General features: G+C 38.8%; 57 protein-coding genes and 1 riboswitch (1 of these 58 running past the window's edge). Of the genes, 49 read left to right on the top strand and 8 right to left on the bottom strand.

The window, feature by feature from the left end; genetic code table 11:
* From BABA_RS00270 to BABA_RS00205, 16 genes are all read left to right on the top strand, one after another.
* Positions 1–450 carry the 3' portion of an NADPH-dependent FMN reductase gene (locus BABA_RS00270; protein ID WP_007083098.1) on the top strand. The gene continues 105 nt to the left of window position 1, outside the view, so 450 of the gene's 555 nt are visible here — the last part of the coding sequence; the start codon falls outside the window, past its left edge; its stop codon occupies positions 448–450.
* Between the two features lie 102 nt (positions 451–552).
* Positions 553–732 (top strand): hypothetical protein, encoded by a 180-nt coding sequence (locus tag BABA_RS28440; RefSeq protein ID WP_157273065.1) that lies wholly within the window; start codon positions 553–555, stop codon positions 730–732.
* A 480-nt stretch (positions 733–1,212) separates the two neighbouring features.
* Positions 1,213–1,581: an RNA polymerase sigma factor gene (locus tag BABA_RS25905; RefSeq protein ID WP_007083097.1), complete on the top strand. Its 369-nt coding sequence runs from the start codon at positions 1,213–1,215 to the stop codon at positions 1,579–1,581.
* Between the two features lie 220 nt (positions 1,582–1,801).
* A complete protein-coding gene (locus BABA_RS00260) occupies positions 1,802–2,656 on the top strand; it encodes a hypothetical protein (RefSeq protein WP_007083096.1) in 855 nt (284 codons plus the stop codon).
* 561 nt (positions 2,657–3,217) lie between these two features.
* Positions 3,218–4,201 (top strand): tRNA dihydrouridine synthase, encoded by a 984-nt coding sequence (locus tag BABA_RS00255; protein WP_007083095.1) that lies wholly within the window; start codon positions 3,218–3,220, stop codon positions 4,199–4,201.
* A 122-nt stretch (positions 4,202–4,323) separates the two neighbouring features.
* Positions 4,324–5,514, top strand: a complete 1,191-nt coding sequence (locus BABA_RS00250) for a macrolide family glycosyltransferase (protein ID WP_007083094.1) — start codon at positions 4,324–4,326, stop codon at positions 5,512–5,514.
* 158 nt (positions 5,515–5,672) lie between these two features.
* Positions 5,673–6,977 (top strand): WD40/YVTN/BNR-like repeat-containing protein, encoded by a 1,305-nt coding sequence (locus BABA_RS25900; RefSeq protein ID WP_007083093.1) that lies wholly within the window; start codon positions 5,673–5,675, stop codon positions 6,975–6,977.
* A gap of 242 nt (positions 6,978–7,219) precedes the next feature.
* The gene (locus tag BABA_RS26245; RefSeq protein WP_007083092.1) at positions 7,220–8,404 is read left to right on the top strand and encodes a C40 family peptidase; all 1,185 of its coding nucleotides are present in this window, start codon (positions 7,220–7,222) and stop codon (positions 8,402–8,404) included.
* A 147-nt stretch (positions 8,405–8,551) separates the two neighbouring features.
* Positions 8,552–8,806: a GlsB/YeaQ/YmgE family stress response membrane protein gene (locus BABA_RS00235; protein ID WP_007083091.1), complete on the top strand. Its 255-nt coding sequence runs from the start codon at positions 8,552–8,554 to the stop codon at positions 8,804–8,806.
* Positions 8,807–9,000: 194 nt separating this feature from the next.
* Positions 9,001–9,930, top strand: coding sequence for a heme o synthase (cyoE, locus tag BABA_RS00230; protein WP_007083090.1), 930 nt, complete (start codon positions 9,001–9,003; stop codon positions 9,928–9,930).
* Positions 9,931–10,287: 357 nt separating this feature from the next.
* Positions 10,288–10,428: a cytochrome c oxidase subunit 2A gene (locus BABA_RS27055; protein WP_157273058.1), complete on the top strand. Its 141-nt coding sequence runs from the start codon at positions 10,288–10,290 to the stop codon at positions 10,426–10,428.
* A gap of 12 nt (positions 10,429–10,440) precedes the next feature.
* Entirely contained in the window at positions 10,441–10,908 is a 468-nt protein-coding gene (locus tag BABA_RS00225) for a cytochrome c oxidase subunit II (RefSeq protein WP_007083089.1), read from the top strand.
* A 14-nt stretch (positions 10,909–10,922) separates the two neighbouring features.
* Positions 10,923–12,605, top strand: coding sequence for a cbb3-type cytochrome c oxidase subunit I (locus tag BABA_RS00220; protein WP_007083088.1), 1,683 nt, complete (start codon positions 10,923–10,925; stop codon positions 12,603–12,605).
* Between the two features lie 126 nt (positions 12,606–12,731).
* Positions 12,732–13,364 (top strand): SCO family protein, encoded by a 633-nt coding sequence (locus BABA_RS00215; protein ID WP_007083087.1) that lies wholly within the window; start codon positions 12,732–12,734, stop codon positions 13,362–13,364.
* A gap of 2 nt (positions 13,365–13,366) precedes the next feature.
* Positions 13,367–13,924 (top strand): hypothetical protein, encoded by a 558-nt coding sequence (locus tag BABA_RS00210; protein WP_007083086.1) that lies wholly within the window; start codon positions 13,367–13,369, stop codon positions 13,922–13,924.
* A 113-nt stretch (positions 13,925–14,037) separates the two neighbouring features.
* On the top strand, positions 14,038–14,265 hold the full coding sequence (locus BABA_RS00205) for a hypothetical protein (RefSeq protein WP_007083085.1): 228 nt from the start codon (positions 14,038–14,040) through the stop codon (positions 14,263–14,265).
* A 44-nt stretch (positions 14,266–14,309) separates the two neighbouring features.
* Here BABA_RS00205 and BABA_RS00200 read toward each other — a convergent pair whose 3' ends face one another.
* Positions 14,310–15,548: a helix-turn-helix transcriptional regulator gene (locus BABA_RS00200; RefSeq protein WP_007083084.1), complete on the bottom strand. Its 1,239-nt coding sequence runs from the start codon at positions 15,546–15,548 to the stop codon at positions 14,310–14,312.
* Positions 15,549–15,669: 121 nt separating this feature from the next.
* Between BABA_RS00200 and BABA_RS00195 the strand changes: the two genes are divergently transcribed.
* Together BABA_RS00195 and BABA_RS27900 are read left to right on the top strand one after the other, a co-directional pair.
* On the top strand, positions 15,670–16,965 hold the full coding sequence (locus BABA_RS00195) for an MFS transporter (protein WP_007083083.1): 1,296 nt from the start codon (positions 15,670–15,672) through the stop codon (positions 16,963–16,965).
* Between the two features lie 56 nt (positions 16,966–17,021).
* Positions 17,022–17,105 carry a nitrous oxide-stimulated promoter family protein gene (locus tag BABA_RS27900; RefSeq protein WP_338040002.1) on the top strand — a complete coding sequence of 28 codons (84 nt, stop codon included), beginning with the start codon at positions 17,022–17,024 and terminating at the stop codon, positions 17,103–17,105.
* 50 nt (positions 17,106–17,155) lie between these two features.
* Here BABA_RS27900 and BABA_RS00190 read toward each other — a convergent pair whose 3' ends face one another.
* The 3 genes from BABA_RS00190 to BABA_RS00180 all read right to left on the bottom strand — a co-directional run bounded on the left by BABA_RS00190 (position 17,156) and on the right by BABA_RS00180 (position 20,533).
* A complete protein-coding gene (locus BABA_RS00190; protein ID WP_007083082.1) occupies positions 17,156–18,646 on the bottom strand; it encodes a peptide MFS transporter in 1,491 nt (496 codons plus the stop codon).
* 308 nt (positions 18,647–18,954) lie between these two features.
* A complete protein-coding gene (locus BABA_RS00185; RefSeq protein WP_007083081.1) occupies positions 18,955–20,052 on the bottom strand; it encodes a GIY-YIG nuclease family protein in 1,098 nt (365 codons plus the stop codon).
* 115 nt (positions 20,053–20,167) lie between these two features.
* The gene (locus tag BABA_RS00180; protein WP_007083080.1) at positions 20,168–20,533 is read right to left on the bottom strand and encodes a DoxX family protein; all 366 of its coding nucleotides are present in this window, start codon (positions 20,531–20,533) and stop codon (positions 20,168–20,170) included.
* Between the two features lie 210 nt (positions 20,534–20,743).
* Here BABA_RS00180 and BABA_RS00175 point away from each other — a divergent pair, with 210 nt between their 5' ends.
* The 6 genes from BABA_RS00175 to nikC all read left to right on the top strand — a co-directional run bounded on the left by BABA_RS00175 (position 20,744) and on the right by nikC (position 27,436).
* Positions 20,744–21,508, top strand: a complete 765-nt coding sequence (locus tag BABA_RS00175; RefSeq protein WP_007083079.1) for a MerR family transcriptional regulator — start codon at positions 20,744–20,746, stop codon at positions 21,506–21,508.
* A 246-nt stretch (positions 21,509–21,754) separates the two neighbouring features.
* On the top strand, positions 21,755–22,768 hold the full coding sequence (locus BABA_RS00170) for an ABC transporter ATP-binding protein (RefSeq protein WP_007083078.1): 1,014 nt from the start codon (positions 21,755–21,757) through the stop codon (positions 22,766–22,768).
* Positions 22,749–23,717 carry an ABC transporter ATP-binding protein gene (locus tag BABA_RS00165; protein ID WP_007083077.1) on the top strand — a complete coding sequence of 323 codons (969 nt, stop codon included), beginning with the start codon at positions 22,749–22,751 and terminating at the stop codon, positions 23,715–23,717. The genes BABA_RS00170 and BABA_RS00165 overlap by 20 nt, the downstream gene beginning before the upstream one ends.
* A 48-nt stretch (positions 23,718–23,765) precedes the next feature.
* Positions 23,766–25,382 carry an ABC transporter substrate-binding protein gene (locus BABA_RS00160; RefSeq protein WP_007083076.1) on the top strand — a complete coding sequence of 539 codons (1,617 nt, stop codon included), beginning with the start codon at positions 23,766–23,768 and terminating at the stop codon, positions 25,380–25,382.
* Between the two features lie 132 nt (positions 25,383–25,514).
* Positions 25,515–26,522, top strand: coding sequence for an ABC transporter permease (locus tag BABA_RS00155; protein WP_007083075.1), 1,008 nt, complete (start codon positions 25,515–25,517; stop codon positions 26,520–26,522).
* A 14-nt stretch (positions 26,523–26,536) separates the two neighbouring features.
* Positions 26,537–27,436 carry a nickel transporter permease gene (nikC, locus tag BABA_RS00150; RefSeq protein ID WP_007083074.1) on the top strand — a complete coding sequence of 300 codons (900 nt, stop codon included), beginning with the start codon at positions 26,537–26,539 and terminating at the stop codon, positions 27,434–27,436.
* A 29-nt stretch (positions 27,437–27,465) separates the two neighbouring features.
* Here nikC and BABA_RS00145 read toward each other — a convergent pair whose 3' ends face one another.
* Positions 27,466–27,912 carry a carboxymuconolactone decarboxylase family protein gene (locus BABA_RS00145; protein WP_007083073.1) on the bottom strand — a complete coding sequence of 149 codons (447 nt, stop codon included), beginning with the start codon at positions 27,910–27,912 and terminating at the stop codon, positions 27,466–27,468.
* Positions 27,913–28,090: 178 nt separating this feature from the next.
* Here BABA_RS00145 and BABA_RS00140 point away from each other — a divergent pair, with 178 nt between their 5' ends.
* The 23 genes from BABA_RS00140 to BABA_RS00030 all read left to right on the top strand — a co-directional run bounded on the left by BABA_RS00140 (position 28,091) and on the right by BABA_RS00030 (position 55,128).
* Complete coding sequence (locus tag BABA_RS00140) at positions 28,091–28,606, top strand: shikimate kinase (RefSeq protein WP_007083072.1); 516 nt, start codon at positions 28,091–28,093, stop codon at positions 28,604–28,606.
* A gap of 3 nt (positions 28,607–28,609) precedes the next feature.
* Positions 28,610–29,374, top strand: coding sequence for a type I 3-dehydroquinate dehydratase (aroD, locus tag BABA_RS00135; protein ID WP_007083071.1), 765 nt, complete (start codon positions 28,610–28,612; stop codon positions 29,372–29,374).
* 144 nt (positions 29,375–29,518) lie between these two features.
* Positions 29,519–30,451: an ABC transporter ATP-binding protein gene (locus BABA_RS00130; protein WP_007083070.1), complete on the top strand. Its 933-nt coding sequence runs from the start codon at positions 29,519–29,521 to the stop codon at positions 30,449–30,451.
* Positions 30,452–30,472: 21 nt separating this feature from the next.
* The gene (locus tag BABA_RS00125; RefSeq protein WP_007083069.1) at positions 30,473–31,591 is read left to right on the top strand and encodes an ABC transporter permease; all 1,119 of its coding nucleotides are present in this window, start codon (positions 30,473–30,475) and stop codon (positions 31,589–31,591) included.
* A complete protein-coding gene (locus BABA_RS00120; RefSeq protein ID WP_007083068.1) occupies positions 31,588–32,685 on the top strand; it encodes an ABC transporter permease in 1,098 nt (365 codons plus the stop codon). Before BABA_RS00125 ends, BABA_RS00120 begins: the two co-directional genes overlap by 4 nt.
* 37 nt (positions 32,686–32,722) lie before the next feature.
* Complete coding sequence (locus BABA_RS00115) at positions 32,723–33,817, top strand: sensor histidine kinase (protein ID WP_007083067.1); 1,095 nt, start codon at positions 32,723–32,725, stop codon at positions 33,815–33,817.
* Positions 33,798–34,418 carry a response regulator transcription factor gene (locus tag BABA_RS00110; protein ID WP_007083066.1) on the top strand — a complete coding sequence of 207 codons (621 nt, stop codon included), beginning with the start codon at positions 33,798–33,800 and terminating at the stop codon, positions 34,416–34,418. The genes BABA_RS00115 and BABA_RS00110 overlap by 20 nt, the downstream gene beginning before the upstream one ends.
* A gap of 217 nt (positions 34,419–34,635) precedes the next feature.
* Entirely contained in the window at positions 34,636–35,673 is a 1,038-nt protein-coding gene (gene argC / locus BABA_RS00105) for an N-acetyl-gamma-glutamyl-phosphate reductase (protein WP_007083065.1), read from the top strand.
* Positions 35,674–35,732: 59 nt separating this feature from the next.
* Positions 35,733–36,962, top strand: coding sequence for a bifunctional ornithine acetyltransferase/N-acetylglutamate synthase (gene argJ, locus BABA_RS00100; protein WP_007083064.1), 1,230 nt, complete (start codon positions 35,733–35,735; stop codon positions 36,960–36,962).
* A 12-nt stretch (positions 36,963–36,974) separates the two neighbouring features.
* The gene (argB, locus tag BABA_RS00095; RefSeq protein ID WP_007083063.1) at positions 36,975–37,772 is read left to right on the top strand and encodes an acetylglutamate kinase; all 798 of its coding nucleotides are present in this window, start codon (positions 36,975–36,977) and stop codon (positions 37,770–37,772) included.
* On the top strand, positions 37,772–38,971 hold the full coding sequence (locus tag BABA_RS00090) for an acetylornithine transaminase (RefSeq protein ID WP_007083062.1): 1,200 nt from the start codon (positions 37,772–37,774) through the stop codon (positions 38,969–38,971). Before argB ends, BABA_RS00090 begins: the two co-directional genes overlap by 1 nt.
* Positions 38,972–38,976: 5 nt before the next feature.
* On the top strand, positions 38,977–40,050 hold the full coding sequence (locus BABA_RS00085) for a carbamoyl phosphate synthase small subunit (RefSeq protein WP_007083061.1): 1,074 nt from the start codon (positions 38,977–38,979) through the stop codon (positions 40,048–40,050).
* Entirely contained in the window at positions 40,037–43,273 is a 3,237-nt protein-coding gene (gene carB, locus BABA_RS00080) for a carbamoyl-phosphate synthase (glutamine-hydrolyzing) large subunit (protein WP_007083060.1), read from the top strand. Before BABA_RS00085 ends, carB begins: the two co-directional genes overlap by 14 nt.
* A complete protein-coding gene (gene argF, locus BABA_RS00075; RefSeq protein WP_007083059.1) occupies positions 43,257–44,216 on the top strand; it encodes an ornithine carbamoyltransferase in 960 nt (319 codons plus the stop codon). The genes carB and argF overlap by 17 nt, the downstream gene beginning before the upstream one ends.
* 83 nt (positions 44,217–44,299) lie before the next feature.
* Positions 44,300–45,511 (top strand): argininosuccinate synthase, encoded by a 1,212-nt coding sequence (locus BABA_RS00070; protein WP_007083058.1) that lies wholly within the window; start codon positions 44,300–44,302, stop codon positions 45,509–45,511.
* Positions 45,512–45,689: 178 nt separating this feature from the next.
* Positions 45,690–47,066 carry an argininosuccinate lyase gene (argH, locus tag BABA_RS00065; protein ID WP_007083057.1) on the top strand — a complete coding sequence of 459 codons (1,377 nt, stop codon included), beginning with the start codon at positions 45,690–45,692 and terminating at the stop codon, positions 47,064–47,066.
* 124 nt (positions 47,067–47,190) lie between these two features.
* The gene (locus BABA_RS00060) at positions 47,191–48,048 is read left to right on the top strand and encodes a carbon-nitrogen hydrolase family protein (RefSeq protein ID WP_007083056.1); all 858 of its coding nucleotides are present in this window, start codon (positions 47,191–47,193) and stop codon (positions 48,046–48,048) included.
* An 18-nt stretch (positions 48,049–48,066) separates the two neighbouring features.
* A complete protein-coding gene (locus BABA_RS00055; RefSeq protein WP_007083055.1) occupies positions 48,067–48,729 on the top strand; it encodes a GNAT family N-acetyltransferase in 663 nt (220 codons plus the stop codon).
* A 23-nt stretch (positions 48,730–48,752) separates the two neighbouring features.
* On the top strand, positions 48,753–49,430 hold the full coding sequence (locus tag BABA_RS00050) for a hypothetical protein (RefSeq protein ID WP_007083054.1): 678 nt from the start codon (positions 48,753–48,755) through the stop codon (positions 49,428–49,430).
* Positions 49,431–49,687: 257 nt separating this feature from the next.
* Positions 49,688–51,643 (top strand): galactosyltransferase-related protein, encoded by a 1,956-nt coding sequence (locus BABA_RS25895; RefSeq protein WP_007083053.1) that lies wholly within the window; start codon positions 49,688–49,690, stop codon positions 51,641–51,643.
* A gap of 127 nt (positions 51,644–51,770) precedes the next feature.
* Positions 51,771–51,882: riboswitch (SAM riboswitch) on the top strand.
* Positions 51,883–51,950: 68 nt separating this feature from the next.
* Complete coding sequence (locus BABA_RS00040; RefSeq protein WP_040344718.1) at positions 51,951–52,949, top strand: homoserine dehydrogenase; 999 nt, start codon at positions 51,951–51,953, stop codon at positions 52,947–52,949.
* A 180-nt stretch (positions 52,950–53,129) separates the two neighbouring features.
* On the top strand, positions 53,130–54,428 hold the full coding sequence (locus BABA_RS00035; protein WP_007083051.1) for a glycosyltransferase family 2 protein: 1,299 nt from the start codon (positions 53,130–53,132) through the stop codon (positions 54,426–54,428).
* 19 nt (positions 54,429–54,447) lie between these two features.
* Entirely contained in the window at positions 54,448–55,128 is a 681-nt protein-coding gene (locus BABA_RS00030; protein WP_007083050.1) for a glycosyltransferase family 2 protein, read from the top strand.
* 54 nt (positions 55,129–55,182) lie between these two features.
* Here the strand turns inward: BABA_RS00030 and BABA_RS00025 are convergent, their stop codons facing one another.
* A complete protein-coding gene (locus tag BABA_RS00025) occupies positions 55,183–55,368 on the bottom strand; it encodes a YfhD family protein (protein WP_007083049.1) in 186 nt (61 codons plus the stop codon).
* A 109-nt stretch (positions 55,369–55,477) separates the two neighbouring features.
* A complete protein-coding gene (locus BABA_RS26240; protein WP_007083048.1) occupies positions 55,478–55,612 on the bottom strand; it encodes a YfhE family protein in 135 nt (44 codons plus the stop codon).
* Positions 55,613–55,783: 171 nt separating this feature from the next.
* On the opposite strand from BABA_RS26240, the gene recX reads away from it, so the two are divergent.
* Positions 55,784–56,593, top strand: coding sequence for a recombination regulator RecX (recX, locus tag BABA_RS00020; RefSeq protein ID WP_007083047.1), 810 nt, complete (start codon positions 55,784–55,786; stop codon positions 56,591–56,593).
* Positions 56,594–56,602: 9 nt separating this feature from the next.
* On the opposite strand, the gene BABA_RS00015 is transcribed toward recX, so the two are convergent.
* Positions 56,603–57,274 carry an SDR family NAD(P)-dependent oxidoreductase gene (locus BABA_RS00015; protein ID WP_007083046.1) on the bottom strand — a complete coding sequence of 224 codons (672 nt, stop codon included), beginning with the start codon at positions 57,272–57,274 and terminating at the stop codon, positions 56,603–56,605.
* A gap of 86 nt (positions 57,275–57,360) precedes the next feature.
* Here BABA_RS00015 and BABA_RS00010 point away from each other — a divergent pair.
* Positions 57,361–57,671, top strand: a 311-nt coding sequence (locus tag BABA_RS00010; protein ID WP_007083045.1) for a YfhH family protein, incomplete at its 3' end; no start/stop codon positions are given.

The raw sequence follows: 57,671 nt of genomic DNA, 5'->3' as shown, positions 1-57,671 counted from the left end.
GCAGACATTCGTTCCCTACCTCATTTTGACCAAGATGAGGAAAACAACCCACCGCAGGCAGTAAAAGAATTTAAAGAGTCAGTCGAAAGTGCAGATGGGGTCATTATCATTACGCCAGAATACAATTGGTCCATTCCTGGCGTTTTAAAGAACGCTCTAGATTGGGCTTCTAGGGTGGACAAGGTTTTCATTGGTAAACCAGTCATGGCTCTTGGTGCGACACCTGGAATGCTCGGAACCGTTCGTGCTCAAATGCATTTGCGTGAAATTCTAGCAGCTCCTGGTATTCAGGCAAAGATACTTCCTCCAGGAGGAAATGAGGTACTGATTGGTTTTGCTCATCAGAAGTTTGATGAACAAGCAGGACAATTGGTGGATGAAGGGACACTTAGTTTCTTAGATAGTAAAGCAGAGGCTTTTATTGATTTTGTAAAGTCTGAAGCACATTAAGACGTAAATGTTCGATTTCGATTTGGTAAGAACACGATTTGATCGTGTTCTTTTCATGAAGTGTTTGTGAAATATAAATATTTTAATTCTAAATAACCAAAAATTGGAGCACTTCTTCAGTTTATTTTCCTAATTCCAACAATTCTCGTTGTCAACCGTTTTTGGGGATTGTCAGATAAACAACAAAGAGCGATGCAACGTGTGCATTTCAATAAGAACTTGTCTCTCTTGGGTGTGACGTTGATGATTCTATATTTAGGTTCCGGTCCTTTTAGTTTGTAAAAGTGTTAATACAAGCACAAAGTCTTAAAAAATATTGTTATTAAATTAAAGGCGGCAATTATTAAAAATATAAGTCGCCTTTTTTTAATTTCACTTTGTGAAGAATTGTACTTAAACATTGGGGGGCGTTAGTTCAGCAAGTTAATAATTAAACATTCCGATATGCAGATGTTTGGCAATTCCCGTTTTTATAAACAATTCTTTGACGTATGTTTACCCTTTTTGCTAGCTAATATTATTTTTTAGTGAGAAGGCTTCCAATAAAACTTAAAACCTTTTCCAATTTGAATCGTCATTTAGATCATTCATGTAATAAGAACATTATATTCCCTTTGATTCGGATATGAGTCAATGGGAATTTTTTATTCGGTTTGTAGTATAAACGTTGATTAATTTTAGGGTAAGATATTTTCATAAATTTATTTTATATAAAGATTCACCAAATGGTATTTTCATGTGTGTTATAGGTGAAAGGAGTTGATGGGGTGTTGCAACAATCAGTTCGGCACTGATATAGAGGATTCAGAGCGAATTGTTGATATATATGGCAATATGCTATTTAGAATTTGCTTTGTTATTCTATGTAATCAGTATGATGCTGAAGATGCTGTGCAAGACACTTTTATTAAATATCTAACTAAATCCCCAACTTTTCGCGATTTAGAACATGAAAACGCAACTGGTGTTGAAATAAATTCAAAAGTGCCTGTTCCTACTTGTTTTTTGTCGGTTATAATTCGACAAAATTCGGGTTGTGACAGGCTCTTTTATAAAGGTAGTATAAAAAATAAACTTTCATTTTACATCAAAAGAAAATGTGTTGTCAATAATAAATTTGCAATAATTTAAAGAAAATGTTATAATAGTCTTACAATTGTTTTTAAATCGTATTCCGTATTCCGCTGTATTTTTTGCAGAAAGAATTATGGATGCGTTTTTTTAATATCCTTTTTTAAACCAAAGAAAATATCAAACAGTTGTTTGAGCTTTAAAGGAAGTTAGTTGTATAAAATGATCCATTTACTTTCAAAAGTAACCGAGTTTTTATTCTACAAGGAGGACTTGTATATTGAATCTAATCAATAAGAAAGTTACACACAAGCGGTTTGGCATGGGTAGTATAGTTAAACATAATGATTCTGTTATTGAAATACATTTCGCATCGGAAAATAAAAAGTTTGTTTTCCCGGATGTATTTGGAAAGCACTTAAAACTGCATGATAAAATTGTTGCTAATTCACTTGAAAAAATTATACAAAAAAAGGAAGTCGAACGAAAGGAGGAAGAAATCAAGAAGGAAGAGGAAAAAGAACTACAACGAAAAAACCAGGAACTTCGCGTGGAACATGAAAAACTTATGAAAAATCATAAACTTCATCCCGAATCACAAATGGTTTTTTGGTGTGACACAGAAGAACAGAATAGTTCTTTTTCAGAGTGGAAGGTCTTTTCAGGCGAAATAAAAAGTGGTAATAACAAGGGGAAGCCAAACAAGCCCATCCGCCTGCATCAAAATAGCGCTGTCCTGTTAACAGCAATAGATTCCAGCATGCCTGAAAAAGACAGACGTATCTTAGGTGTCTATATGGTGAATGAAGATTTTATCGGTAAGCTTAGTAAAGATGGATATATTCCTGCTCATTCAAAATACAGACTCCAACTTACAGATCAAGAATCGGATCAGATGCTTTTCTGGGGATATTATGTAAATGAAAAATACCCCCACAAAATGACATGGAATACAGGTAAATATCGTTATTTTGATAACTTATGGATGGCTCAAATTTTGCTCGATATAGTTTCGCTGAAAAGTGACCCAAAGGAACGGGAGCTGGCACAACAATTTTTTGAACATTTTTGTAAAATGAATCAGATATCAGATCAAGAGTTACCAAAGCCTAATGGCGCATTATTGCGTATTTAGTCGTTAGCCCAAGGTTAATAAGAATGACAGGGAATGAGAGAATAAATAGAGATTTAAATAAAAGATACTTAGTTAAAGTACAATACGACTCTAATCTATAGCATTTGCACTATTTAGTAAGAAAAGCAATTAAATTGAAAAATTATCAGCACCTCATATTGTGTGTTGTCACATACACTCAACACATGTGGAAGCTGTCGCGAAAATAGTGTTAAAATAAGCAGAAACCGCAAATGGTTTCTGTTTATTTTTTTGAACTAAGGATTTTATTTGCAGAACATTCCTGTTAAACCCTTGTCAATCCAGTGTTCTTCTAATTTTTTCAGTCTGTTTTGCAAAACTTTACTTTAACTCGAATAGTGGAATGGTTGATGGGGTGGATTTGATCAGGAGATATTTTGGTTATACAGAGTTTGTGAAGGTAAAATAAACATTTCCGATTAGTTTGATAAAACGTGATTAAGCATGGTATAAGTTTAAAAGAAGCAGGGACATTTTGCTTTTTAATTTTGGGATAAGGGGTCGGCCTGCTATCCCATAATGAGAGGATTTGAATTAGCTATGATAGATAATTTTTGGCGTGATTTACCACGACCTTTTTTTATACTGGCACCAATGGAAGATGTGACGGATGTTGTTTTTCGCCATGTAGTGAGCGCGGCAGCCAGACCTGATGTGTTTTTTACTGAGTTTACAAACTCGGATAGTTATTGTCACCCACAGGGGATTCAGAGTGTGCGTGGGCGTTTGACTTTTACAGAGGATGAACAACCAATTGTAGCCCATATCTGGGGTGATAAGCCTGAATACTTTCGGCAAATGAGTATAGGTATGGCAAAACTAGGCTTTCGGGGAATAGATATCAATATGGGCTGTCCTGTACCTAATGTGGCACAGAATGGGAAGGGTAGCGGCCTTATCTGTCGTCCTGAAGTTGCAGCAGATTTAATACAAGCAGCAAAAGCAGGCGGATTGCCCGTAAGCGTAAAGACAAGGCTGGGTTACACGGATGTAAACGAATGGCAGGACTGGATAACACACATATTGAAACAAGACATTGTTAATCTTTCTATTCATCTACGTACAAGGAAGGAAATGAGCAAAGTAGATGCTCATTGGGAGCTGATTCCGGAGATTAAGAAACTTCGTGACCAAGTGGCACCAGATACACTTTTGACGATCAATGGAGACATTCCTGATCGTCAAACTGGGCTGCAGCTTGCTGAACAATATGGTATTGATGGCGTTATGATCGGACGAGGTATTTTTAAAAATCCTTTTGCTTTTGAAAAAGAACCCAAGGAGCATAGCAGTAAAGAATACCTTGATCTTTTAAGACTGCAGCTTGATCTTCAAGATCAATATGCGGAAGCACTGCCACGTTCAATCACAGGGCTTCATCGCTTTTTCAAAATTTATGTCAAAGGATTCCGTGGAGCTGGTGAATTAAGAAATCAATTGATGAACACGAAATCAACAGATGAAGTACGTGCATTGCTTGATAACTTTGAGTCAAAGAATCTTGATGAAATAGGGGAACAGTAGAAGTGCCCCAATTCAAGGTAAAAATAAAATCATAAAATAATTAAACATTCACGGTCAGAACCTCTCAGTACGAAAGCATTACTGCGCAAGGGGTCTGACCCCAAAGTCAAGGAGCGGTGAAAATGGCACGTGTTTTGTTTATTAATGCCGGATCAGAAGGTCATATTAATCCAACTATTGGGGTTGTAGAAGAGCTTATTTCGCGTGGCGAAGAGGTAGTGTACTTCACAATAGAAGATTTTCGCGAACGTATTGAGAAGACGGGAGCTATTGTACGAACTTTGGATGGTCAACAATTTATAAAAGCATTTATCTCGGGTGGAAGAAATAATTTACTCGAAAGAATCAATGGTCTTTTATTTACGGCAGATATTGTTATTCCTAGCGTGCTTGGACAGATCGAAGGAGAACATTTTGATTACATCATCCACGATTCCATGTTTGGCTGCGGCCGTATACTTGCCCAAATCCTTAAACTTCCGGCCATCAATTCGTGTACTTCTTTTGCACAGACAGAAGCACAATTCGATAACATGTTCGAACAGCTTTCTAAAAAAATTCCAGCAGAAACATTCTCTGAATTCCAAAGGCTGACGGCAAGGATTGAAGAAAAATATGGCATTAAGATTCTTTCGCCTTACGAAGTTTTTTGTAATCCTGCACCGCTTACAATCGTTTATACAACTAGGGAGTTTCAACCTTTTGGAGAAGCATTCGACCATACGTACAAATTTATTGGTCCATCCATCTCTACACGATTTATTCAAGAAAACTTTGACCTTACAGCAATCAAGGGGAAAGGTCCAATCTATATTTCACTTGGTACTGTCTTTAACCAAGCCATTGATTTTTATAAGCTTTGTTTTAAGGCATTTGGGAACACGGATCATACCGTTGTCATGTCGATTGGGGAAAAAGCGCGGGCTTCTGATTTGGGCGAGATTCCTAAAAACTTCATTGTAAAAAATTATGTTCCACAAACTGAGGTACTGAAATATACTAAATTATTTATTACACATGGTGGAATGAACAGTACCCATGAAGGTCTCTATTACGGGGTTCCACTTATTGTAATCCCACAAGGTGCGGATCAGCCGATCATTGCCGGACAAGTGGCCAAAATCGGTGCCGGTATGCAGCTACAAATGCAAGGCTTGACCGCAAATCAACTACGTGAAGCCGCAGATCATGTGCTAAACAATCCATCTTTCCAAAAAGCCGTTTCGAATATAAGGGAATCCTTTCAAAAATCGGGTGGATATCACCAAGCTGTTGATGAGATTTTTAAATTTAAAAGTAAATATGATATCTAAATATAGAAATTTCTCAGCTGCCATTAAATGGTGGCTTTTTCTTAGTGGTAATGGCAATTCCTTTTTTAATTTATGTTACGATTAACTTAGAGATATTTATAAAGGTGGAAGTCGATAAGTAATTTACCACATATATATTTTGAATGAGGATGATTTTAATGAATAAAGCGCAAGGTCGATTACTCATTATCATTTCGGTATTAACGGTTGCCCTCATTATCTTTCAAATGGTTAATGATAATCATGAAAATCCAATTCCTAAACCAGTCGAAGTAAAAAAGGCAGATATAAACAGTAAGCTCCCCTACACATCTCAAGTAGAAGAATATGACCAAAAACCTGAAACGATTGCCTACCGAATCTGGTTTGATTTCATTAAAAGCTTAGAAAACGATGGAATCATTGCCAATCCGACTTTTACTAGATTTACCAAGTTATCGGGAGATGAAAACTCTTTTGTCGTTGCGGTCGTTTTTCAAGTTCAGTTACCTGAAGAAACACAAGAAATCGACTATGGTTGGGGAAAGATGCAGAATGATAGAGTCGTTCCTAATATCGTTTGGAAACTAACAATCAATAAGGAAGAAAACTTAACGTACACATTAGCAAATATTGAAAAAACAACCGATACACAAATCGGGTTGCCGCCTATTGAAACGTTGAAAGAATATCATAAGAAGGCGGGAATAAAGAAACTATCGAAAAGCATAAAGTATGAGATTAAGGATGAAAAGCTTAAGGTCACTTATGATAATGGCCAAAACTGGAAGGTCGTCCCTGTTGCAATTGACGCTTTATTTAGCGGTGGATCCAATGGGGCAGAACAACAGTTATTAGAAGGCAGTTATGTGATTACACCGGAGATAACAGCGTTTGCACTTAACCAAGAGACGAAGGTTCTGGTTAGTAGGGATAAGGGGAAATCTTGGAATGAGGCGTTGGTTTCTAATCAGCTGCCATCTTTACGCATGCTAAAACTGGGGTTTACGTCTGACCAGGATGGATATCTCATCTTGACAGGTGATAAAACGATGAGTTGGGAGGCTCATTTTATTTTTAAAACAAACGATGGTGGTCAGTCATGGTACAATGTCGGATCAGTGGATGAAACCTATGACTTAGTAACAGATGGAGGGTTTATTAATGATCAATTAGGATTTATCTCCTTTGGTGAATATCGCTATGAAGGGCAGCCTCCAAAGCCCAATCTATACCGGACTACCGATGGTGGAGGAAAATGGGAACGCGTTGAGGTTCCGATACCGGCAGAATATCAGGGTTATTTCACAGTAGCGGAAATTCCTACCTATCTCGGAACGGAAGGAACTTTATTAGTGAATCAAGGTCCAGAAGGTGATTACTTGGGCGGAAAGGTTTTGGCAAAGTTTACATCAAAGGATCAAGGTAAGACATGGACTTTTGCTGGTTTGGTCGATCCAGATGGGGTGCTTCGTGCAAAGTAAGGAGAATTTCTATATATACACTTAAAGCAAAGGAATCATACTCCTTGCTTTTTATGTTGCTCAAAAACGATGATGAAAATTTCACAAGGGAACTAATGTCGATTTTTTGTCATATTTTTCTACATAAAATTACAATTATATTACATTACCGACAGATTCATTGTTTTTAGTCAATTAAGACTATAAACTAGAACTATATTAGAAATCAGAATGAATGATAGGGAACAAAAGGAGATTTTGCTATGATCAAAAAATTCATTAAATATACGGTATCGGCTGCGGTTCTCGCAACTATGATTCAAGCAACACCTGCGTTTGCAAGTCCAGTGACGCAAGGACAAATCGATGCGACACAAGGGCAAATCAATGACTTTGAAACAAAGATGCAACAATTAGATAACCGAATCACTTTAGCAATGGCAAATAGTGAAAAACTGAATAATCAAATTAAAACACAACAAGCAAAAATTGAAGAAACTAAGGCTGAAATTGAAGCAGCAAAAAAGTCCTTAGACACGCACAAAAAGGTTTATTCTGAACGATTAAAAAGCATTCAGTTAGAAGGAAAACAGTCTCTTGCTACTTACGCGGAACTTTTGCTTACTTCTACGAATCTTTCTGAATTTTTAAATCGTTTTACTGCAATTTCGCAGATAATGGAACAAGATACAGACTTACTGAATGGTTTAAATGAAAAAGAACAAGCGTTGAAAACAGCTGAGGAAAAATTAAATAGTGAATTGGACAATTTAAAAAAGAATCAGGCTGAATTGGCTGCTGAACAAAAAAGTATTGAAGAAGCTAAAAACGAAGTTGCAGCAAAATTGGCTGCTTCTCAAAACGAATTACAAAACCTTAAGGATCAGCAGGCTCAAGAAGAAGCGGCACGGCAGGCTCAAATAGCCCAACAACAAGCACAACAGGCTCAACAAGCACAACAGGCTCAACAGGCTCAACAAGCACAACAAACACAACAACAATCCCAAGGAACCCAACAACAATCTGAACGGCCATCATCTGTAAAAAGCGCTGCAGTTTCAACACCAGCGACTAATGTTGCCATTCCGACCAATTCTGGATCGGCAAGTGCGGTAATTGCGTATGCTAAACAATTCTTGGGAGTTCCTTACGTTTGGGGTGGGACAACGCCAAGCGGATTTGATTGTTCAGGATTCGTTTCATATGTGTATCGTTCTGTTGGCGTTAATCTTCCTAGAGTGTCAAGTTCCCAGCAAAATGTTGGAACAAGAATTTCTCCAAGTCAAGTACAGCCTGGAGATTTAGTATTCAGGGGATCACCAGCTTATCATGTCGGCATCTATATTGGTGGTGGGCAATATATCCATGCCCCGCAAACGGGTGATGTTGTGAAAATTGCTTCGTATAATCCGTCATCTTTTTCTAGTGCTGCTAGAATATTGCACTAGAGGCAGCAATTTTTTGAAGACGCAACTCCAAAATAACTCCGTCCTTTACAGGATGGAGTTATTTTTTTAGTACTAGATTCCATATTACGGGCTTATTCGAACACTTAATACAAGGATCGAATAAGCTGGTAAAAAGGAGTTTTTTTGATGAGCATAGTTTCATTTATTCTTACTGTTATTATTGCAATGATCATTGGTATTGTTGCGGATAAGTTATCGCCTGTTAAGATGCCGGGAAGCTGGGCCGGGGCTATCATTGCCGGTTTCGTCGGGGCTTGGGTTGGTGAATATTTATTTGGGTCATGGGGGCCAATGCTAGTAGGTTTTTCGTTAGTTCCCTCTCTGATTGGCGCTTTTATTGTGGTGATCGTTGCAGGCATCATTGCCAAGCTATTTGATTAAAATTTAGCTTGGAATGAAGCAAACCATATAGCATTTGCATTTAAATTAACTATGATAAAAAGTGAGGCAGCTCCTTAGGAAAATTACATTAAGCTTCCAGCATATATATGACAAAGAATTATGTTAATATGTATAGTGAGGAAAATTGATAGTATGAAGAACTTTTCCAACCACGATGTAGGGAGGATTTTGAATTGAATAAGAATAGCATTGCTGCTCCACAAAATGGTGGGGGAGCTGCTTTAACGAATTCTACGTTATTTGCCGATATACGGGCACTTTTTAAAGCGCCAGTTTTAATTGCAAATGTTTTGCCTGTGTTTACGGGATTTTGGTTAGCACTTTATTTTACTGGAGCTTCTTTTAATGATTATTGGGATGTATTTTTTCTGACGCTTATTGGCAGTACGCTTGTTATGGCGGGAGCACTTGTGATCAATAACTGGTACGATGTTGATATTGACACAGTTATGGATAGAACGAAGAAGCGTCCAACCGTTACAGGCCATTTTTCGTTGAAAATGGTTTTAACATTGGGAATTAGCTTGTCTGTAATAGGGTTCATCCTCTTACTTTTTACAACAGTTGAAGCAGCCATTTATGGGTTTGTCGGCTGGTTTACTTATGTAATCTTATATACGATGTGGTCCAAACGCAGATATACACTTAATACTGTCATCGGTAGCGTTTCAGGTGCTGTTACGCCATTAATTGGCTGGACGGCGATAGAATCCGGTTTTCATATTATCCCAATTATGCTGGCACTCATTTTGTTTATTTTTCAAATGCCTCATACCTTTGCTATTGCGATCAAGAAGTACGATGAATACAAAGCGGCGGGGGTGGCCATGCTTCCAGTTGTTTATGGATTACCGATGACGAAGCGGCAAATGGCGGTTTATGTTGCCTGTCTACTGCCATTACCATTTTATCTAGGATCGTTAGGAACATCATTTGTTGTGTTAGCGACCCTGCTAAATGTTGGCTGGCTGGCTGTAAGTATTTATGGATTTTTCACGAAGAATGATCTTAAGTGGGCTCATGTGATTTTTCTTTATTCGGTAAATTATATAACGATTATGTTTCTGATGATGATTATTGTAACAATGCCGATGTTTAGATAAGAAAATAATATAAAGCTGTCTCCTAGTATGGAAGTAAATTGCCATACTAGGAGACAGCTTTTTTTTCGGAATTTTTAACGCAGTTCACAAATTTGTCATTATTTATTTCATCCAAATCTATAATTAAAGCTATTTTAAAAAATTGAAATAATGCGCAAAGGAAGTTTAAAACAGTGAAAATATATCTTTTTAAGGCTTTAAAAGACATATTTATTTTCCCTTTTCTGTTGAAAAGAAAATAATAAATACTATTTTTACCCTTAAAAAAATTCTACTGTCCCGTGATTCAGTTCACTTCGTTGATAACCCTTCGCAATTATTATGTAAGTATGAAGAAGATAAAGGGGATGAAAAGGGATGGCATCTACTAAGGGTAATAAAAAAAATGAATCACATGAAGCTCCGCTAAAAGGAACCTGGATTTCCGTCAGTGTTGTCGGAATCGTAATTCTTGCTACTTATTTATTGTTATACGGGTTATATATGACGAGATTATAGGGGGGGAAAATGATGAAAATGCATCTTGATGAAAAAATATGGCTTACCTTAAGTTTTGGTATGATCATGATTTTTATGTTTATCACAGGCTACCAGGCATTTGCCTTCGACTTAGAGCCGCCAAGTAATAAAGAAATCATTGACCCACAAAAGGTAGATCAAACAGCACCATTTGATAAACCGGGGATTACAAAGATTGGTGAAAATGAATACGAAGTCGTTATGACACTGCAAGTATTTAGTTTTAATCCGGCTAATATTGAAGTACCTGCCGGATCTACCGTCCACTTTACCTTAACTTCTAAAGATGTTGTCCACGGTTTTGAAGTGGCTGAAACAAACTTAAATACAATGGTAGTGCCGGGGCATATTCAAAAGATCACTCAAAAATTTGATAAGCCTGGAACATATTTAGTGTTATGTAATGAATATTGCGGTGCCGGTCACCAATTGATGAGTACAACGATAACGGTTAAATAAAGGGGGGAAACAACATGCAAACAGCGAAATCTAGAGACTTTAAAGATAAAGCAAATAAGATAATGGGGATTAGTAAAGAAGATGCCCTATTAACGAAATCATATATTTTTGTAGCATTTATGGCCATACTTCTTGGCGGGATTTTAGGTCTTGTGCAAGGGCTGAATCGTGCAGGATTGTTAGAATTACCGTCATGGGTTAACTATTATCAAGTGTTAACCGCACATGGTTTGTTATTAGTTGTTGTATTAACTGCCTTCTTTACGATTGGATATTTTTACGCAGGAATGTCCCATACCTTAGGCGGCCTGCTTCCAAAAGTAAGAACGATGGCTTGGATTGGCTTTGGATTGAAGATGGTCGGTTTTGTTTTAGCGGTCATCCCAATTATCATGGGTGATGCATCTGTCATGTATACCTTCTATCCGCCGATGGCAGCTGCGCCAATGTTTTATATTGGTTTAGCATTAATTGTGGTAGGTGTTTGGATGTGTGCATTCGGAGCCTTTATCCAAGTTGCCAACTGGAGAAAGAATCATAAAGGGCAGCATGTTCCAATTCTTTCATACTTTGCTACTGGCGTATTCGTTCTATTATTCTTCGGCTCTCTTCCTGTAGCAATCGAAGTAATCGTGATGATTATCCCTTGGTCATTTGGCTGGGTTAAGACGATCAACGTTATGGTTGCCCGTACACTATTCTGGGCCTTCGGTCATACGTTGGTTAATATCTGGTATTTAACAGCCGTTTCTGCCTGGTATGTTATCGTACCAAAAATCATTAGCGGCAAACGCTGGAGTGATACATTAACACGTGTCGTTATTATTGCCTTAGTTGTTATGAATATTACTGGTGGATTCCATCACCAAATAGTTGACCCTGGAATTTCACCATCTGTTAAATTTATGCACGTATTTATGAGTTTAGCGATCGGCTTCCCTTCATTAATGACAGCATGGGCGATGTTCGCTGTATTTGAACGTACGGCAAGAAAACAAGGCGGAAAAGGTCTAATCGGCTGGTATAAGAAAATGCCTTGGGGCGATGTTCGTTTCTTAGCTCCAATGATTGCGATGATTGCCTTTATTCCAGCTGGTGCCGGCGGTATTGCGCAAAGCACGAACCAATTAGACCAAGTCGTTCATAATACAATGTGGATCGTCGGTCACTTCCATTTAACATTAGGTATGTCCGTTGTTATGACATTCTTCGGTATTAGTTATTGGTTGGTTCCTTATATTTCAAAACGTGTGTTAACACCACAAATCAATCGATTAGGTGTGATTCAAACTTGGATTTGGACAATTGGTATGATCTTTATGTCAGGAGCCATGCATGCTGTAGGATTACTTGGTTCACCGCGTAGAACTTCCTTTACAACTTATGGGGACAACGCAACAGCGTTAAGCTGGAACCCATACTTATTGTGCTTAGCAGTTGGCGGGACATTATTAATTATTGGTGTGTTACTTCAAGTGTACGCAGTAATTAATATGATGTTCTTTGCACCAAAGGGTGATACAGAATTCCCAATTGCAGAAGAAGAAGAAAATGCAACCAAAACTCCATATTGGACAGAACGTTGGGGCATGTGGATTGTCGTCATGCTATTGGTTGTTGCCATGGCGTACGTCATCCCATTATCAGAGTTTATCGTAAATGCACCTCCAGGTTCTCCACCATTCAAAACTTGGTAAAAAAGAAAAGCGGAAGCGCCTAGGCGCTGGAGCTGGACAGTTTAAAAAAGGAGATAGCTCTTTGGTCAGGGCTATCTCTTTATGCTTAATATAACTGTAAAAAAATAGATTTGGGAAGTGATCTTCATGATCAAAAATAGGCATACTACATTTGCGTGTTTGCTTGTTATCTTATTTGGCCTTGCGTTGTTCTATTTTGGTACCGATGGCTTCCAGGCCTTTACGGCTGAAACTGCGCGGGTGAGTAAACTTATTGACGATAAACCAAAGTTTCCTGATGTAACCTTTGAAGATAGCAAGGGTAGGAAGTATTCAATTGATGAATTTGAAGGTAAATATGTCTTTATTACCTTTCTCTATACATCCTGTACAACGGTTTGCCCGCAATTGGAAATGAATATGTCTAGAGTTTATGATAAGGTGCCAAGCAAATATATCGGCAAAGATATTGTCTTTTTAAGCATAAGCTTTGATCCTGACAGAGACGACCCGGCTACATTAGATAAATACCGAACCTATTTTAATAGTGACGGCGAAACGTGGCGGATGGCAAGAATTAAGAATAAGGCTGAATTAGATTCGCTGTTAAAAGCATTTGGGGTCATTGTCATCCCTGATGATAGCGGCAGCTTCGCCCATAATTCCGCCTTCTATTTAGTCGATAAAAAAGGCACGCTTGTCAATGTTATGGACTATAAAAAAGTAGACGAAGCAGCTAATACGCTTACAAGCATTCTTGAAAAGGGAGCGGGGGATTAACAATGAGGCAATTATTATATGGCTTATTGATCATACTTTTTCTCGCCATTCCTCCAGTAGCGAATTTAATGGAATCCGTCATGATTATTCACATGCACATGCAAATGCCGATGCTGGTGTTTGCCGGATTTCTAATGGCGCGTTTCTTTCAGCTTTGTTTTCCGCGTTTTTTTGAAAAATGGAATGGGAATGGTCTTCCGGGAATCATATTATTTCTCATCACGGTATCCTATTGGACACTTCCAAGGGCAATGGATGATGCCTTGACGTCACAGGGCATAGAAGTATTTAAATTTATCAGTTTACCAATCTTGGCAGGAATCCCTCTTAGGGATAGTTGGAAAAGGCTTAAACCAGTTGGCAAAAATATTATTTTTTACTTTTTTATCGCGTTATTCACAGCAATGGGATGGTTATACATTGAAACACCAGTGCAATTATGTAACAACTATCTTGTCATTGAACAAATTACCCTTGGCTGGGGGTTCGTGACCACGGCAATCTGTATTGTGATCTATTTGTTATATACGGCATTTGTTGATAAATCACAATATGAATAAACTGGTTTAAACCCAATGATTAGGGGAACTACATTACCATATCGTTGTCTTCAATCATGGATATCTAAAGAGAGAATGGTGAACGATAATGGATAAAGGGAGGGTTTTTCCTGATGGGTTTAAATATGTTTAACGGAAAGAATAAGGAAGAAAAGGACAAACTTGAAGAGGTGCTTCAAAATTCAATCGAAATCGAAGAAGATTTAATGCGATCGTATCTTATTACTGCAGAGCGGATTCACGACGATGATGAATTAAAGGAGCGCCTCGAAAACTTTGCCGAAGGAAATGCGAAAAGAACGAAACAGCTGATTGATGAATTAAATGAAGAAAAGTCTTAGATAAAAGAAAGAGCCCGATTTATGAAAATCGGGCTCTTTCGCTTCTATTCAACATTCGATGAAATCTTTTCTAGAATTGTATTGTACGTTTCATTGGCGAAATCTTGGAAAGGTGTAGGTGCTAATGTCGAATAGTTTTCCACCGCCTTTTTCGCAAATTGAAGGGCCTCATTTTCCTTTCCAAGCTCAAAATGGCAGAGGGCTTTGTACGTATCTGTTATGTATAATAGTGAAAAATCAAATGGATGATGAACCCATGAATGGATGGTTACCTTTTCGAGAAATAGAAGTGCCTCCTGAAAGTGTCCAAGCTCATAAAAGGCCTTTCCTTTTTCAAGCAGAAACCAAATTTCATAGACTTCTGTCATGTGCGGATTTGATAAATAGTGATCAATCTTTTCTAGGGCCTTAACATAATCCTGCTTTTCATTAATAAGTGACATGATCTGGAAAAGTTCATAAAATAGCGTGGAGCGGATGTCATCCGCAAATTCCCCGTATTGCTTTAACTTTGTGGAATAATGGTCTTTCTTTTCCGTATCATGTGTCATCAGTGCATTGGCAACAGCAAGTCTGTATAAATCATCAATCCGAAAAAAGATCCGATGCTCTTTTGAAAAATGAATCGCACTTTCCAGCACCTTTGTGGCTGATTTAGAATTGCCAACAGCATAATGCAAGATTGCCTCATGATAGTCGAAGTCAACTCGTGTCATCGGGTCGATATAAACATGGGTTGCCTCGAGTTTATCGCGCTCTCGCAGTAGGATGTTTAATGATTCTGTATAATCATGCTCGACAAATTTCTCCATCGCCCAGAAAATACTGATATTTGCCCGTTTTGCTGTAAGGTTCATCTCATCGTACATTTTTGCGGCACGGTTCGAAAAATCCAACCATCCCTCGATTTTTTCATTGTACAGACTGCGACTGTAAATTTCCAATAATCGGGCCGATTCATATCCTTGTGTAAGTTTTTCAATATAGGGCTCGATTAGGGTAAGCAGCAGCTTATATTTATCAGTTTCAGATTCAGATTTCTGATTATAAAGCTTCTCCGCCTTTTCAAGAATCTGTCTTAATTCCTGAGTACTTACCTCTTCCAGAAGATCCCCGATTTCAACTCCAAGACGTTCGGCAATGTAGGCTAAACTTTCCATGGACGGCTGGGCCTTGTTATTTTCAATCAGGCTTAGCATCCCTTTTGTAAGCTCTTCACCAGCAAGCACCTCTAGGGTCATCTTTTTCTTTTTCCTTATCTCACGAATTCGTTCGCCTAGCATGTTTTATAAACCACCCTTGGATTTTTAATTAGTTTAATTATATTAAACTTTTACTTGAAATGGAAGGGGATCCCATGTTATTATTTGTTTAATAAGATTAAACTTTTAAGGTGGGATTTATATGGAAGACAGTATTAAGCTGAAAAAAGCGACATATCATCTGTGGACGTTCACCATTAGTAAGCTAATTTCTTCTTTTGGAGCACAAGTCTATTCGTTTGCAGTTAGTTTTTATATTTTACAATTGACAGGGTCGGCGACAAGTTTTGCCGCAAATCTAATCTGCAATATTTTGCCGCGGACGCTTGCAGCTCCAGTTGCGGGATACATTACGGATAAATATTCACGTAAAATGATTACCATTACCGCACAAATTGCCACAACCATTGCTATCGCCAGCCTGTTAGCGGTTACCTTAACTTCAGGACTATCTCTCATCGCAATTTATACCACTTCATGCATTTTATCCCTTACTTCCATGTTTTCCGGTGTTGCGTTTACCTCATCTATTACGGGGCTTGTAGATAAAGAAAGAATTCAAAAAGCGATGTCATTGAATCAGATGTCGATTTCATTTGCGGCCATTGCTAGTCCGGCAGTAGGGGGGCTTCTATATGGAGCGGTTTCCATGCCAGTTTTTTTAATTATGTATATCGCCGCATCAAGTTTAGCCGTTTTCCTGGAATTAACTATGAATTTTAACTTGTTTGCTCACCGAAAAGAAGAGGTAGAAGGGAATCCTAAAGAATCCATGTGGCAGAGCATGAAGGCGGGGATTTCCTATTTAAAATTGCAGCCACTGCTTATGATCATTATCTGGATTTCTCTGTTAATAAATTTTCTCTTTGGCGCATTTGAAGTAGGTTATTCCTTTATCTTAATTGAAAAAATGAAAATGGCTTCACAGCGTTTTGGTTTTACCCAAGGTGCCTTTGCTATCGGAATGCTGCTGCTGTCGATATATTTCACAGTCAGAAAGGAGGTCAAATATCCGCTTCTTATTTCTAAACGGGCAATTATAGGCATGGGAGTGATCATGGGAGCAGTGGCAGCCCCATTATTGATGAGTATGTCTGAAACTACAATTTTTGTTTATTACCTATTGCTCATGTTCAGTCTTGGGGCATCGGTAATCATTGTTAACACACCGATAATGGTGATGATGCAAAAGCAAATAGACGATGACTTTAAAGGCCGTGTATTTTCGATACTTGAAACGATGTCAATGGCCTTGATGCCATTAGGTATGGTGCTGTACGGATTTCTTTATGATGTTTTTCCGGCTCAATGGATTCTTCTCATATCTGCCTCATTGTTTATTGGTGTGACCCTAATTCTTGCAAGGCCATCGATTGTAAGAAAGGCACATCCGGCGCTTGACAGGGTAAAACCAATTCATGAGGAAGTGACATCATAAAAGATTATTTACTTGTAATCTTAGCTAAATAGTGCTGAATTTGTAATTTATCTTAGATGAAGGCAGTAATGCGTTATTCAGGTCCTAGGATGATGCTGTATCATCCAATCTATTCTGTGAAACATTTGTTAAATCGGTAATAAAAAGGTGCATTTCCCTCTTAATGTTAGGAGAAATGCACCTTTTTTTATTAACGTACGCCTTTCATATACCCTTGAATTTTTGGTGATAACATTAAAAGGATCAAACCTAGTACGATGGAAGCCCCACCGATTACACCAAAGTACATCATTTCGGTTTCAGGAGTATAAAATCTTACGACTTGGGCATTGAGCGCTTGTGCCGCAGCATTTGATAAGAACCAAAGGCTCATCGTTTGTGCTGAGAAGGCAGCTGGCGCTAACTTAGTTGTAGCTGATAAACCTACTGGTGATAAGCTTAATTCACCAAATACACAAATTAAATAGCTTAGTACTAGCCATAAAGGATTTACCATTGCATCTGAACCGCCAAAGTAAGCTGGCAGTAGAATGACTAGGAATGAGATCCCAGCGAAAAACAGAGCGAAAGAAAACTTTTGTGGAATCGATGGTTGACGCTTTCCTAATTTTACCCACATCCATGCAAATATAGGTGCAAAGATGATAATAAATAGTGGGTTTAATGATTGAAACCATGCAGGCGAAATATGAATTCCTGCAAAATCTAATTGCGTACGTTCATCTGCATAATTGGCAAGAATGGTTGAGCCTTGCTCTTGAATAGACCAAAACATAACTGATGCAATAAATAGTGGAATATAAGCAAGAATACGTGAACGTTCTACAGCAGTTGTTTTAGGGCTGCGGTACATAACAACAAAATAGATAGTTGGAATCAAAACACCAAGAATTGTAACTAAATTAACGAAACCTTTAAATGTTAAAAGTCCCTGTGGAATTAAAATTGCACAAATAATAGCAATAACAACAACACTTAACCCAAAAATAGTAAAGGTTTTTTTCTTTTCAGCTGGCGACATTGGGTTTGCCACGATTGTACCGGCAAGGCCAAGGTTTTTCTTCTTTGTTAACATAAAAATGACAAGTCCCAAAAACATACCAACAGCCGCAATACCAAATCCTATGTGGAAGCTATAGCCCATTACTGCTCCAACAAGTAGTGGAGAGATAAATGCCCCCATATTAATCCCCATAACGAAAATGGTAAAACCGGCGTCACGACGATTATCTTGTTCACTGTACAGTTCACCGACGACACTAGAAACGTTTGGCTTGAGTAATCCTGTGCCAAGGACAATTAAAACCATAGAAATGAAGAACATGGTTACACTTCCAGGTATGGCAAGAACTATATGACCAAACATAATAAATATGCCGCCATAAAACACGGCTTTTGACGTACCAAAAACTCGGTCAGCTAACCAGCCGCCAATGATTCCGGACATATAAACAAGTGATCCGTATATGGACATGATAGAAAGTGCAAGGGTCTTATCCATACCCAAGCCACCTTTAGTGACCTCATAATACATGTAGAAAACGAGGATTGCTCTCATCCCATAATATGAAAATCGTTCCCAAAATTCTGTAAAGAAAAGAGTGAAAAGTCCTTTAGGATGTCCAAAAAATCCTTTCTGAGGCACACTCTCCACAATCTTCTGTCTATTTAAGTTTGACATTGTACAACCTCCTTTTGTTATTCTATAATACTTTTTTTATGTTTGAATTGTCAAAAACTTTTTTTGGAAAATAAGTTGTCGAGGGTTAAAAGCCTTGATATTTCAATGTAATAATCAGTTGTGGTACATAAAAGAAAGTTTTTTTAAAATAGTAAATTTATTCTGATTAGGGCGATTTTTCACTCTTAAAGATTAATAGGGAAGCTAATTTGGGACAGATCTTCCTATTAAAGGAAATGATGAAAAGCCCCCGGCAAAATATCCCGCCGAGGGCTATATCATAAATTAAAGATTGATAGGGAAATAATTTAGTAATGATGGGGTGATGCTTCACGTTTTAAGTGAAAAGTTGTGGTAAGGAAATCCTCTATTTTTGTAAAGGGATCAATCCTATTCCAATTATCAGGCAAAATTAAATAATTGCAGGTACTGCTTTTTAAATAGCTATAGATAATCTGTGCTGCATCGATATCATCCCTGCTAACATCTATGTGGGTAGTTGTGTCATTCTTGAAATAGGATAATACGCTTGTATTGATTGTCTTAACAAGCTGCTCCCTGTTAAAGTCGGCCACCTTAAACTTTTTGCTAAAAAGAACTTTGTTCCCCTTAATGAGGAAAATTTTATGGCTATTGTCTTCTAGGGATTCTAAGACGACTATATTTTTATTCGCTTCAGTAAATTCAATCACTGATTCTTTATAAATGAGTGAACGTATGGCATCTAGATTGTCTCTGTATTTTGCTGCTGTTTCAAAGTCATAGTTCGAGGATGCCTTGACCATTCTTTGTTCCATTTCTTCAAGAATGCCTGTATCAGTACCATTTAATAAGTCACTGATCTTGGTTAATATGTTTTTATACTGATCAACTGCGGTGTCTAGGAAGCATATTCCTATACATAAACCTAAGGAAAAGTTTAAGCAGGGGGTATTCGTAAAGCTTGGATAACTGCAGCTTATTTTAAAGAATTCCTTTATACCTTGGATTGCTTTTTCAACAGTACGTTTACTTGTAAAAGGGCCAAAATAAAGATTGCCATCTTTTTGAACACTATTGGTAATTTCAAACTTCTGGTGGCTACCGTCCATTTGAATCATCATATAGCAATAGGATTGTGAATTTTTCATCATTCTATTAAAAATGGGCTTTATTTCTCTTATCAATTTACATTCAAGCATAAATGCTTCAAATTCGGTATCTGTAGGGATGTAATTAAAATCAGCAATATTTGTCTTAAGCTTTTTTATCTTTTCAGAGTGTGCTTTAGAATTTTGAAAGTACGAACTGACCCGATTCTTAAGATTTTTCGCCTTCCCGACATAAATAATGTTGCCTCGGGAATCTTTCATCAGATAAACGCCAGGTGTTAAGGGAAGGTTTTTTACTTTCTCTTTTATGTTCATGTTAATTCCCCCCATTGATAACTGTATTTTATCACAGTTATCCCAAATAAAAGAGGATGTCTCATTGGGAATTCCCCTCTGAAACATCCTATTTAAACGAGCGCTTGCGGTTTTCTTATTTTGGATATCGATTATATAGAATAATAAGCAGGACTAACATGACGATGTCTAATCTGGCGTTAAATGCAAATTGGAGAATGCCTGTGTGCAAGGAAGGTAATTTTGTTAATAGAAGAGCTGCTATCATGATAGCAATTAAAGGAATTACTGCATTTTTTACTGCTTTATTTAGCAAAATTAACATCCCGCAAACTATCTCTAGTGCAACTATAACATGTAGCATGATGTGGGGATAGGGAAGGCCTAAATTGAGAAAACCATTGGCTAACTCAGTACTAATTAATTTCATCAACCCAGACGTTATAAATACATACGCCACCGCATACCGTATAAATTTAATTGTCTTTAAAGAAATACCCATGTCAAACCCCCTTTATTAAACTGTATGTCCTATACGGGACAAACATCACTTGAAGATGGTGCCTGACACCATTAATTGGTTATCTTAGTTGTAAATAGGAGTAATGGTGTCAGGCACCATTTTTTAATGAACAAATACAAATGGGCATTTTAGTGATTGACTTTGACGTTGCGTAAAGGTGTATGGTTGATGTATGGGGAGGTGAACGAAATGGAGTATACCGTGCAGAAGCTGGCACATTTAGCAGGGGTCAGTACCAGAACTTTAAGGTATTATGATGAAATTGAAATTCTTAAGCCGGCGAGAATCAATTCGTCAGGATATAGGATCTATGGTCAAGCTGAGGTAGACCGCCTGCAGCAAATCCTATTTTACCGGGAACTTGGTGTGAGCTTAGATCGCATAAAGGAAATTGTCACTGCCCCATCCTTTGATAGCGCTGCTGCACTTCGGGAGCACCGTGAGAAACTCCTCGAGAAAAAGGAGCAATTAGAGTTATTAATTGCGAATGTAAATAAAACAATCGCATTATCAGAAGGGAGAATAAATATGTCAAACAAAGAGAAGTTTGAAGGCTTTAAGAAGAAAATGATTGAAGATAATGAGAATAAGTATGGGAATGAAATTCGTGAAAAATATGGCAACGATACTGTAGAAGCCTCCAATGCGAAAGTGATGAATATGACGCAGGGGCAGCATGAGGAGGTTACAGCCCTAGCAGAAAAGGTAACTCAAACCTTAGCCGAAGCCTTTAAAACCGGCAATCCGGAAGGCGAGTTAGCACAAAAAGCCGCTGACCTTCATAAACAATGGCTATGCTACTATTGGAAGGAATACAGCAAGGAGGCCCATGCAGGCCTAGCGCAAATGTATGTCGATGATGAAAGATTTACAGCCTATTATGATAAAGAACAGCCTGGAACAGCAGAATTTTTACGAGATGCAATTCATATCTATACGGGAATGAAACAATGACCTTATTAAAGGTATAAAATAATAGCTAAAAAATGGATTTTGATGAATCACTAACATCATCGAAAAATCAATGCCTGACACGATTCTTGATAAAACACGAATCATGTCAGGTATTTTTTTGTTCTACAGTCAAATTTCGACAAATTCCCCTATATCATGTATGTCATAATAGTCTTAATATTCATAAGAGTAGTATAATAATTTTAAAAGTGTTAGCTTAATAGAATACATAAAGTAGGTGTAAAAGTGAATAAAGACCCTATTCTTCACATAAAAGACTTAAAGGTCTCATTCCAATCAGGTAAGAAATTTGTCGCTGCAGTAGATGGGATTAATTTTGAATTGAAAGAGGGAGAAATCTTGGGGATTGTCGGTGAATCCGGTAGTGGCAAAAGTGTGACGTCATTAGCCACAATGGGACTTATTCCGTCCCCTCCTGGAAGAATTGAGCATGGGGAAATTATTTTTGAAGGCACAGACCTGAAAAATATTTCTGAAAAGGAATGGCGAAAAATCCGCGGAAATCAGATTTCAATGATTTTCCAGGAACCGATGACCTCGCTAAATCCTTTGTTTACAATTGGCAACCAGCTTATGGAAGCTATTCAGTTACATACCGGCCTCAATAAATCACAAGCAAAGGTACGCAGTATCGAATTGCTAAAGCTTGTAGGCATTCCAAGGGCTGAAGGAATTCTTAAAGACCATCCCCACCAGCTCTCGGGCGGGATGAGACAGCGGGTAATGATTGCAATGGCAATGGCCTGCAATCCGAAAGTGCTGATTGCGGATGAGCCCACGACGGCTCTCGATGTCACAATCCAAGCACAAATTCTTGCTCTAATGAAGGATTTAAATCAAAAAACAAACACATCGATCATTCTGATTACTCACGATTTAGGTGTTGTGGCGGAAATTTGTGAGCGGGTGATTGTGATGTATTCCGGCCAAATCGTTGAACAGGGCGACGTAAGGAAAATCCTCAAAGACCCACAGCATCCATATACAAAAGGACTATTGAAATCCGTCCCAGACTTAAGAGGAAAGAAAGACAGGCTCTATAGTATTCCAGGAACTGTTCCTGCTCCTGGCACGGTTCTAAAGGGATGCAGGTTCGCAGCCAGATGTGCTGAAGTATTTGGACAATGCCATGAAGAAGCACCAGAATTATTTAAAATGGAAAAAGACGGACATGAAGTGCGTTGTTTCTTACATACTTTGAAGGAGGGGAGTGACAAACATGTCGGAGTTACTTCTTGAAGTAAATGGTCTGAAAAAGTACTTTCCAATTAATGGAGGACTTCTTGGACGGAAACAAGGTGAGGTCAAGGCGGTTGATGATGTTTCTTTTTATGTGACAAAAGGAGAGACACTTGGGATTGTCGGTGAAAGCGGTTGCGGGAAGTCCACGACTGGCCGATTACTCATGCGCTTGATTGAGGCAAGTGATGGAAGAATACTTTTTGAAGATAAAGAGATTACTAGCATGTCAAAGTCAGAATTACGGAAAACACGCCGGGATATTCAAATGGTTTTCCAGGATCCCTATGCTTCCTTAAACCCAAGGCATTCGATTGAGCAAATTTTAGAAGAACCTCTGATTGTTCATGGAATCGGAACGAAAGAGGAACGTCGGAAGCAAGTAAGGGAAATGCTTGAGGTAGTAGGGCTTAGCAGCTACCATGCGAAGCGTTATCCACACCAATTCAGCGGCGGGCAGCGCCAGCGGATTGGAATTGCCAAAGCATTGATGACAAAACCAAAGCTAATTATTGCCGATGAACCAGTATCCGCCCTTGACGTTTCCATTCAGGCGCAGGTTCTTAACCTTATGAAGGATATTCAAACGGAGTTCCAGCTTACGTACATATTTATCGCCCATGATTTAGGTGTGGTTCGTCATATCAGTGATCGTGTCGGGGTGATGTATTTAGGCAGATTAATAGAATTAGCTGATAGTGAAGAACTTTACGAAAATCCACAGCATCCGTATACGAAGGCACTTCTTTCAGCTGTACCGGTGCCAGATCCTGATTTAAAAAAGAAAACGATATTAATAGAAGGGGAATTGCCTAGTCCGGCAAATCCTCCTTCAGGCTGTGCCTTCCACACAAGATGCGGACAGGTAATGGATATTTGCAAAACGGCTAGACCTGCGGAACACGCAGACAATGGTCATTTTGTGGCATGTCACTTATATAACAAATGATATGCGACATTTATGATAAAAAACAAATAATTAGGGGGAAAAAAGCTTATGAAGAAAAAGTCATTTACACTGCTGTTGATTTCTTTATTAGCCATCAGCATGTTTTTAGTTGGCTGTAACAGCAAAACCAACAGCGAATCTGACGGCAAAAAAGAACCAGCCACAAGCAATGGTTCTAAAAAGGATACACTTGTGTATGGCCGCGGTGGAGATTCCACTTCCTTGGATCCAATCACTACAACTGAGGGAGAAGCATTTAAAGTAACCGAAAATATTTTTGAAACATTGCTTGAATATGGGGAGAAGGATACTACTGTCCAACCGGGGCTTGCTGAAAAATGGGAGGCTTCTGAGGATGGATTAACTTACACTTTCCACCTGCGTCAAGGAGTGAAATTCCATGACGGCACTGATTTCAATGCAGATGCCGTTGTCTTTAACTTCGAGCGCTGGATGAATGGCGATGAAGAGAAATTCCCTTATTATACGATGTTTGGCGGCTATAAAGCAGATGAGGGGCATGTCATTAAAGAAGTGAAAGCTGTTGATGCGAACACAGTTCAGTTCATCTTGAAACGCCCTCAGGCTCCATTCTTGAAAAACCTAGCAATGTCTCCATTTGGAATTGCCAGCCCTGAAGCTGTTAAAAAGTGGGGCGATGATTTCAGAAGCCATCCAGTTGGAACTGGTCCATTTAAATTTGTTGAATGGAAAAAGAAAGACCGTATTACCGTTGAAAAGAATTCAGATTACTGGCAAAAAGGTTTACCAAAGTTAAACAAGATCATCTTCCGCGTTATTCCGGAAAATGCTGCTCGTCTTAACGCCCTTTCAAAAGGTGAAATCGATGTAATGGACGGGTTGAATAATTCTGATGAAGCTACAGTTAAGTCTAACGACAAACTGCAAATTATTGAACGTCCGTCAATGAACGTTGGGTATATTGGATTAACGAATACACATAAACCATTTGATAATAAACTTGTTCGTCAAGCCATTAACTATGCCATTGATAAGAAGGCCATCATTGATGCGTTCTATGGCGGCAAAGCACTTCCAGCTAAAAACCCAATGCCTCCTTCCATTGAAGGCTATAACGATGCCATTCAAGCGTATCCGTATGATTTAGAAAAGGCAAAAGCGCTATTGAAGGAAGCAGGTTATGAAAAAGGCTTTAAAATGGATTTATGGGCAATGCCTGTAGCTCGTCCATATATGCCTGAAGCACAAAAGGTTGCTGAAGTAATCCAAGAAAGCTTAAGCAAAATTGGCGTAACGGCAGAAATCAAATCAGTGGACTGGGCAACTTATTTAGAAAAAGCAACAAAAGGAGAGTTCGATGCCTTTATGCTTGGCTGGACAGGTGACAATGGTGACCCTGATAACTTCATTTACACGTTGCTTGATAAAGACGCCATTGGCAGCAATAACTACGCTTACTACAGCAACGACGAGCTGCATGATATCTTAATTGAGGCGCAAACAGAAACAGATCAAGCAAAACGGAACGAGCTTTATAAAAAGGCTCAAGAAATCATCCATGAAGATGCTCCATGGGTACCGCTTGTACACTCAACACCATTATTAGCTGCATCCAAAGATGTACAAAATTACATCCCGCATCCAACTGGTTCAGAATGCTTAAGCAAAGTGGAATTTAAATAGTAATTGTAGAAAAGGGGAGGGAGCATTGCCTCCCCTTTTCTTAACTACTGAGATGTTTATGCCTGAAATCTGGGGGGAGCATCGAAGTAGAGAGGTTCTATTTTCGTATTTTTTCAAAAAGAGGTGATGGTTATGTTAACGTATACATTCCGGCGATTACTTGCCTTAATTCCAGTATTAATCGGGATGACCCTTGTTGTTTTTGCTATTATTCATGCGATTCCGGGGAATCCGGCACAAGTTATTCTTGGGCAAAGAGCAACAAAGGAAGCAGTCGCCAATTTAACAGCACAGCTGGGATTGGACAGGCCTTGGTACATACAGTATTTCGATTATATAAAATCCTTATTGCACGGTGATTTAGGTGTTTCACTGGAGACCAGGTTACCGATTAATGGAGAAATATGGCCTTACTTGGCCGCCACGTTGGAATTAACCGTTGTTGCCATGATTATCGCCATTGTCATTGGCGTCAATGCCGGGATTATTAGCGCGTGGTTTTCAAATTCATGGTTTGACTATGTTGCAATGGTTCTTGCTTTAATTGGTGTATCACTTCCGATTTTTTGGCTGGGTTTAATGGAACAATGGGCTTTTTCCATTGAATTAGGCTGGCTTCCGACAACGGGAAGAGAGGATGTCAGGGATCCAATCACAGCAATAACCAATCTCTATATGATAGATACCTTACTACAAGGCAATTTTAATCAATTTATTACGGTTATAAAGCATCTTATTTTACCGAGTATTGCTCTTGCCACTATCCCGATGGCGATTATCGCAAGGATGACGCGGGCAACGATGCTTGAGGTAATGAAATCTGATTACATTCGTACTGCTAGAGCTAAAGGTTTAAGAATGTTTTGGGTGGTGTACAAGCATTCACTTAAAAATGCTATTATTCCTGTGCTCACGGTTATTGGACTGCAGACTGGGCTGCTTTTAGGAGGAGCCATCCTAACAGAAACCATCTTTAGCTGGCCGGGCATTGGCCGCTACTTATACGACGCCATTGGCTATCGTGATTATCCCGTCATTCAGTCTGGAATTTTAATCATTGCGGCCATCTTCGTATTTATCAATCTAATTGTTGACTTATTATATGTCATAGTGGATCCGAGAATTAAATTTACAAAATAAGGAGGGGATCATGTGTGGTAGAATTAGCAAAAAACACAGCAGACATCTCAGCTGTACCTGCCGAGGAAAAGCTAGTACCTCCATGGAAAGAGGCATGGCAATCCTTTTATAAAAATCGCTTAGCACTAGCTGGATTATGTATAGTTTTATTTTTTATCATTATAGCCATTATCGCCCCTTTGATTGCACCATATGGCTTTAAAGAACAGGTATTGGCAGATCGGATGCAGGCGCCCTCAAGTAAGCATTGGTTCGGAACCGATGATTTTGGCCGTGATATTTTTTCTCGTGTAATCTACGGAGCGAGAATTTCTTTATGGGTCGGATTTTTTTCGGTGTTAGGGTCTGTTGTTTTTGGAACATTACTTGGTATAGTGGCCGGTTATTATGGCCGCTGGGTTGACGCGATTATTTCCCGCGTCTTTGATGTTATGCTTGCCTTTCCAAGTATTCTTTTAGCGATTGCGGTTGTTGCAATTCTAGGCCCTTCATTAAAAAATGCCCTTATTGCTATCGCGGTTATCAACATTCCGAATTTCGGGAGGCTTGTCAGATCAAAGGTTTTAAGTGTGAAACAAGAGGAATATATCATGGCTGCTAGAGCTGTTGGAATGAAGGATACAAGAATACTCTTAAGACACATTCTGCCGAACAGTATTTCTCCGGTAATTGTCCAAGCAACATTGGCAATTGCCACTGCTATTATCGAAGCAGCTGCTTTAGGCTTTCTCGGCTTAGGTGCTCAGCCGCCAACACCGGAATGGGGGAAAATGCTCGCTGATTCGAAAAATTACATTACGAATGCCCCTTGGACATTATTTTTTCCGGGGATGGCTATTATGCTAACTGTACTTGGATTTAACCTTATGGGAGATGGACTCCGTGATGTACTGGATCCGAAAATGAAAAACTAGGCGGTGGCAGTCACCGCCTAGTTTTTATATTAGAAGCATTCCGGGTACATTCCTGTGGAAATGGCCAGCCTGTTCCAATTGTTTATAACATTTATTGCCATGATAATATCAACATATTGTTTTTCATCAAAATATGTACGAACCTTTTCATATAATTCTTTCGATACACCAGCTTTAGAGATTTCCGTTACGGCCTCGGTTAGCTCAAGCACAGCTTTTTCTTCGTCGGTAAAAAAATCACCGGACTCACGCCAAACACTAATTAAATGGATTCGTTGTTCAGTTTCGCCCATTGCCCGCAAATCTTTTGTGTGCATATCCAAACAATAGGCACAGCCATTGATTTGAGAAGCACGTATTTTTATGAATTCATACAGCCTTTTGTCCAGTCCGCTCTTTGAGGCAAATGTTTCTATTTTCAACATTGCTTGAAAGGCCGGTTCGTTGGCAGATCTATAATTAAATCGTAGTGACATTCTTGTTTCCCCCTATATTGAATTTTGTTTAACATTGTTATTATATCAATCAAAATCTAGCTTATCCTATAATAACCACTTAAAGTGGCTGTTGTTTTTAAAAGCGATTTTGGGCTATAATAATCCCAATCAAAAAACTGAAATTTCTTAATTTATCTTTATAGGGGGATCGAAAAGTTTGACTAATAAAAGCATTGTTTTTATAGGATTTATGGGTGTCGGTAAAACGACAATCGGCAGGATGGTTGCTGAAAAACTGGGTCGTGAATTTATTGATATTGATGAAGAAATAGAAAAAGAATATGCAATGAAGGTTTCGGATATTTTCGAAAAGATTGGAGAAATGGCTTTTCGAGATAAAGAAAAAAGTGTAATCACTAGTCTTTGCGAACAGAAAGGAAAGGTTTTATCTTTAGGCGGCGGGGCTTTTTTACAAGAAGATATTAGGAAGGTTTGCTTGTCATCAAGTTTTGTTATTTTACTAGATTTGTCTTTTGATAAATGGAAAGAGCGGCTCAACCTTATTATTGACAGTCGCCCAGTGCTGAAAGGAAAGTCATTATCAGAAATGGAAGAGCTTTTTTATAAAAGGCAGGAAGTGTATGCGAAACATCATTTGAAAGTGAATACGGATGACCAAGATCCCGAAGAAATTACTGATTTGATCATACATGCTGTAAATGAGAAGGTGTGAAATATGATAAAAACAATAACCGTTAGAGGGATGACAATTGGTGAAGGAGCACCAAAAATTTGTGTTCCAATGGTGGGTGCCACCCTTTCAGAATTAAAAGATGAAGCCGCATATCTAAAAAGTTTAGATTTAGATCTTGTTGAGTGGCGTATTGACTTTTTTGAACAAGTTGAAGTTATCGGGAAAGTAAAGGAAGCTGCGGCAGAAATCCGTGCTATACTGGTTGACATACCGTTAATCTTTACATTCCGCAGTGCTAAAGAGGGCGGCGAAAAGGAAATTAGCAGTGAATATTACATAGAATTAAATAAATCTGCTGCTCAAACCGGGTTGGTTGATATCATTGATGTTGAGTTATTTAATGATGAACAGGATATCAAAAGACTGATAGAAGCTGCCCATGGGCATGGGGTATTCGTTATTCTTTCTAATCATGATTTTGAAAAAACACCATCAAAAGATGAAATCATTGCCCGATTACGGAAAGCTCAGGAATTAGGCGGTGATTTACCGAAAATGGCGGTAATGCCAACTTCTACAGCAGATGTGCTGACACTATTAGATGCAACCAACGTAATGAACGAACAGTACGCTGACAGACCAATCATCACAATGTCTATGGGGGGCAAAGGAATTATAAGCCGTTTAGCCGGGGAATTATTTGGCTCAGCCCTCACGTTTGGAGCGGCGAAGCAAGCATCTGCTCCAGGTCAAATCGATGTGAAAGAACTTCGAAGATCCATCAATCTTCTACATTCAAATTTATAAATAACATAAAAAGCACTCCACGGGGTGCTTTTTTGCATCTATAAATATGACAATTGTCACATGAACTCATTCTTCCAGTCACTATAAGAGCCATGTGATTTCGAATATGATTACAGTAGAAAAACGAAAAAGGGAGTTGGGAACATGTTATTAGAAGTAAATAATCTCATTAAACGATATGGTGATTTCCTCGCTTTAGATCATATAACATTTTCAATAAACGAAGGAGAAATTTTCGGGTTACTTGGGCCAAATGGAGCTGGAAAAACAACGACCATCAGCATTATCTCAAGTCTTACTCAGTATGATGGCGGCGAAGTAAAGTTTCTTGGGAAAGAGACTAAGTGGCATGAAATGGAAATAAAACGTGAGCTTGGTATCGTTCCCCAAGAAATCGCCATATTTGAAGACTTAACGGCCTATGAAAATCTGGATTACTTCGGACGGCTTTATGGACTTAGAGGCAGCCTTTTAAAGGAAAGAATCGAAGAAGCACTCTCATTTACAGGGCTCACCGATAGACAGAAGGATCGGCCAAAGGGATTTTCCGGCGGGATGAAACGAAGACTGAATATTGCCTGTGCCATTTTGCACCATCCAAAGCTCATTATTATGGATGAACCAACAGTAGGAATCGATCCGCAATCAAGGAATCATATCTTACAATCCATCAAGGAATTAAACAAAATGGGTTCGACCATTATTTATACCTCCCATTACATGGAAGAGGTCGAAGAAATCTGTACAAGAGTTGCCATTGTTGATCATGGAAGAGTCATTGCTCAGGGGACAAAGGAAGAACTGACAGCGCTGGTTTCGACCGAGGAAAAATTGGTCATTGAATTATCTTCCGTTAACTTCACAATCGTGGAGCAAATTAAATCAGTCTCAAGTATTCGCGAATGCAGCATCAAAGATAACTGCTTGGAAGTAATCGGGAAAAAGGGCGAGCATAATGTCAGCCGAGTGATTAATCTTTTGACGGAAGCTGGAATTGAAATTCTATCGTTGAATGTGGAAAAGCCAAGTTTAGAAGCGGTGTTCCTGACGCTAACTGGTAGATCCTTACGAGATTAAGAGAAGGAAGAGGTGAATTCAATGAAATTATTATCGATTGCTTATTATACATTTATCCGCAATATACGGGATATCAAGGCGATGCTAGCGTTTATTTTACTCCCAATTCTAATGATCCTCATTTTGGGTAAGGCGCTAGATAGTGCTTATACCCCAAAGAAGCTCGATCCAATGAATGTTGGTTATTTTAGTAAAGATGCCGGTGTTTTAAACAGTTCGATGAATGAGTTTTTTACAGCAAAAGAAACTCGTTCCATAATAGAAGTGAAAAAGGTTAAATCGCTTGAAAGCGGCAAGAATCAGGTCAAGTCTGGAAAGTTAAAAGGGCTGATTTATCTATCAAAAGGAACATCCGATCAATTTAAAAACGGTGAACAAGTTACCATTAATTTTTACAGCAAGGAGAAAAATTCTTTTGTTCAACCAGTACTCGAGAGCTTTGTTCGTACTTTTAATATTGGAAACACGCTCATCAAGCTAAATGGACAGCAGCTGCAGCCTAATTCCAAACATTCTATTTTGAAAGAAGTAAAGTTAGTGACGAAAGGAAAAATACCACGCGGAATTGACTATTATTCGCTAACCGCTTTATTTCAATCGATGTTGTTTGGAGCAATATTTGGGGTATTTGCAATTACGAAGGATATGGGGAACCACACAAATATTCGCATGATTGCGGCTCCTATCAAAACTAGTAAAATCATCCTTGGAAAATTATTAGGAAGTTCGCTGACCTTGTATAGTATTTCATTATTGATCTTTCTCGTCTCGAAATTTGTCTTTAAAGGAAATTGGGATGGAAGCTTATGGCTTATTTTGCTTGTACTCTTCATGTTTTCAACTATTTCCGTCGCCTTTGGGATGATCTTAGCGCATTTGTCAAAAAGCACAATGGCATCTTCGCTCAGTATCTTCATAATTGGAACTGTTCTAACGTTAGTTGCTGGTGGATTTTCGCGAATGGATGGAAAGGTTATCGAAACGCTAAGCTACCTTTCACCCAACACCTATGCCCAAAAGACTTTATTTACCAATATTTATGAGGGTACTTTCTCGCGATCAAATATTTTAAGCTTAGTTTTCTATACGATTATTGTGATTACCCTTACCTTTATTACCGGAAGGAGGAGAGTGGCATGACTATATTTATCAATACCTTAAAGAGAATTTTTCGCAATAAAGTACAGATTTTCTTTATCTTACTGTTTCCTCTTGCGTTTATGTCTTTAGGATTTATTGGGCAGGAACAAACAGTGAGGGTGGCGGTCATCGATCATGATCATACAAAGTTTACGGCTGATTTAGTACGGAATCTAAAAACGAAAGCAGAAATACGGGACGTTAAAGCGGCAGATATAAATAATGAACTAAAAACATTAAAGGTAGATTATGTTGTTGAAATTGATAAAGGATTTTCTAATAACCTCATTCAAGGAAAAACGGGAGGGATTACGGGTTACTCTGTCAAAGAGTCAAACTTCTCTAAACCGGTAAGTGCGTCCATAGAGCAATGGCTTCAACATGCCATGTTGGTTGCAGAGTCGGTCGGTCATAATCCAGATTCCTTTTACAAGGAATTTTCCAACTATGATCAACATGGTGCGATTCAACTCGAGCATAAGTTAGCCGTTAATGAAGGAGCTGAAAGAACAAGATCGGTGTTGGGCTACCTGATCATTTCCATGTTATATACTTCTTTGATTGTAGGATTATTTATTATATTTAATAAAAATAACCATACTCTTTATCGTACTTTGACCGCACCTGTAAAAATTAAAACTTACATGCTTCAAATTGTAAGCAGCTTTCTATTTGTTTCGTTTATTCAAATTTCCTTTGTGCTTCTGATATTAAAATTTGTTTACAAACTGTATCTCGGCAGTGCCGGATTTTCCATCTTTATCTTGTTGCTTTTATTTTCATTAGTGACTGTTTCATTCGGAGTGGCTATCAGCTCAATTTCCAAAAACATTATTCAAGCATGCTTAATCGGCATTTGTTTGGTTGCGCCGCTGGCGATGCTAGGAGGTGCCTACTTCCCACTCGAATTTGCACCGGATATCATTAAGTCTTTAAGCAACTTCACACCGGTATCATGGGTGATTACGGGCATAGAGAACCTATTGCATGGACAGTCATTATTTTCACTTGGAAAAGAAGTGCTGGTATTAATCGTGTTCTCCCTTATTTTCTTCCTTTTAGGCACATTCAGAAAGGCAGATATTGCAAAATAAAGTATAATGAAGGAAAAGATCAATGGCGGGGGAATAAATGAACTTTATTGTTAAGGTAGCAATTATCCTGTATACCAGTATAGAAATAATTATGATTCATGATATTGCTTATCAACAATTCGTAATCTTATTGCTGATTATCGCTATTAATATTTTCAAAGAAAGATATTATGATTCTGTTTATTTAACCATCGTAACGCTGCTGCTGACTTGTGCAGCCGTTACGATGGATTTCCGTTTTTCTGTTTTATTCGCCCTATGCAGCTATGACTTTATGTTAAAAAGGATATATGTCGGATTGGGTGTAACAGCTGCCTGCATGACCTACTTCCTTAGATCAAGTGATTTACTTCCGACCAACCTATTATTCATTCTTTTTTGCAGTTTACTTGCTTATGTTATTCGTAGTAAAAAGGAAGAGCGAGAACGTTTTAAACAAACAGTCGATAATGAGCGCAGGTTACGGTATGAGCTTGAAGATACAAAAGCAAAGTTGCTTCATTCATCAAAGGAAGTGGCAAATATTGCTGAAGTCAGAGAACGAAATCGAATTGCCCAAGAAATACACGATAGTATTGGACACAGCATTGCGGGGATCCTGTTTCAACTACAAGCAGCATATAAACTTCATCCAAGAAATCAAGAAAAATCACTGGCGATGATTCAAAATTCAATTGAAGGCTTGGCAAACTCGGTCGAGTTACTTCGTGATACTGTACATAATATCAAGCCAAAACAACATTTAGGCATAAACTATATAAAAAACATCATCGATCATTTCAATTTTTGCCCGGTAGAACTTCAAATTAATGGTGATGTGAATTCCATTCCTGCTAGCCATCTAGAATTATTGAGTACCAATTTAAAAGAGGCACTAACGAATGCATCACGATATTCACAAGCAACAAAAATCGATGTGAAGATTGAAACAACTGAGCAATATGAAAGGCTGTATATAAAGGACAACGGCATAGGGTGTAATACGATGAAAGAGGGGCTAGGGTTAAGTGGTATGAGGGAAAGAGTAAGGAATGTGGGCGGGAGTCTTTCGATATCCACAAATGACGGTTTTTTAATTGTTTGCCTAATTCCGAAAGAAGGGAGCGGGATTTTTGAAAGTTCTAATCGTTGATGATGATGCATTAATTCGCGATGGCTTAAAGATACTGATTGAACTAGAAGAAGATTTCGAGGTTACGGGCACAGCATCAAATGGCCAGGAGGCCTTTGAAAAGTGCCAAAAGAAACGACCTGACTTAGTCTTAATGGATATCCGTATGCCCACTATGGATGGAGTACTGGGTACGAAACTAATAAAGCAACATTTCAATAATATTAAAGTAGTAATTTTAACGACCTTCAAGGATGATAATTATATCAAAGAGGCAATTAAAAGCGGGGCAGAAGGTTATATTTTAAAAAATCAACCCGCAGACAGTATTATTGAAAGCCTTCGGGCTGTTAGTAAGGGGAATATTGTTTTAGAAAAGGAAGTTGCCAGCGCACTATCGACAATGCTTAAAGATGAGAAGAAACCCCGATTGAAACTAGATATATCGACTCGTGAATTAGAGATACTTGAACTGATTTCAGAGGGTTTGTCTAACAAGGAAATTGCCGAACGGATTTATTTAAGTGAAGGGACGATCCGAAATTATACAACAGGGCTACTTGAAAAATTAAAGTTACGGGATCGGACGCAGTTAGCGATTTTTTATTTAAAGAATTTATAAAGATATGGAGATTGAAGGGACAGTGTTTTGTCTCTTCTTTTTTATGCTAAAAATGAATAAAAAACTGTATGTTTATTTTTATAGGGACGTAAGCGCTTACAAAAATAAATCATTAAATTATTGATAAAAACTGAAAATTTAAGTTGTTTTACTATTGAATAATTATATATCCATATGTATAATAATTCATTATATAAGCAACATGGGAGTTGAAGAAATGAAGGCAGCGATTATTGGTGGAACGGGTTATGGGTCAATTGAGCTAGTCAGGTTATTAAATAAACACCCATATATGGAGGTTGGTTCTGTCGTTTCTAACTCCCAAGCAGGGATTAGTTTTAGCGATGTTTATCCACATCTTTCTAATATAATTGTTCAACCACTTGAAACATTCAATGCAGATAGATTAAGTGAGGAAAATGACATTGTCTTTTTTGCAACACCATCAGGGGTAAGCAGCAAGCTTGTTCCAAAGATGATAGAGAAAGGTAAAAAGTGTATAGATCTTTCTGGAGATTTTCGGCTAAGGAATGCAGAAGAATATGAGTCATGGTATAAACATTCACCAGCAGATGGAAAATATTTAAAACAAGCAATCTATGGATTAAGTGAAATTTATTCAGAAGAAATAAAAACTGCTAGTCTACTAGCTAATCCGGGATGCTACCCTACTGCAACGACACTTGGTTTAATACCAATTGTAAAAAAAGGGTTTGTAGATGAAAAGTCGATCATCATTGATGCAAAATCAGGGGTAACCGGTGCAGGCAGAGGTCTAACATTAACTTCCCATTATGCTGAAATAAATGATAATGTCAGAGCTTATAAACTGGGAGCGCATCAGCATATACCCGAAATTGAGCAAGTACTTCAAGATGAAACAGGGAAAGAGATTGCTATAACTTTCTCGACACATTTGGTTCCAATGTCGCGCGGTATTATGTGTTCGATGTATATGAATCTAAAAGACTATATATCAACTGAGGATGTTATAGAAATTTATAATCAATTTTACGAAAAGCATCCCTTTGTAAGGGTGCGGCCTGTTGGAAATGTTCCAACTACTAAAGAGGTACTTGGCAGTAATTATTGTGATATCGGCCTTCATGTTGATCCACGAACCAATCGTTTAACAGTCATTTCCGTCATCGACAATTTAGTAAAAGGGGCAGCCGGTCAGGCGATTCAAAACGCCAATATCATGAACGGTTGGGATGAACGAACTGGACTTACAGATATTCCGTTGTATCCATAAAAAATAAAATGTTAGATACCTAGTTATACGACCAAGGGAATAATAAGGGGGAAATAAAATTGGCACAAGCAACATCATTAAATGAAATTGTTGTTATAGAAGATGGGAGTATAACATTGCCTCAGGGATACAAGGCTGGCGGAATGCATTGTGGTATTAAAAGAAAACGCCTCGATCTCGGGTATATTGTTTCTGAGGTACCGGCGACAGTTGCTGGCGTTTATACAACTAACATTTTTCAAGCAGCTCCATTAGTTGTTACGCAAGAAAGTATTGCAAAAGAAAATAAAACGCAAGCGATCCTTGTAAATTCCGGAAATGCCAATGCATGTACAGGAGAGCAAGGTATAGCCGATGCACTAGCAATGCAAAAAGGGTTTGCAAACGAATTAGGAATTCCAGAACATCTTGTTGCAGTAACCTCCACAGGAGTTATTGGTGAACTGCTGCCAATGGATAAAATCGAAACCGGAATTAAGCAAATCCTCCAGAAAGAATATGAAAATGAAGAAAACTTTAAACAAGCAATATTAACCACAGATACATGCACAAAGGAGATTGCCGTTCAGTTTACCATTGATGGTAAAAAAGTGAGCATTGGAGGAACAGCCAAGGGTTCAGGAATGATTCATCCGAATATGGCTACAATGCTAGGCTTCGTCACTACGGATGCCCACATTAACCATGATGACCTTCTTTTTGCTCTAAGAGAAGTTACAAACACAACATTCAATATGATTACCGTTGATGGTGACACAAGCACGAATGACATGGTATTGGTAATGGCTAATGGCTTAGCAGAAAATAACCAACTGACGAAGGAGCATCCAGAGTGGGATGTTTTTAAACAGGGGTTGAAAATGGTCAGTGAATCACTTGCAAAAAAAATTGCTCGTGATGGCGAAGGCGCCACAAAGCTAGTTGAAGTGCAAGTTGATGGTGCGTTTAGCCTTGAAGCAGCCAGGGCTGTTGGAAAATCAATCATCTCCTCTAACCTTGTAAAAACAGCTATTTATGGCACAGACCCTAACTGGGGAAGAATCGTTACGGCAATTGGCTACAGCGGTGTACCAGTAAAACCAAATGCAATTAAGGTTTCAATTGGGCCTTTCACGGTTTTCGAAAACGGTCTGCCAAGTCAATTTATTGAAGAAGAGGTAAAAGAATACTTAGAATTAGAAAACGTAAAATTGATTGTTGAATTAGACCAAGGCGATTTCAGTGCAACTGCCTGGGGATGCGACCTTACTTACGATTATGTAAAAATCAACGCATCCTACCGCACTTAAGGAGGACGGAAAATGAAGTATTTAGTCATAAAGTGCGGCGGAAGTGTGTTAGATAATCTGCCAAGGTCATTTTTCGAAGATGTGGTCAAAATGCACGAATCTGGAGAGTGGACTCCGATAATTGTCCATGGCGGCGGTCCGTTAATAACTTCATTATTAAAAAGCTTAAACGTTGAAACCGAATTCGTGAATGGCCTCAGAGTAACGGATCACCAGGTTTTAGATGTTGTAGAAATGGTATTAAGCGGCTCTGTAAATAAGCAGGTTGTCAGAAACATTGTTGAAGTGGGGGGAAATGCCATTGGTATAAGTGGTGTAGATGGCGGCCTTCTGAAGGCAATACCCACAGAACATGCTAAAACTTTAGGGTTTGTCGGCGATGTAATCGAAGTCAATCATACCATTATTGAAGGGATTATAAAGCAAGGATATATTCCGGTAATTTCTCCAGTTGGAATTGGATCCGGTGGACAACGGTACAACATTAATGGCGATATTGCCGCTTCTGCTGTTGCCAAAGCTTTAGAAGCCAATCTTTGCTTTATTAGTGATATACCTGGCATCTTGGTCGAAAAGAATGGTGCCAAGACAAAGCTCGATAAAGTTTCTAAAGTCATTATTGAAGAAATGATCCATAATCAAACAATCTACGGCGGAATGATTCCAAAGGTAAAAGCTGCAATTGATGGGCTTGTACATAACATACCAGAGGTGGGAATCATAAACGGCTTTGAAAAAAATAGTCTTATAGATTATACAAATGGAAAAACAGTTGGTACAAAAATAGTTCTAGAAGAGGTGATTGCATAATGGCGGCCAACACATCTGTATCACAAATCTCACCGGTAATGCCAACCTACGGACGCTTTCCAATCACCCTTGTAAAAGGTAAAGGGAGTTACGTTTGGGACAATCAAGAGGAGAAATACTTAGATTTTACCTCCGGCATTGCAACCTGTAACCTCGGGCATGTTCCGGACGTGGTAAAGGAGAAACTTGAAGAACAATTACAAAACCTATGGCACTGCTCTAACCTTTACAACATTCCGAACCAAGAGCAGCTTGCAGCGTTGCTTACAGTAAACAGCTGCGGTGACCAAGTCTTTTTTTGCAACAGCGGGGCAGAAGCAAACGAAGCAGCGATTAAGCTTGCAAGAAGATATGCCAACAAAGTGAAGGGCAGCGGCTCATCTGAAGTCGTCACATTCGAGCAATCCTTCCATGGCAGAACTTTAGCTACCTTAACGGCCACAGGGCAGGAAAAAATCCAACAGGGATTTTCACCGCTCATGCCTGGATTCAGCTACCTGCCGTTTAATGACAGTGAAGCACTTGAGAAACTTCAGGCAATCAAACCAGCTGCAGTACTACTTGAGCTTGTCCAAGGGGAAGGCGGCGTCATTCCTGCAAACCCTGATTGGGTGAAAAAACTAGCTCAAATTTGCAAAGACAACGGTATCCTGCTCATGGTTGATGAAATTCAAACAGGCATCGGACGTACGGGTACCCTTTTCGCTTACGAGCAATATGGCATTGAACCAGATGTTATCAGCATTGCCAAAGGTCTTGGCTCAGGATTTCCAATCGGCGCAATCATTGCAAAAGAAGAAGTGGCAAAGGGCTTTGAACCGGGCAGCCACGGGAGCACATTTGGCGGGAACCCTTTAGCAACGGCAGCTGGACTTGCGACCGTTACCCATATACTTGAAAGTAACTTACTCAAACATGTTACCGAAATCACGGCTTACTTTGATCAACAACTTCAAGACCTAAAAGAAAAGTACCTATTTATAAAAGAAATTCGTGGTATCGGGCTGCTAAAAGGCTTGGTCATCGAAACCAATGCTTTAGAAATTGTCCAAAAAGCGATAACAAATAAACTTCTAATTTTAACTGCAGGGACGAATGTAATACGGATATTACCGCCGTTAACCGTTACAAAGGAAGAAATTAATGAATTTGCAAACAAATTGGAAAGTGCTTTCCAAAGTATAGAGAAAGGCGCGTGAGTATTTTGGAGAATGGTTATCTTACTTTGGAAACGGGAGAGGTTTTTGAAGGTGTCCTAATCGGAGCAGAAAAGGACTCACTCGGAGAAGTAGTCTTTAACACAAGCATGACTGGATATCAGGAAATAATCACTGATCCATCGTACGCCGGACAAATCATTACTTTCTGCTATCCGATTATCGGAAGCTATGGAATCAATGCTATCGATGATGAAAGCATTACACCAGCCTTATCAGGGGTAGTCATTGGCGATTTATGTGAAACACCGAGCCATTATCAATCAATCAATAAATTCTCAGAAAAACTGAAACAGGCGAATGTTCCAGGGATTGCAGGGGTTGATACAAGACTTCTAGTTAAAACAATTCGCAGCCGTGGAACAGTAAAAGGATTTTTAAGTAAGGAAAAAAAAGCCAGTTTCCAAACAACAGAAACAGCATTTTGGGTAGATAAAGTATCAACGAAGAAGACGCAATTTTTCAAAAATCAGGGCCCCCATGTAGTCTTAATCGATTTTGGTCATAAAAAATCGATTCTAAATGCCCTATTAGAAGAAAATTGTGCGGTGACGATTGTGCCTTACAATACTTCTTTTGAAAAAATTAAAGCCTTAAATCCGGATGGTGTCCTATTAAGTAATGGACCTGGCGACCCAATGGAATTAAAACAGTGGTTCCCGGAAATTAAAAAGGTAACCCAGAAATTCCCTACGCTTGGAATTTGCCTAGGGCATCAGCTAATAGCCCTTGCTTACGGGGCGAAAACAGAGAAACTCGCTTATGGCCATCGCGGCGGTAACCACCCAGTTAAGGAATTAAACACAGGCAAGGTTAAAATAACAGCGCAAAATCACGGGTTTGTCGTAGTTGACGAAAGTATCGATGAGAACGTTTTTAATATCACTTACCGAAATGTCAATGATAAATCGATTGAAGGTTTAGAACACCAAAACTATCCAATCAAAACCGTGCAATTTCATCCGGAAGCACATCCGGGGCCAAGTGATACAGAATATATTTTGAAAGATTTCGTAAAACATTTAGCATCAGTGGGAGAGACAGTATATGCCGCTAAATAAAAAACTAAAAAAAGTACTTGTTATTGGATCTGGCCCAATTGTGATCGGCCAGGCAGCAGAATTTGATTATGCCGGTACACAGGCATGTATTGCCCTTAAAGAAGAGGGAATCGAGGTCGTTTTAATCAATAACAACCCGGCAACGATCATGACAGATGAGACAATAGCCGAAAAGGTATATATCGAACCATTAAACGTTGAAACCATTGAAAAAATCATTCAAAAAGAAAAGCCGGATGGTGTCATTGGCACCCTCGGCGGCCAAACAGGTTTGAATTTAACTGTAGAGTTGTATGAACAAAACATATTAGAAAAATACAATGTGGAACTCCTAGGTACCTCCGTTGAATCGATTAAAAACGGGGAAGATCGTGAGAAGTTTCGTAACCTGATGCTGGAAATTGGAGAACCGATACCGGAATCAGCTATTATTCACAATTTTGCAGAAGGGGAAGCTTTTGTGAAAGAAATTGGCTTTCCAGTCATCATTCGCCCAGCCTATACGCTTGGAGGAGAAGGAGGCGGCTTTGCCTACAATGATGAAGAACTTGAAATCGTCCTGAAGAAGGGCTTAGCAGCAAGTCCAATCCAGCAAGTGCTAGTTGAAAAAAGTATTAAGGGCTGGAAGGAAATTGAATATGAGGTCATGAGGGACGCAAATGATACGTGCATCATTGTCTGCAATATGGAAAACATGGATCCTGTCGGTGTTCATACAGGTGATTCCATCGTCGTCGCACCATCACAGACATTAACAGATGTCCAATATCAAATGCTCCGTGACGTTTCAATAAAAGTAATCAGAGAACTAAAGATTATCGGCGGCTGTAACATCCAGTTCGCGCTGCATCCGGAATCCAATCAATATTACATCATTGAAGTGAATCCAAGGGTAAGCCGTTCGTCGGCACTTGCTTCAAAAGCAACCGGTTATCCGATTGCCCGTATGGCAGCCAAGTGTGCCATTGGATATCACCTGGATGAGATTGTGAATCCGATAACAGGCAACACCTTTGCTTCGTTTGAGCCAGCGATTGATTATATTGTGGTAAAACTGCCTCGATTCCCGTTTGACAAGTTCCCTGAAGCAGACAGAACGCTCGGAACACAAATGAAGGCAACGGGAGAGGTCATGGCAATTGACCGGACGTTTGAGGGGGCTTTAAATAAAGCCATTCGGTCGATGGAAATGAACGTGTATGGACTTTGCCGAGATGCAAATAGACCATTAAGTGAAGGAGTCCTTTTTGAACAGCTTGAAATGGCCAATGATCAACGCTTATTTATTATTGCTGAAGCCTTCCGAAGAGGCATCTCGCTTGAAAAAGTTCAACAGTTGACCGAGGTTGACCCATGGTTTTTGCACAAAATTAACTCAATCGTCGCGTTAGAAAAAGAACTTGCCTCATATGAATGGCGCAATGTTCCAACTACCCTGCTGAAAGAAGCAAAACGAAATAATATTGCCGATAAACTGTTATCGCAAATTTTTAATATCCCAGAAAAACAGGTCAGAGATCAGTGGAAAGAATTTGGCTGGAAACCAGGCTATAAGATGGTTGATACCTGCTCGGCAGAATTTGATGCTATAACACCTTACTACTATTCAACTTGGCATGGATACGATGAAGTAGAGCCAACGAATAAGAAAAAAATCCTTGTCATTGGATCAGGTCCGATCCGAATCGGTCAGGGAATTGAATTTGATTACTGCTCTGTCCACGCCGCAAAGGCGATTAAGAAAAAAGGCTATGAGGCAGTTGTCATTAATAACAACCCCGAGACCGTAAGTACCGATTATTCCATTGCAGACAGCCTTTATTTCGAACCACTTGCTGCTGAAGATGTCATGCATGTCATTGAAAAAGAACAGGTCGAGGGTGTATTGATTCAATTCGGCGGGCAAACAGCGATAAATTTGGCACATGCTTTAGAGGAAGAAGGTGTCAATATTTTGGGAACAACTGTTGAAAATATTAATCTGCTTGAAGACCGAAAAGAATTTTACCAACTGCTTGAGGACTTAAATATCCCGCATATCGAGGGAAAAACAGTTTCACAACCTGAAGAACTAGTGGAAGCTGCCGCCAAACTAGGCTACCCGGTTCTCGTCCGCCCATCGTACGTTATTGGCGGTCAAGCGATGTTTACGATTTTTTCAGAAGAAGAATTAAGGCAGTATATTTCGCAGCTTGAGAAAAATTCATATGATGCGATGTGGCCGCTTTTAGTAGATAAATTTTTGCCAGGACTAGAATGTGAGATAGATGTCATCTGCGATGGCAACAAAATAGTTGTTCCGGGGATTTTTGAACATATTGAAAAAGCCGGCGTTCACTCAGGTGATAGTATTTCGGTGTTCCCACCTATCTCAATGTCTGAAGGGGTAAAAGAAACGATCATTCAGTATGCGGAGAAAATTGCTATATCAGCACCAGTAATCGGCATGATGAACATTCAATATGTGGTTTATGAGGATCAAGTCTTTGTGCTCGAAGTAAATCCGCGTTCATCAAGAACGGTGCCAATCATCAGTAAGGTAACAGGTATTCCGATGATTGAATGGGCTGTCAGTGTCCAATTAGGAGAAAAATTATCCGATTTATCCGAGGCTCAAGGTTTGCTTCCTGAACCTGGTTATTACTCAGTAAAAGCCCCAATATTTTCATCAAGTAAGCTTAAAGGCGTCGACCATGTGCTTGGGCCGGAAATGAAATCAACTGGCGAAGCACTCGGAATGGGCGTAACCTTCCAAGCTGCTCTTGCAAAGGCGCTTCCCGCTCTTGGGGGAAAAACGGAAGAAAAATATCTATTTTGTTCCATTTCCGATCGGGAAAAAAATGCAAGTCTTCCAATCATTCGCGAACTTATCAAAAAAGATTATCAGATTGCGGCGACAGAAGGCACTGCATTGTTTTTACGAAATAATGGAATATCGGTTGAACAGGTGGCCAATGACGATCAAAAAGTAAATGAACTTTTTCGTAAACAGCCAATCAAAGCAGTGATCAATATACCGAACCAAGGACGACAAAAACAAAAGTTTGGTTTTCAAATTCGTGAACATGCCGTTCGTTACAAAATACCAGTGTTTACACATTTAGATACAATTGCAGCGACTAGTGGCTTACAAAATCAATCCAAATCAGAGAATGAAGTCCGTACAGTCCGTGAGTTTTACGATTTGGAAAAAAGGGGTGCTGAACATGTTAGAAGCATATAAATTGAATAAACAAGAATTAAAGGGAAAGGATTTTTTACAGCTTTCGGATTTTACTACAGACGAGATCCTCTATCTGCTTGATGTGGCTCAGGAGTTAAAAGCGCTGCAAAAACAAGGAACACCCGAGCCGCATTTAAGCGGTAAGGTATTAGGAATGATTTTTGAAAAATCCTCTACCCGTACAAGGGTTTCATTCGAGGTCGGCATGCTGCAGCTCGGCGGTCATGCCATTTTCCTAAGTTCGAAGGATATCCAGCTCGGAAGAGGAGAAAGCATATCCGATACAGCGAAAGTGTTATCCCGCTATGTAGATGGGATTATGATTCGAACTTTCTCTCATGAATCAGTAGAAGAATTAGCAGAGCATGCAACAGTTCCAGTTATAAACGGCTTAACAGACCTGCAGCACCCAACCCAGGTGCTGGCCGACTTGCTGACAATTCTTGAGCACAAGGGTAAATTAGCTGGTTTAAAGCTGTGTTATATTGGTGACGGCAATAACAATATGGCACATTCGCTAATGGAGGGTGCTGCCAAAGTGGGGATGAATATAAGCGTTGCCAGCCCGGCTGGATATTTGCCAAATGGAAAAATAACTGAGCAGGCGATTCAAGTTGGTAAGCTCACAGGTAGTACGGTTATGGTAACGAATGATCCTCTTGAAGCAATTAAAGAGGCGGATGTCGTTGTGACGGATGTTTGGACCAGTATGGGTCAAGAAGAAGAAACAGCATTAAGATTAGCGGCATTCCAAGGCTTCCAAGTTAATGAGGAATTGTGTAAGCATGCGAAAGAGGATTTCATTTTCTTACACTGTTTACCCGCTCACAGAGGCGAAGAGGTTACTGCGGAAATTATTGATGGCTCCCATTCAGTCGTTTTTGACGAAGCAGAAAACCGTCTGCATGCACAAAAGGCAATTTTAAAACTTTTACTTGCATAATAGTTTCTTTTTTTATAAGATTATATGTATAATAATTCTATTGATTGAATAAAAATTCATAGTGAATGCAAGGAGAATAGAAAATGACGAAAGAAAAAATAGTTTTAGCATACTCAGGCGGTTTAGATACATCCGTATCAGTAAAATGGATTCAGGAAAAATACGGCTATGATGTCATTGCTTTAGGTCTTGATGTTGGAGAAGGTAAGGATCTAGAGGCGATTAAAACTAAAGCACTGAATGTTGGTGCCGTTAAAGCTTATATCGTGGATGCAAAGGAATTATTAGCGAAGGAATATATTCTTCCCGCTTTGAAAGCTAATTGTTTATATGAAGGAAAGTACCCACTTTCCTCTGCCCTTTCTCGACCGCTAATTTCAAAATTATTAGTAGAGGTTGCGGAAAAAGAGGGAGCCGCAGCTGTTGCCCACGGCTGTACCGGAAAAGGGAATGATCAGGTTCGTTTTGAAGTGTCGATCCAAGCGTTAAATCCAAGTTTAAAAGTGGTAGCTCCTGTACGTGAATGGGGCATGACCCGTGATGAAGAAATTGCCTATGCCGAAGAAAACGGCATTCCAATCCCTGTTGATTTAGACAATCCATTTTCGATTGATGCTAACATCTGGGGGCGTGCTTGTGAGGCAGGAGTTCTTGAAGATCCATGGGCAGAGGCACCGGAAGCAGCTTTCGATTGGACGAATCCGATTGAATTAACACCGGATGCAGCGGAATATATGGAAATTGAATTTGAACAAGGTGTCCCTGTTGCCCTGAATGGTGAACAACTACCATTAGTTCAATTAATAGAAACACTAAACGAGCTTGGCGGTAAGCACGGGGTTGGACGAATCGATCATATTGAAAATAGATTAGTAGGAATTAAATCACGTGAAGTGTACGAAAATCCGGCTGCGTTAATTTTAATTAATGCGCATAAAGAATTGGAATTTTTGACATTACCTCGTGAAGTTTCGCAATTTAAAACGCAGGTTGAACAGCAGATGGCGAAGATTATCTATGAAGGTCTTTGGTATTCACCGTTAAAATCCGCTCTTGATGCCTTTATTGATGAAACGCAAAAAACAGTTTCCGGTACAATCCGCGTTAAGCTTCATAAAGGAAATCATACGGTTGTCGGCCGTAAATCGCCGTATAGCTTGTATAACGAGGAATTGGCAACCTATGCAAAAGGCGATGCTTTTGATCACAACGCTGCGGTTGGTTTTATCAAACTTTGGGGATTACCAACGAAAGTATATTCAGAGGTTAATAAACAAGAATCGGTTCTAAAATAATATGGACATTGCCCTCGAAGTTGGAAATTCGAGGGCAAACTTCTTAAAGGAATGCTTCTAATTGGATGGAAATTTTCAATTCGCCGATAAAATTAAAAATTCGCCGATATACACTTAAAATTCGCCGATATAATTTAAAAATACTAAAAATAGCCCAGTTCGAAGGGAGAAAACATACATGTCTAAGCTATGGGGCGGACGTTTTACAAAAGAAACGAACAAATTGGTCGAGGAATTCACAGCTTCTATCACTTTTGATCAAAAACTAGCAAAAGAGGATATTGCAGGCAGCCTTGCCCATGTTCAAATGCTAGGGGAATGCGGCATAATCCCAATGGAGGATGCCGAAAAAATTAAGGATGGCCTCCTATCCATTAAAAAAATGGTAGATGATCAAGAGGTTGAGTTTTTAGTGGAAGATGAAGATATTCATATGAATATTGAAAAACTATTGATTGAAAAAATTGGCTCTGTAGGCGGCAAGCTTCATACGGGACGCAGCCGAAACGACCAAGTTGCTACTGATATGCACCTTTATTTGCGAACAAAAACAACTGAACTGATTAAATTACTTGAAGATGTCCAGAAGGCATTGATTGGACAGGCAAAGGAGAATGTGGAAACATTAATTCCGGGCTATACACACTTGCAGCGTGCCCAGCCGGTTTCCTTTGCCCATCATGTATTGGCCTATTTTTGGATGTTCGAACGTGATAAAGAGAGATTGATAGACTCTCTTAAACGGATTAATTGGCTTCCGCTCGGTTCCGGTGCCCTGGCAGGGACGACCTTCCCTATTAACCGTGAACGTGTGGCTGAGCTGCTCGGGTTCGAAACTGTGTATCCGAACAGTATGGATGCCGTCAGTGACCGTGATTTCATTCTGGAATTCTTGTCGATTGGTTCTATCATTATGACGCATATTTCAAGACTTTCTGAGGAACTGGTCATTTGGTCAAGTCAGGAGTTTCAGTTTGTGGAGTTGGATGATTCCTTCTGCACAGGCTCAAGTATTATGCCGCAAAAGAAAAACCCGGATGTGCCCGAGCTGCTTAGAGGGAAAACAGGCCGTGCGTATGGTAATTTGATTGGTTTGTTGACTGTTTTAAAAGGTTTACCGCTCGCTTACAACAAAGATTTACAGGAAGATAAGGAAGGTATGTTTGACACAGTAGAAACACTGGAAGGCTCATTAAAATTGTTGGCACCAATGATTGATACGATGACTGTTAAAAAAGACGTGATGCGTAAGGCAATCAACAACGATTTTTCTAATGCGACAGATATTGCTGATTACTTGGTTAGAAAAGGGTTACCGTTCCGTGAAGCCCATGAAGTGATTGGAAAAATTGTCTTGTATGCGATTCAATCTAACAAATTTTTGCTAGATTTAAGTTTCGAAGAGTATCAAGAGTTCAGTCCATTATTTGAGGAAGATATTTATCAGGTATTGGCTCCCGAGCACGTAGTTGCCGTCAGAAACAGCTTTGGCGGAACAGCGCCCGAACAGGTGCTTAAGCAAATTACCCTTGCAGAGGGGAAATTGCAAGAATAATTGATTTTAAAATGCCCGCCATTTGAGCGGGCTTTATTTGTTTAATCGTGAGGTCTTAAAAGTTTGTATTAAATACAAAAATATTAGATAATTTTATTAAAAGAATACAAACTGGGGGAGAAAAATGAAACTGAGAGTATCTGTTGTGCAGTATCATCTGCATACGATTAAAACCTTTGAGGAATTCGCCGCACAATGCGATCATTACATAAAAACAGCCGAAGAATTCGGCGCGGAGTTTGTCCTGTTCCCGGAGTTCTTTACCACCCAGCTCCTATCTATTGGTAACGGCCAAGGGCAGAGCCTAAAGATTGACGACCTCCCAAGTTTTACTGAGCAATACCGCGAACTATTTTCCAACTTTGCGAAACAAACAAACATGCATATTATTGCAGGGACACATGTCATTAATAAGGATGAAAAGCTTTATAATACCGCTCATTTATTTTATCCGGATGGAAAAATTGGAGAGCAGTCCAAGCTCCATATTACCCCAACAGAAGTGAACGAGTGGAATATGGCTCCAGGGGATTCGTTCCAAATATTTGAAACGGTCAAAGGGAAAATCGCCCTTCTTACCTGCTATGATATTGAATTCCCGGAAATAGTCCGCATGGCAAAAGCCAAGGGCGCGGATGTCATTTTCTGCCCATCCTGTACAGATGACCGTCATGGGTTTCATCGTGTTCGGTATACAAGTCATGCGCGTGCTGTTGAAAACCAAGTATATGTGGTCTTAACAGGAACAGTTGGTTCACTGCCGACCGTTGATTTTATGCGCGCTAATTTTGGGCAAGCTGTCATAATTACCCCGAATGATATCCCATTCCCTCCTAAAGGTGTTTTAGTAGAAGGGGAAATCAATAACGATATGGTCGTAACAGCCGATCTTGATTTAGAACTTTTATATAAAGTTCGAGAACATGGCTCTGTCACAACCTGGCGTGACCGCAGAACTGACCTCTATACAGATTGGTCATAAGGGGCGTGAAATCAAACCGTGTATCGAAGTGAATTTTATGTGTATGACCAAGGTCAACCGGTAAAGGTAACCATTCGCAACTACACACTTGACGATTTTGACCAGCTCATTGAAATCCAGTCTGAATGCTTTCCACCCCCTTTTCCAGCGGAATTATGGTGGAACAAAGAGCAATTAACGAACCATGTTACCATTTTCCAAGAAGGTGCCTTATGCTGCGAAATAGAAGGTAAACTTGCTGGTTCGCTAACAGGTCTTTGTGTCGATTTTGATCCAAAAAATCTCAACCATTCATGGGAGGAAATCACCGACAATGGGTATATCCGCAGCCATAATCCAAATGGTGATACATTGTATATTGTGGATATTAGTGTCCGTCCAAAATACCGTAAACTAGGAATTGGAAAATTAATGATGCAAGCGATGTATCATGTAGTCATTGAAAAGGGGTACAAACGGCTGCTAGGTGGAGGGCGAATGCCCGGCTACCACAAAGTGGCTGACAAACTGACTCCTGAAAAGTATTTGGCAGAAGTCGTAAGGGGCGATACAAACGATCCTGTCATCAGCTTTTTACTCAGAACAGGACGTGTTCCAATAGGGATCGCTAAAAATTACCTCGATGATGTAGAATCCTGTAACAATGCCGCCCTTATGGAATGGAAGAATCCGTTTAAATAAAGTGAAAGGGGATAGAAAAGCAAATGGAATATAAAAGAATTACCAGTATAGATGACCCGAATTTTAAAAAGCTCCATCAACTAATGGGAGAAATTTTCCCGCCGGAAGAGGTATTGGAGTATGACCTTTGGAAAGAACCATTAGAGGACCCAGGTATCCGGGTGTTTGTTGCCATATATGATGACCAAGTAGTTGGTGCAACGGAATATCGATATTATCCTGATTGGAATATTGCCATGACCGATTTTACGATTATCAGCAAACCAGGTTTAGGACTTGGCCGATTTTTAGCACATAACCGTCTTAAGGATTTAAATCAACTTGCAAAGGAAAATCAAACAGTCTTGTTTGGGATGTTTGCGGAAATTTATGACCCTTACAGGGTGGAACATCACGAATTTGGTGGTGTAAAGGTAATGGACCCATATGTGCGTCGGGAGGTTCTGTCGCATTTAGGCTATAAACGGCTTGATCTTTCCTTTTCCTATGTACATCCATCATGGGAAAACAATGGGGAACCTGTAAGTGGCCTTGATCTTTGTTTTATGCCATCGGATGATGAACTCGCTTCACTGCCAGCATCTCTTGTAGGAGATTTCCTGTCAAACTATTATTCTATTCTCCCGAACAAACCGAAGGAATGGCTGAAGATGATGGAACAAATTCATACAAGAGAGACCATACCACTTTTACCTCTTTAAAAAGTTTCTATTTTGCAGCCCGCATCGGCGGGTTTCTTTATTATACGGGCTTGCCCAAAACTCTCTCTCCCCAGTAATAATTAGGCTTTTTCCCTTATCACCAATTCTTTAAATAACATATGATAAAGTATTATGTTTTGTTACATCTGCCTTGTAAAGGACTTAACTTGTTTATTAAATGGGTTGGTTTGTTATGAGATTGGACAAGTAATAAAAAGTGAATCGGGATATCAAATAAGCAATAAGGGAGAATGGGTATGTTTGAAAATGTTTCTATTATCATTCCTTTCCAAACTGATAATGGTCCAAGGGAAGCTGCTTTTAAATGGATAAAACAATATTACGCTTCAGTAATGCCAGATGCCGAATTATGTTTAGGTTTATACAACGGCAGTGAAATTAATAAATCGAAAGCGGTAAACCAAGCTGCGAAAAGGGCAACGAGGGATATTTTTGTTATTGCTGATGCAGATATTGTTTACGACCCTAAAATTATTTTAGACGCGATTGAATTACTTGAAGAAGCAGCATGGGTGGTTCCATTTACAGAAATATACGATATTTCTTATAAAGCAACAAAATATCTGCTTAGAAAACAGTCGAAGTGGCCATTATCTGTAGGGATAGATGATTGCGTTAAAGTTAACTGGATCTATGAAGGATTCGCCGGAAAACTAAATGTTATTCCGCGGGCAAATTTCGAGGCAGTAGGAGGTTTTGATGAACGGTTTATCGGTTGGGGAGGTGAAGATGACGCCTTTTCCCATGCGGTCAATACACTTTGCGGAAAATTCGTTAATTGTGAAGGTAAATTATTTCATTTGTGGCACCCGCCTGCTTACACTGATACAAATAAGAATAACCAAAAGCTGCTGAATCGGTATATTTCTGCAAGTGGCAATAAGTATGAAACATTAAAAATAATTAAGGAACGGGAAGATGCTTTCGTAAAGAATCAATCTCTTCAGTTAAAACAGTCTAATAAGGCCCCAATTTCCTCCAAAGGTAAAATTTGCTTTATGATTCTCGTTCATGAACAGCGCGAACTTGTAAAAGAATTAATTGATAATGTTAGAAACTATTGTCCCAATAGCTCAATGGTTCTGTACAATGGCGGAGATGACCCCACCCTTTGTGATAATTTAGGTGTCCCTGTATGTCCCTCCAGCAGAAAGTTGGAGCGGGGATTCACGACCATTTATTTTCTTGAGACTATGGAATGGCTTCAGGAAATGGAGATGGATTATGAGTACCTCATAAATATTGATTCTGATGCCTTATTTATTAGAAAAGGGTATGAAGATTTCATAGAGGAACAAATGAGGGATACCGATTATATGGCGGTAAAACTCCGGATTCCTGAAGAAGATTGGTATATTGGGAATGAACTAAAGAAGGATCTTAATAGATGGGAGAATTTATTTAATGTAAACCCATTCTATGGAATATTCAATGTTGGTCAAGTTTTCAACAAATCGCTTGTAAAAGCCTTACTTCATCCGGAAAGAAAGGATAAGCTAAAAAGAGCACTGCTAAAAACTATTTCTTTCGGCACAGACGAAATATTTTTTGTTAACATGGCAAAGGAACTAGGATTCCGTATCAAAAAATATCCCCTGAATACAGATGAAATGGTGATCCGTTACCGTCCATATCTTACATTAGATGAAATTGTTTATTGCTTCAATGATATTCATGATAGTTGGTTGTTTCATCCAATTAACCGTGATAAAAATGATTTAGCAAGAAAATTGATTAAGCATCTTGGAACAGAATATTATACTAGAAGATATCGAAGTGAAAGATATCCATGGTATGAAAATAATCAGGAATCGTACATGCCTTCTTTACCTATCACAAGTAGATTTGGAAATGAAGAGTTAATTGTCAGGTCTGGCAATTTCTTGTCACATTATTGGCATGATTCGAGAAAGAGAAAATGGTACAAGAGTGAAACATTTGCAAAAGGAGTTACCGGAACTCCTGTTTGGAATGAAACCAATTCAGGAAAGTTTAAGGTTGTGAGTAAATTAGCCTCAGGTGGGATTGGATTATGGTGGAGGGAAAATAACCAAAAAGGATATCCTTGGTTCGGTCCGTCTCTCATAATAAATCAGGATGTCGAACCTATAATGCTCACACAGCTGGAGGATGGAACAACAATATTAATTTGTAAATATGGTGATAGATTAGGTTATTGGACAAGTGAGTAGTTAGAAACAAAAAAAGAGTATGTTAAATTCAACTAAAAAGTAAAATATAGGTTCACAGTTTATTGACACTTCAAAATGTTTCGACTAAAATGAACTTTAATAATAAATTATGACACTTAAATATTTACTCTTATCCAGAGCGGCGGAGGGACTAGGCCCGATGAAGCCCGGCAACCATCAAGGTATTCCTTGAAAAGGTGCTAATTCCTGCAGGTTATTTCTAACCTGAAAGATAAGGGGAGGAATCTAGCCCTCTTCTTATGAAGAGGGCTTTTTCTATTTGATAAAAAGTAAAGGGGCGGATACCATGACTGTAATAAAAGTGGCAATTCTAGGGTTTGGAACGGTTGGAGAAGGTGTGTATCGGACAATCCAATCGCATGCGGAGGAGTTAACAGCGGTATTAGGTAAAAAAGTGGAGGTATCCGCTGTTCTAATAAAAAATACACAAAAGGCAAGAAATATTAGTGAGGATGTTCTCGTTACTACAGAATTTGCAGAAATTCTTAGACTCCCACAGCTTGATATTGTTGTCGAGGCAATCGTTGAAAGAGAACCACCCTTTTCATTTTTGAAAAAGGCAATTGAGCGGGGCTGTCACATTATTACAGCAAATAAAGAAATGTTTGCTCATCACGGAGAAGAGCTGCTTGAGCTGGCGGAAGAAAATAATGTATCGGTTGGCTATGAAGCGACGGTTGCAGGTGGGATTCCGGTCATTCAAACACTAAGACAATTATTAAATATAAATCGCATTAAACAGGTTCAAGGAATCCTGAATGGGACTTCAAATTTCATTCTGACCGAAATGCGTGAGAAAAAGCAATCATTTGAACAAGCACTGCAGTTAGCCCAAGAGAACGGTTTTGCCGAGGCTGATCCAACAAATGATGTTGAAGGCTTCGATGCCTTTTATAAAACGATGATCCTCAGCAGAATTGCCTTTGGAGAAGAACCAAATTGGCATGATGTGGAGCGGGAAGGGATTACCGCAATCACAAGTGAAATGATTGAAACAGCAGAAAAATTAGGGTTAAAGTATAAACATATTGCCACTATTAGCAGAACGGGTGATCAAATTAAAGCTACCGTTAGACCAGCACTGATTGGTAGTGAGCATCCTTTTTACCATGTGGAAGGGGTTCAGAATGCTGTCAGTATTCAATCTGATATTGTTGGCGAAATCACCCTTCAAGGGCCAGGTGCTGGAATGTTCCCAACGGCAAGTGCTGTCATCGAAGATTTGGTTTACGTGTGTAAAAACAATAAACCAGCCCTTCGACTAAGAGCATTAACAACAAATTAAAAAATTTATCTAGAAACAAAGAGCTCTCTGGCTCTTTTTTTGTTCCTCCAAAACAAAAAGGTAAACGAAAACAACAAAACTAGGCTTAAGTTTAGTCAAAATTAAATGGTTATCATATTGTGTAAAAGCTCGACCAATGGGACTAGTTATTTCATGAAACAAAAAATGAAGGGGTGCGTCATGTTAGAAAACAGCTTTAAATGGTCAAAAAGTTTTAAAAATGAAAGTACGCAAAAAGAGATGAAGCAAATTCCCCAAAATAGTAACAATACATGTGCATCATCGGTAAATAAAGACAATCAAGATATTGAAGTCAGTATTATTATTCCATCACAAAATAAATATCCACTTAATCTATTTACCCTCTATTCACTTGAACTCCAAACCTTTAATCTAGCAAAAATGGAAGTAATCTTTATTAATGATGCCTCCACAGATCAAACGGCTGATAATCTAAAAGACTATTCGCCGCCATTCCATTTTAAATATATCCATAGTAAAAAAAAGCTGGGAAGGGCAAAGGTTAGGAATTTAGGCATTCGCTCTGCAAGGGGATCCCTGCTGATTTTTCTAGATGCGGAAATGATTGTAGAACCGGATTTTGTTGTTAATCATTATAAGCATCATCAAACCAAGAATAACGTCATATTGTCTGGGGTGATGCATTCACATGCACTTTATTCATGTGTTTTCCCAGCCTTCTCGGAGCAAAAAGTAGACACGATTGCTGACTTAACAAAAAATAATAAAGAAATATATACGAGATTCCGTAACCGTAAAGGAACCAGTAATGAACCGTATCCAATATTAGAAAAAAGTGATTTAGCACGCAACACTTATCGCAATCTTGCGTTTAAAGCATTCCCTTGGTATCGGCAAATAATAAGAAATTATGGTGCAGATTTACAGGGATTTGCCTTTCCGTGGATGGCCTTTCTTACTGGGAATGTCTCGATCAGAAAAGAATTGATTGTGCAGGCTGGCGAGTTTGATGAAGAGTTTTATCACTATGGTTATGAAGATTGGGAATTAGGATATCGGTTATACAAAATGGGCGCCCATTACATGGTCAGCGATAAAGTAATTACTTACCATCAGGAGCATCCGGTTGGGGAAAGTAAATGGAAGGAAGCAGTTGGAAACTTTGGCCTTTTTACCATCAAACATCATGATGTTGATGTTCTTATTCTAGGACTTGAGCTTTCCGGACTGACAGATTTACTGACGATGAGTAAGATTTTAAGAGAATATAAAGCATTTAGACAATCAAATCCTGAGCAGTTTAAAAAATTTCAAGAAAAATTTATCCATATACTTGAAACCATCATTCTGATGCTCCAAGTTGATATCCGTCATTTCAATATCTTAGGTGCCGCAGGCTTTAGTTCTGAGCAGCGAAAAGAACTCCTTAATGATACAAAAAGTCTAAGCGGCTATCCCAATTTAGCAAACTTTTTAAAGCAAGTCATAAATTCCTAATACTTGAAGGAGTGAAAAAGTGGTTTCCATTATAACGTGTACGATAAGAGAAGAGAGTATCGATAATGTCTTTAAAAATTATCAACAGCAAACCTGGCCTGAAAAAGAATTAATTGTTATCTTGAATAAGGATTCGATGGATATTGACAAATGGATCAAAAAGGCTAAGAATTATCCAAATGTCCGGGTCTTTCAACTGCACGAAAAAGCGACACTGGGTGATTGCTTAAATTTTGGGGTAATGAATGCAGGCTATGAGATTATCGCGAAATTTGATGACGATGACTATTACGGACCTGAATATATTACAAGTTCAATGGAATCTTTTAAAAATAAACAGGTTTCGATTGTTGGAAAAAGCTCCTACTATATTTATTTTAAAAATAAAAAAGCATTAGTTCATGTGAAAGGTACGGAGAATTCAGTTACGGATACCGTTGCCGGAGCGACGTTATTGTTCAGAAAAGAGATATTTTATTATGTTCGCTTTGAAAAGGTAAATCGTGCCGAGGATTACTGGTTTATTGACCAATCTAAAAAAGAAGGCTTTCAAGTTTATTCTACTGACCCCCGCCATTTTGCTGTCATTCGTAATGACTCAGACCAACATACTTGGAAAATTTCCGATGAAGATTTAATGGGTTGGGGTGATTTAGTCGGTTATACAGATAATTTTGAGTCAATCGTGTCAAAAAAATAACGCTAAATTTGGGAAGCAGGGCAAACCTGCTTCCATTTTAGGTGAAATAAAATATTATTTTTTGCGCTTAGACGTTCTCTGGTTAGCTGCATTGGCACGTGCTTGTGCTTCTAAGTCTGCATGATCGGCTAATTCTTGTGAATACTCTACATCAATTCCATCTGATTTCATGTTTTTCGGTACTTGTGGAAGTGACGCTTTATTTTTATCGCGGCTTCTTTGTCCTCGTGAACGACCCATTAGAAAAACCCCTTTCATTTGTAAAAATAATTAGGAGCCGGAAAAGCTCCTCATTATTAGTTTTTACAGTTAGAAAGAGGTTCATTAGTGGAAAAATCTTTAAATTGATTTACAGCTTTGTTTTTCTGTCATGAAAGCCGCCAGCGCGGTCCGCCATTTTAAATTCCCTTTGATAAGAAACTTCCTGCATGCTTGAAAGCGTATACTTACCTCTATCCCTATCCTTTTTCTTCTTTTCCGCCATTTTGCTCATTCCTTTCAACAAGTAATAGTCAAACGTCATCAAGCTAAGTAGAAAAAAACTCATTTCCATTTTTACCTATAAAGAAAGGAAAGATACTAATTTAAGGAAAATATATTTTTTAAATCGAACTAGCTGCGAAAATTATGATAAAGTAAGCTTGAGGTGAAGGAATTGGCCATTATTACAAAAATCACCACGCAGCAGAAAAATAAAGATCGTTTTAATGTGTTCATGGATTATGGCAAAGGTGAGGAATTTGCATTTAGTGTCGATAGCGATGTATTAATCAAGCATCAATTGAAAAAGGGCATGGAGCTTGATGATTTTTCACTCTTAGAAATTCAATACCAAGATGACATTCGCAAGGCCTACAACCTTGCCGTCAATTATTTGGCAAGAAGAATGAGAGCAGAAAAGGAAATCAGGGATTATCTTGTAAAAAAGGAAATAGACGAACCGATCATTAAAGAGGTCTTACATAGATTAACCGCACAAAAATACATTAATGACGAGGAATTTGCATTAGCCTTCGTAAGGACGCAAGCCAATACGACCGACAAAGGCCCTAATGTCATCAAAATGGATTTGAAGGAAAAGGGAATGAAAGAGACCATTCTCCTACGTGCACTAGAAGAATTTCCTTTAGAGCAGCAGATTGAAAAGGCAACGAAGATTAGTGAAAAGTTTTTTCAGAAAAATACAAAGGAATCCATCAAAATTCTAAAACAAAAGCTAGAGAATGTTCTACTTAGAAAAGGTTATTCCTTTGAAGTTATTACGATTGCCGTTAATGAAACAGAACTACCTAAAGAGGCTGATGAGGAAATGGAAGCCATCAGATTTCAAGGTGAAAAGGCGAATCGGAAATTTTCACAATTCACTGGTTATGAATACCAACAAAAGATGAAACAGGCGTTATATAGAAAAGGTTTTTCAATCGATCTTATTGAAAGGTTTCTAGCTGAACTAGAAAACTCATGACGAAAGCTGTCATGGGTTTTCTATAATAATTGAATCTTGATTCAATCTACCGATAATGATTTCGGCAATTTCTTTTGCAGATCTAAGGCGGGATTTGTCTTTAATATGGTCACTTTCATCCCAAAAAGGGGTATTCATGCCGCCCATATAAACAGCGTTAAACTTAATTCCGCTACCTTCATATTCTTTTTGCAGGCTTTCCGTAAAGCCCCTAACTGCAAATTTGCTTGCAACATACACAGCCTCATTCACTTTTCCCCGTAAACCAGCAGTGGAGATAATATTGATAATTTGCCCATCATTATTTTGTTCCAGCATCGGCAGGATTGCTTTTGTCATCAAAATAGTCCCTAAGATATTTGTATCGATCATTTCGTTTATTTGCTGCTCAGTTACTTCCGTAAACGCGCCAAAATGACCAATCCCCGCGTTATTGACCAAACCGAAAATCGTGTATTTCCTGCTTAATTCCTTAACTTTGTTTACAACATCCTTATTGTTACGGATATCTAATTGGAGAATATCTGCCTTTCCTCCAATCGTTTCAATTTCCTTTTTTACCGCAGTTAATTTTTCCAAAGTTCTTCCGGTTAATAAAAGGTGATAGCCTTTTAGTGAAAATAGAAGCGCTAATTCCTTTCCTAATCCTGAACCGGCTCCCGTAATTATCATTGTTTTCATTTAATATGCTCCTTTAAAAGTTATACCTTTATTATTTGTATAAATATTACTATACTAAAATAAAAGGATAAATGGGAGTGAAAGTGATGCAACAGGAGAAACGCTACAGTGCAATGTCAGAACATGAATTAAGACAAGAAATTGCTGTCATTCAAGAAAAGGCGAGGAAAGCCGAGCAACTAGGGATGGTTAATGAGTTTGCTGTCCTTGAAAGAAAAGTGCAAATGGCAAGGGCATATTTAATGAATCCTGATTCTTTTAAACCTGGAGAAATTTATGAAATCGAAGGGGATCCTGGCCAATATTTTAAAATAGATTATATGAATGGCGTTTTTGCTTGGGGCTACCGGCTAAAGGGTGATGGGAAAGAAGAAGCACTTCCGATCTCCTTGTTAAA

Source organism: Neobacillus bataviensis LMG 21833, from assembly GCF_000307875.1.
In the GTDB taxonomy this organism is placed as follows: domain Bacteria; phylum Bacillota; class Bacilli; order Bacillales; family Cytobacillaceae; genus Neobacillus; species Neobacillus bataviensis.
This window is presented reverse-complemented; position numbering and strand designations above follow the sequence as displayed.

What these genes read in the sequence shown, in the direction of transcription:
- BABA_RS25905 (WP_007083097.1), top strand. Translation starts at nt 1,213, where the DNA reads ATGGGGTGTTGCAACAATCAGTTCGGCACTGATATAGAGGATTCAGAG.
- BABA_RS00255 (WP_007083095.1), top strand. Translation starts at nt 3,218, where the DNA reads ATGATAGATAATTTTTGGCGTGATTTACCACGACCTTTTTTTATACTG.
- BABA_RS00250 (WP_007083094.1), top strand. Translation starts at nt 4,324, where the DNA reads ATGGCACGTGTTTTGTTTATTAATGCCGGATCAGAAGGTCATATTAAT.
- BABA_RS25900 (WP_007083093.1), top strand. Translation starts at nt 5,673, where the DNA reads ATGAATAAAGCGCAAGGTCGATTACTCATTATCATTTCGGTATTAACG.
- BABA_RS26245 (WP_007083092.1), top strand. Translation starts at nt 7,220, where the DNA reads ATGATCAAAAAATTCATTAAATATACGGTATCGGCTGCGGTTCTCGCA.
- BABA_RS00235 (WP_007083091.1), top strand. Translation starts at nt 8,552, where the DNA reads ATGAGCATAGTTTCATTTATTCTTACTGTTATTATTGCAATGATCATT.
- BABA_RS27055 (WP_157273058.1), top strand. Translation starts at nt 10,288, where the DNA reads ATGGCATCTACTAAGGGTAATAAAAAAAATGAATCACATGAAGCTCCG.
- BABA_RS00225 (WP_007083089.1), top strand. Translation starts at nt 10,441, where the DNA reads ATGAAAATGCATCTTGATGAAAAAATATGGCTTACCTTAAGTTTTGGT.
- BABA_RS00220 (WP_007083088.1), top strand. Translation starts at nt 10,923, where the DNA reads ATGCAAACAGCGAAATCTAGAGACTTTAAAGATAAAGCAAATAAGATA.
- BABA_RS00215 (WP_007083087.1), top strand. Translation starts at nt 12,732, where the DNA reads ATGATCAAAAATAGGCATACTACATTTGCGTGTTTGCTTGTTATCTTA.
- BABA_RS00210 (WP_007083086.1), top strand. Translation starts at nt 13,367, where the DNA reads ATGAGGCAATTATTATATGGCTTATTGATCATACTTTTTCTCGCCATT.
- BABA_RS00205 (WP_007083085.1), top strand. Translation starts at nt 14,038, where the DNA reads ATGGGTTTAAATATGTTTAACGGAAAGAATAAGGAAGAAAAGGACAAA.
- BABA_RS00200 (WP_007083084.1), bottom strand. Translation starts at nt 15,548, where the DNA reads ATGCTAGGCGAACGAATTCGTGAGATAAGGAAAAAGAAAAAGATGACC.
- BABA_RS00195 (WP_007083083.1), top strand. Translation starts at nt 15,670, where the DNA reads ATGGAAGACAGTATTAAGCTGAAAAAAGCGACATATCATCTGTGGACG.
- BABA_RS27900 (WP_338040002.1), top strand. Translation starts at nt 17,022, where the DNA reads ATGAAGGCAGTAATGCGTTATTCAGGTCCTAGGATGATGCTGTATCAT.
- BABA_RS00190 (WP_007083082.1), bottom strand. Translation starts at nt 18,646, where the DNA reads ATGTCAAACTTAAATAGACAGAAGATTGTGGAGAGTGTGCCTCAGAAA.
- BABA_RS00185 (WP_007083081.1), bottom strand. Translation starts at nt 20,052, where the DNA reads ATGAACATAAAAGAGAAAGTAAAAAACCTTCCCTTAACACCTGGCGTT.
- BABA_RS00180 (WP_007083080.1), bottom strand. Translation starts at nt 20,533, where the DNA reads ATGGGTATTTCTTTAAAGACAATTAAATTTATACGGTATGCGGTGGCG.
- BABA_RS00175 (WP_007083079.1), top strand. Translation starts at nt 20,744, where the DNA reads ATGGAGTATACCGTGCAGAAGCTGGCACATTTAGCAGGGGTCAGTACC.
- BABA_RS00165 (WP_007083077.1), top strand. Translation starts at nt 22,749, where the DNA reads ATGTCGGAGTTACTTCTTGAAGTAAATGGTCTGAAAAAGTACTTTCCA.
- BABA_RS00160 (WP_007083076.1), top strand. Translation starts at nt 23,766, where the DNA reads ATGAAGAAAAAGTCATTTACACTGCTGTTGATTTCTTTATTAGCCATC.
- BABA_RS00155 (WP_007083075.1), top strand. Translation starts at nt 25,515, where the DNA reads ATGTTAACGTATACATTCCGGCGATTACTTGCCTTAATTCCAGTATTA.
- BABA_RS00145 (WP_007083073.1), bottom strand. Translation starts at nt 27,912, where the DNA reads ATGTCACTACGATTTAATTATAGATCTGCCAACGAACCGGCCTTTCAA.
- aroD (WP_007083071.1), top strand. Translation starts at nt 28,610, where the DNA reads ATGATAAAAACAATAACCGTTAGAGGGATGACAATTGGTGAAGGAGCA.
- BABA_RS00130 (WP_007083070.1), top strand. Translation starts at nt 29,519, where the DNA reads ATGTTATTAGAAGTAAATAATCTCATTAAACGATATGGTGATTTCCTC.
- BABA_RS00125 (WP_007083069.1), top strand. Translation starts at nt 30,473, where the DNA reads ATGAAATTATTATCGATTGCTTATTATACATTTATCCGCAATATACGG.
- BABA_RS00120 (WP_007083068.1), top strand. Translation starts at nt 31,588, where the DNA reads ATGACTATATTTATCAATACCTTAAAGAGAATTTTTCGCAATAAAGTA.
- BABA_RS00115 (WP_007083067.1), top strand. Translation starts at nt 32,723, where the DNA reads ATGAACTTTATTGTTAAGGTAGCAATTATCCTGTATACCAGTATAGAA.
- argC (WP_007083065.1), top strand. Translation starts at nt 34,636, where the DNA reads ATGAAGGCAGCGATTATTGGTGGAACGGGTTATGGGTCAATTGAGCTA.
- argB (WP_007083063.1), top strand. Translation starts at nt 36,975, where the DNA reads ATGAAGTATTTAGTCATAAAGTGCGGCGGAAGTGTGTTAGATAATCTG.
- BABA_RS00090 (WP_007083062.1), top strand. Translation starts at nt 37,772, where the DNA reads ATGGCGGCCAACACATCTGTATCACAAATCTCACCGGTAATGCCAACC.
- carB (WP_007083060.1), top strand. Translation starts at nt 40,037, where the DNA reads ATGCCGCTAAATAAAAAACTAAAAAAAGTACTTGTTATTGGATCTGGC.
- argF (WP_007083059.1), top strand. Translation starts at nt 43,257, where the DNA reads ATGTTAGAAGCATATAAATTGAATAAACAAGAATTAAAGGGAAAGGAT.
- BABA_RS00070 (WP_007083058.1), top strand. Translation starts at nt 44,300, where the DNA reads ATGACGAAAGAAAAAATAGTTTTAGCATACTCAGGCGGTTTAGATACA.
- argH (WP_007083057.1), top strand. Translation starts at nt 45,690, where the DNA reads ATGTCTAAGCTATGGGGCGGACGTTTTACAAAAGAAACGAACAAATTG.
- BABA_RS00060 (WP_007083056.1), top strand. Translation starts at nt 47,191, where the DNA reads ATGAAACTGAGAGTATCTGTTGTGCAGTATCATCTGCATACGATTAAA.
- BABA_RS00050 (WP_007083054.1), top strand. Translation starts at nt 48,753, where the DNA reads ATGGAATATAAAAGAATTACCAGTATAGATGACCCGAATTTTAAAAAG.
- BABA_RS25895 (WP_007083053.1), top strand. Translation starts at nt 49,688, where the DNA reads ATGTTTGAAAATGTTTCTATTATCATTCCTTTCCAAACTGATAATGGT.
- BABA_RS00040 (WP_040344718.1), top strand. Translation starts at nt 51,951, where the DNA reads ATGACTGTAATAAAAGTGGCAATTCTAGGGTTTGGAACGGTTGGAGAA.
- BABA_RS00035 (WP_007083051.1), top strand. Translation starts at nt 53,130, where the DNA reads ATGTTAGAAAACAGCTTTAAATGGTCAAAAAGTTTTAAAAATGAAAGT.
- BABA_RS00025 (WP_007083049.1), bottom strand. Translation starts at nt 55,368, where the DNA reads ATGGGTCGTTCACGAGGACAAAGAAGCCGCGATAAAAATAAAGCGTCA.
- BABA_RS26240 (WP_007083048.1), bottom strand. Translation starts at nt 55,612, where the DNA reads ATGGCGGAAAAGAAGAAAAAGGATAGGGATAGAGGTAAGTATACGCTT.
- BABA_RS00015 (WP_007083046.1), bottom strand. Translation starts at nt 57,274, where the DNA reads ATGAAAACAATGATAATTACGGGAGCCGGTTCAGGATTAGGAAAGGAA.